Here is a 57671-nt window from a genome sequence, read left to right on the forward strand (position 1 = left end):
TCCTCGGCCCGTTGTGCACGCTCAGGTCGGTGCCGAGCTGGATCTGGACCTGGTCGGCCTTCGTCACGAATTTCGATGCGGTGATCCGCATGCGCGTGGTGCGAAGCGCATCGTTGTTGTCGACGCCGTCGACGCGCGTTTCGCCGCCCCAGAGCTGCGTGATGCCGATCCCGAGCGACGTGCCGGCATCGGGCATGTAACGCACCATTGCCTGCGCGCTGTAGCTCATCCGCTGATGCAGCGTTGCGCTGCTCGCGCCGTACGACGTGTTGTTGCCGTACCAGATCGCGTCGCCGACGAGATCGAGCGCCCACTGCGGCGAAAAGTGCTTGACGTAGGCCGCCTGGAAATCGAGCGACCAGCGATGGGCGCCGAGATTGAGGCCGCGGTTCTGGTCGTAGCTGCCGGTCGGCGCATACACGTAGACGGTCGCCGCGACGACGTCCTTCGCGTCGTTCAGCCGGAATTTCAGCGGCGCGGTCAGGATCACGTCGCCGACGCCGTTCGTGCTGCCGAGCGCGCTCGCGTTGCCGAAGCCGCTCACGTGGCCGAACGGCAGCAACACCTGCGGATCGATCGTGAGCCTGTCGGTGAGCTGGAACACATGCAGCAGGCGGGCGATGCCGATATTCGACTGCAGGTCGAAATCGGGCGTGCGCTTGCCGTTCGCGTAGTACGCATTCGTCGCGGAATAGTTGTAGTACAGCACGCCGATCGTCGCGCCGACCGGATACTGCTCGTAGTCGCCGGGATCGACTTCCACCGCGCCCGCGTAGTGCGAGGCCACCATCATCAGCGACACGCCGATCCAGCGCGCGATTCGCTTCAGTTTCATTCTGTTGACGCTCTCCATCATGCTCCTCACCTGGATGCGCAGACACCGCCGCGCCCGACGTGCGACGAACGGAAACCGTTGCCGGACGCGGGAAACGCGGGTACTGGCTGACTGTTGTTCCGCCGGCGCATCGGGGTGCCGGCGATTCGCGACATCGGACGGCCGTCGCTTGAGGATGAGAATAGAAAGGCAAAATCCGCGTTTCTGTTTTCCGGCGGAACAAGAAATTGGTTGTGGCGGGCCTGTGCCGCCGGCGCCATGCCACGGCCAAGAAACGGGTGTCGCCGGCCGTCGGCGTACACCGGGGAACGCGCCCGCGGCGAGGTTTTTCGCCGATATGGCGGCTCGCCGCGGCCGCTGCCGCGACGGGACCGCGTCAGCACAGTTTCCGATCCGTGTCGGCAAAGAACCCGGCTTTTTCTCTTCTTACCCTGCTCATCGAGCGTGACCGGCACGACGTGACGGTTGTCGCCGCCAACCACTACAAGGAGCCCCCGATGAGCGCGAACCCCTCCCCGGAAACAGCGTCGACGCCCGGCGAACGTGCCCGCGCGCTGTTTCGCGTGATGAAAGAGAAGAACCTGATCCCCGACGGCTATATCGAAGGCCTGACCGAGCTGATGTCCTCGACCTGGGATCCGGCCAACGGCGCGCGCATCGTCGCGCGTGCGTGGGTCGATCCGGCGTTTCGCGACCTGCTGCTGAAGGACGGCACGGCCGCGTGCGCGCAGTTCGGCTACACCGGCCCGCAGGGCGAATACATCGTCGCGCTCGAAGACACGCCGACGCTGAAGAACGTGATCGTCTGCAGCCTGTGCTCGTGTACCAACTGGCCGGTGCTCGGGCTGCCGCCCGAGTGGTACAAGGGCTTCGAATATCGGGCGCGGCTCGTCCGCGAGGGGCGCACCGTGCTGCGGGAACTCGGCACCGATCTGCCCGACGACGTCGTCGTGAAGGTGTGGGACACCAGCGCCGAAAGCCGCTATCTCGTGCTGCCGGTGCGGCCGGCCGGCAGCGAGCACATGAGCGAAGCGCAACTGCGCACCCTCGTCACCAAGGACGTGCTGATCGGCGTCGCGCTGCCGCGCGTCGGCTGAACCGCGCGCACGCCCCTATCGACTTCATTCCGGAGATCACACATGGACGGTTTTCACGACCTCGGCGGCTTTCAGGGCTTCGGCCGGGTGCCGCACACGATCAACAGCCTCGGCTACAAGCCGGTCTTCAAGGAGGACTGGGAGCATCTCGCGTACAGCCTGATGTTCGTCGGCGTCGACCAGCTGAAGAAATTCAGCGTCGACGAAGTCCGTCACGCGGTCGAACGCATCGACGTGCGCCAGCACGTCGGCACGCGCTACTACGAGCGCTACGTGATCGCGACGGCAACGTTGCTCGTCGAAACCGGCGTGCTCACGCAGGACGAACTCGACCGCGCGCTCGGCTCGCATTTCCGGCTCGCGAACCCGCCGGCTTCCGGCGGCCGGGCCGCGCCGTCGGACTCGACGCGGTTCGAGGTCGGCGATCGGGTCGTCGTCCGCGACGAATACGTGAGCGGACACATCCGCGCGCCGGGCTACGTGCGCGGCAAGGCAGGCGTCGTGCTGCACCGGACGACCGAATCGTGGCCGTTTCCGGACGCGATCGGCCACGGCGACACCAGCGCCGCGCATCAGCCGACCTATCACGTCGAGTTCCGCGTAAAGGACCTGTGGGGCGATGCCGCCGACGACGGCCTCGTCGTGGTCGACCTGTTCGAAGGCTACCTCGAACGCGCGACGGAGCCGCACGCATGATCGCGCCGGGGAATCGGCCGGCACCGGCCGCCCCTCCGCTGAGGATTCCGGTCACCGTGCTGTCCGGTTTCCTCGGCGCGGGGAAGACGACGTTGCTCAATCACGTGCTGCGCAACCGCGCCGGCCTGAAGGTCGCGGTGATCGTCAACGACATGAGCGACGTGAACATCGACGCCGACGACGTGCGGCACAACGTCGAGCTGCATCACGGCGAGGATCAGCTGGTCGAGATGAGCAACGGCTGCATCTGCTGCACACTGCGTGCCGATTTGCTCGAGCAGATCAGCGCGCTCGCGCGGCAGCGCCGCTTCGACTATCTGCTGATCGAATCGACCGGCATATCGGAGCCGATGCCGGTCGCTGAAACATTCGCGTTCCTCGATCAGAACGGTTTCAGTCTCAGCGAACTCGCGCGGCTCGACACGCTGGTGACGGTGGTGAACGGCGAGACGTTCGAGGACATGGTCGCGTCGGTGGATACGATTACGCCGGATGAAGCCACGCCCGGGAACGACGGCGATGCGCAGCCGCCGCGCAAGTTGTCGGACTTGCTGATCGAGCAGGTCGAATATGCGAACGTCATTCTCGTCAGCCGATACGACCGGATCGGCGACGCGGGTTTCGACCGGCTGCGCGCGACACTCGCGTCGCTGAATCCGTCGGCGCGGATACTGCCGATGCAACACGGTGGAATCGATCCGTCCGAGGTGCTGGATACGCGTCGCTTCGATCTGCCGTCGCTCGTCGAAGCGCCGGGCTGGATGCAGCGCATGAACATCGACGAGCGGCCGTCGGAATCGGATGAATACGGGATCACGTCGTGGGTCTACCGCGAGCGCACGCCGCTTCATCCGGCTCGCCTGCTCGCGTGGCTGCGCCGCCCGTGGACGAACGGCCGGCTGCTGCGTTGCAAGGGCTATCTGTGGGCCGCGCACCGGCACGCGGAGATCGGGATGCTCGTGCAGACGGGCGGCGCGTTTCAATGGGGCTACGCCGGACCGTGGTGGCGCTTCGTTCCGCCGTCGGACTGGCCGCGCGACGACTATCGCCGCGACGGGGTGCTGAAGAAATGGGAAGAGCCGGTCGGCGACTGCCGGCAGGAGATCGTGTTCATCGGGCAGGCGATCGATCGCGTGCGGTTGCAGCGTGAGCTGGACGCGTGCTTGCTGAGCGTCGATGAGATCAACGCAGGACCGGATTCGTGGGCCGTGCTTCCGGGGGGTGAATCTTTCGATGCGCTGGCGGCGATGTAGCGGTCGGTGCATGCCCGGCCAATGCACTGCATCGGCCGGCCACGTATCCGGTTTCGTCAATGCACCTTCGGAAAACCGTGGCGCTCGACCAGCAACTCGACGATGCGGCGCGCGTCGTTGACGAAACGAACGTCGCCGAGCGTGCCGGCATCGTCCGGTGCGGGCTGGTCGCTGCCGAGCACGAGCACCGGCAGCCCCTGATGGGCATCGTCGAGCGCGTCGATCACCGCGTGGCGCGGCCGCTCGAACGCGACCCGCCTCACGTCGACGCGCGCGGCGCGTGCCGGATCGCTCGCGAGCAGCCCTTCGATCGACAGCCCGTGCGGGCAGACGAAGCGCTCGCCCGGATACTTCGGATCACTGAAACCCGGCTCCAGCAGAAACAATACATCTCGACTCATCGCAGTCAGCACCCAGGTTGATTCGCGGCGCCGCGCGCGGACCCGCTATGCATCGTCCGTTCACGGCCCACGCCGGCCGGCGGCCGGATCCGCGACTCTATGCGCGGCGCCGGCATACCCCAACCAACGAATTCTTCGATCGATATGCGGACGCGCAGCCCCGCTTCAGGCGACCCGCGCATCCAGCCTGTTTCCCGGTATCGCGTCGAGCAGCGTCCGGGTGTACGGATGCCGGGGCGCGCGCCAGAGCTCGCGATGGTCGCCGCTCTCGACGATTCGTCCGCGCTGCATCACGTGCACGCGATCGGCGATGTAGCGGACGACCGACAGGTCGTGCGAAATGAACAGGAACGCAAGACCGAGCTGCGCCTTCAGGTCGACCAGCAGGTTCAGGATCTGCGCCTGGATCGACACGTCGAGCGCCGACACGGGCTCGTCGCAGATCAGCAGCGACGGTTCGAGCACCAGCGCGCGTGCAATCGCGATCCGCTGCCGCTGCCCGCCCGAGAATTCGTGCGGGAACCGGCCGAGCGCGGTGGACGGCAGGCGCACGCGCTCCAGTATCGTCCGTACCCTCGAACGGCGCGCCGCGGCGTCCGTCACGCCGTTGACGGCGAGCGTCGTGTCGAGGATCTGCTCGACCGTGCGGCGCGGATTGAGCGACGCATACGGATCCTGGAACACCATCTGGACCTGCCGCCGCAGCGGGCGCAGCGCGCGCTCGTCGAGCGGCACGAGGTCGGTGCCGTTCAGCTGGATCTCGCCCTGCGCAACCGGCGCGACGCGCATGATCGCCCGCGACAGCGTGGATTTTCCGCAGCCCGACTCGCCGACGAGCCCGACCGATTCGCCGCGCGCGATGTCGAACGACAGGTCGTCCACCGCGCGCAGCGGCGTCCTGGACTGCCGCTGCGCATAGTCGACGCTCAGGTTGCGTACCGCGAGCAACGGCGGCGCATCGTTCGCAGCCGGCGTGCGCTGTGCCGAAACCGCGGCCAGCGACGACACGTGCGGCCCCGTGCGCGCCGCACGCGGCACGACGGTGAAGCCGCCCTCCGCATCGCCTGCGCCGTGACGGATCTCGGGCAACGTCCATCCGCGATAGTGCAGATCGTCCGCGAGATTCAGCGACGCGCCGAGCAGCCCGCGCGTGTACGCATGGCGCGGCCGCGCGAACAGCTCCGCCGCCGGCGCCTCCTCCACCTTGCGGCCGGCCAGCATCACCGCGACGCGGTCCGCGTGATCGGCGACGACGCCGAGATCGTGCGTGATCAGCAGCAACGACATCGACAGTTCGCGCCGCAGCGTATCGAGCAGCGCGAGGATGTGCGACTGGATCGTCACGTCGAGCGCGGTCGTCGGCTCGTCGGCGATCAGCAACCGCGGGCGGCAGGCCACCGCGATCGCGATCATCACGCGCTGGCGCTGCCCGCCGGACAGCTCGTGCGGATAGTCGAACACGCGGCGCTGCGGCTCCGGCAGCCGCACGAGATCAAGCAGTTCGACCGCCCGCGCGTGTGCGGCGCGGCGCGACAGCGATTCGTGCTGGCGCAACGTCTCGACGATCTGCGCGCCGATCGTCAGCACCGGATTGAGCGACGTCATCGGCTCCTGAAAGATCATCGAGATCTGCCGTCCGCGCAGGTCGCGCATCTGCGCGGGCTTCAGCGCAAGCAGGTCGTGTCCGTCGAACCGGATGCTGCCGGTCACCCGGCCAGGCTCGGGCACGAGCCGCATCAGCGACAGCGCGGTGGCCGATTTGCCGCAACCGGATTCGCCGACGAGCGCGAGCGTCTCGCCGGCCGCGATGTCGAAGCTGACGCCGCGCACCGCGTCGTGCGCGCCGAACCCGACGTGCAGGTCGCGCACTTCAAGCAGAGTGGTCATCGTCGCTCCTCAGTGGCGGTGCCGCAGCCGCGGGTTCAGTGCATCGTTGAGCCCGTCGCCGAGCAGGTTGAGCGCGAGCACGGCGACGACGATCGCGGCGCCCGGGATCGCGGTCAGGTACCACGCGGTGCGCAGCGAGTCGCGGCCGAAGCCGATCATCGCGCCCCAGCTCACCACGTTCGGGTCCCCCATGCCGAGAAACGACAGCGACGATTCGATCAGGATCGCGCTCGCGACCATCACCGACGCGGTGACGATCACGGGCGGCAGCGCATTCGGCAGGATCTCGCCGACGATGATGCGCGCGTCGCCGAAGCCTTGCGTGCGCGCGGCGATCACGAAGTCCGCGCGCCGCAGCACGCGGAACTCGGCGCGCACGATTCGCGCGACGGTCGGCCACGACGCGATGCCGATCGCGAGTGCGATCACGACGACATCGGGCCGGCCGATCGCGACGATCACGATCACGAGCAGGAACGACGGGATGGTCTGGAACAGCTCGGTCACGCGCACGAGGACGTTGTCCACGACGCCGCCGAAGTAGCCGCCGATCGCGCCGACGAGCGTCCCGATCGCCAGGCCGATCGCGGCCGACGCCGCGCCGATCAGCAGCGACACGCGCGTGCCGTGCGCGATGCCGGCCGCGACGTCGCGGCCGAGCGAGTCGGTGCCGAGCCAATACTGCGGATCGGCGCCAGGCCATTCGAACGGCGTCGCGACCATGTCGAGCGGGTCACCCGGAAACAGCATCGGTGCGGCGATCGCGAGCACGACGAACGCGGCGAGCAGCACGAGCCCCGCGCACGCCGACGGATTGCGCAGCAACAGCCGCCACGTGCCGGGCCGTGCCGGGCCCGCGGCAGGTGCGCCTGCCGCACGGCGGCCGAACAGCGTGCCGGTAAGCTGGCGCCGCCACGGCGAGCCGGGCGCCCCGCCGCGAGCGGCGGCGGAATCGAAATTCGACGAATCGGTACGCATTGCACCCCTCTGCACGAGAACCACGACGGAAATGCGTTACTCGACCCGCGGGTCGAGCCACGCCTGCAACAGGTCCACCAGCGCGTTCGCGACGATCACCAGCAGCGACGACAGCAGCAGCACGCCGAGCAGCACGCTGAAATCGCGCGCGAGCACCGCATCGAGCGCGAGCCGGCCGAGCCCCGGCCAGCTGAATACGGTTTCGGTCACGGCGGCACCGCCGAGCAGCGTGCCGAAATGCATGCCGACGACGGTGGTCAGCGGCACGAGCGCATTGCGCAGCACGTGGCCGACGGTGACGCGCCACGGATGCAGCCCTTTCGCTTGCGCGGTGCGCACGAAATCCTGCCGCTGCACTTCGAGCATCGCCGCGCGGGTGAGCCGGGCATAGATCGCGACGAAGAAGGTCGACAGCGTCAGCGCCGGCAGCAACACGTGCCGGCCGACGTCGGCCAGATATGCGACGCCGCCCGCATGCGCGCCGATCGTCACGTTGCCGCCGCTCGGCAGCCAGCCGAGGCGCACCGAGAACAGCACGATCGCGAGCAGGCCGATCCAGAAGCCGGGCGTCGAATAGAACAGCAACGCGAACACCGACAGCACGCGGTCCGGCCATTTGCCGGCCCAGTGCGCCATCACGGCCCCGAGCGCGACGCCGATGACGAGCGCGAACGACAGCGCGGCGCCCATCAGCAGCAGCGTGTTCGGCAGGCGCGACAGGATCAGCTGCATCACCGGCATGTCGTAGCGCGGCGAATAGCCGAGGCTGAAATGCGACAGATTCGTGAGGTATGCGGCGAGCTGGTGGAAGATGGGCTGGTCGAGGCCGAACTTCGCGCGCAGCAGGGTCATCGTCTCGACCGTCGCGGAGCCGGCCTCGCCGGCGATCACGTCGGCCGCGTCGCCCGGCATCAGCTTCAGCAGGAAGAAATTGACGATCACGATGCCGACCACGGTCGGTACGGCCTGCCAGGCGGTGCGGCGCACGATCGTGTGCCAGCGTGCGCGTCGAGTCATCGCGGGCGCTCTCCTCTTGTGTGGGTCACGCGCTCAGGTAGACGTCGGCAAGGTTGCCCTCGAGCCCCTGGGCCGTCACCGTGTGATCGTGCACGCGGCGATTCGCGAGCGTCACCATGCGCGGCGCGATCAGGTTCAGGATCGGCAGGTCGCGGCTGACCGCTTCCTGAAACTGCCGGTACAGCACGACGCGACGGCGTTCGTCGATTTCGACGGAAGCCGCTTCGAGCAGCCGATCGACGTCGGGACTGCTGTAGTGCGGCGCATTCGAGAACGGCACGCCGGGCCGGATGTTCTTCGACCAGTAGAGCCGCTGCACGCCGACGCTCGGATCGAACAGCGTGTTCACGCCGATGCTCGTGAAGTCGAACTGGCGATCGGTGTACACGCGCTTCAGGAACGACGGCAGATCCTGCGAGCGAACCGTCACGTCGATCCCGATGCGCGCCAGCGCGGATTTCACGTAGTCGGCCTGCCGGCGATACAGGTCGCCGTACGGCAGGTAGTCGTGAATCAGCGCGAAGCGCGTGCCGCCCGAGCGGCGCGGATAGCCCGCCGCGTCCAGCAGCTTCTCGGCCGCGGCGGGATCGAACGGGATCGGCGCGAGTTGCGCGTCGTGATACGGCGAAGCGGGCGTGATCGGCGTCGTGGATACGTCCGCGTAGCCGTACGCGACGGTCTTCTGCACGACCTGCACGTTGATCGCATGCGCGATCGCCTGGCGCACGCGCCGATCCTTCAGCACCGGATGATCGAGATTGAAGTCGATTTCGGCCTGCGGCGCGAGGAAGCGGTAGCCGCGCGTCTCGACGGCCAGATGCGGCAGCTGCGTCAGGCGCGCGAGGTCGGTCAGCGGAACGGGGTTCTCGCCGCCGAGGTCGAGCGCGCCCGTCTCGAAGGCCGCGGAGCGCGCGGCGGGATCCGGGATCACCCGGTAGACGAGCGCGTCGATGTACGGCTTGCCGGCGTCCCAGTAGTCCGGGTTGCGTTCGTAGACGATGCTTGCACCGCGCGTCCACGACCGGAAGCGAAACGGACCGGTGCCTACCGGCGCGTGATTGTGCGGATTGGACAGCGGGTCGCCCGACTCGTACAGATGCTTCGCGACGATCGGCGACTCGCCGGCCGACAACGCGCGGATCAGGAACGGCGCCGGCTTCGACAGCTCGACGACGACGGTGGTCGGATCGGAGGCCAGCACCTTGGTCACGTTCGCGAACGTACTGCGACCGCGCGGATGCACCTGCTTGAGCAGGCCGATCGAGAACGCGACGTCGGCCGACGTGAACGGCCGGCCGTCGTGCCACTTGACGCCACGGCGCAGCGTGAAGCGGTATTGCAGCCCATCCGGGCTGACCTGCCATGCGGTCGCGAGCTGCGGTTTCGGCTGCAGGTCGAAGTCGTACGCGAGCAGGCCGTCGTGGACCTTCGAGCTTGCGGCGAGCGTCGGCCCGGTCGTCTGGAACAGCGACACCAGCACCGGCGGTTCCGGATTGATCAGCACGTTCAGCGTACCGCCGCGCACCCGCGCGCCGTCGGGGGCCGGTGTAGCAGCGGCGGCCGGCAGGGCCGAGCCAGCGAGTGCGGCGCCGGATGCAATGAGAAACTCGCGACGGGTCAGACGTGCCATTCGATAACGTTCCGGTTGCCGGGATCCGATGAAGCCTGTGCGCGTCGAGCGCGGCAGGCGGACGAAAAATCCTAGCAACCGGATCCCGGCAGACGAACCAATCGTTGCAGCTATCGTTATGACGCCCCGGCGCTGCGACGCGTGCACGCCGACGCCAACGCACCGCTTCCGGCGCCCGCGCGGCACCCGGCCCGTGCGTGCTATCCATAGCAAAAATGCTTGGTTCGGCGGCCGACGCGAACGACGCACCATGTGGGCATCTTTCACTCGTTGCTACCGCTATCGCCCATGGCACGTCATGATCGCCGCCGCTTCGTCGCGCTGACCGGCACGCTAATCGCCGCCGCTCCGTTTTCGTTCACCGTCCCCCACGCACTGGCGGCCGGCACGCCGCCCCGTCGCGGCGGCGTGCTCACGCTGCTCGTCGAACCGGAGCCGCCGACGCTGCTGTCGATCGCGAACACGGCCGGCTCGACGCTGAAGACGAGCGCCAAGACGAACGAAGGGCTGCTCGCGTACGGCCTCGACCTGCAGCCGAAGCCGCAGCTCGCGACCGCATGGCAGGTCAGCCCGGATGGGCTGCAATACCGCTTCACGCTGCGCCGCGGCGTCAAGTGGCACGACGGCCGGCCGTTCACGTCGGCCGACGTCGCGTTCTCGATCGGTCTGCTGAAGGACGCACATCCGCGCGGCCGCGGTACGTTCGCGAACGTGGCCGAGTTGCGCACGCCGGACGACTGGACCGTCGTGGTCGTGCTGTCGAAGCCGTCGCCGTATCTGTTGCGCGCGTTCGACGCCGCGGAATCGCCGATCGTGCCGAAGCATCTGTACAAGGACGCGACCGCGCAGAACGTCGCGTCGCACCCGAACAACCAGGCGCCGATCGGCACCGGGCCGTTCCGTTTCAAGGAGTGGGTGCGCGGCTCGCACGTCGTGTACGAACGCAATCCGGACTACTGGGATGCGGGCAAGCCGTATATCGACACGCTGATCGTCAAGTTCATCCCCGATTCCGCCGCACGCGCGGTTGCGTTCGAGTCGGGTGCGGTCGATCTCGGCGGCGAGAGCCCGGTGCCGCTGTCGGAACTCGCGCGCTTGCGCGCGAACCCGAAGCTCGAGCTGGAAACGCGCGGCTACGAATACTCGATCACGCAGACGCGGATCGAGTTCAATCTGGATCATCCGATCCTCGGCAAGCCGCCGGTGCGCCAGGCGATCGCACATGCGCTCGATCGCAAGGTGATCCGCAACACGATCTGGTACGGCTACGCGGTCGACTCGCCGACGCCGATCGCGCCCGGCTCGCCGTTCCACGAGCCGCGCCCGTCGCCGTATCCGTACGACCCGCGGCGCGCGGAAGCGCTGCTCGACGCGGCCGGCTACCCGCGCGGCGACAACGGCAAGCGCTTCGGGCTCACGCACGATTTCCTGCCGTACGGCGACGGGTTCAGGCGTGTCGCCGATTATCTGAAGTCCGCGCTGGCGCGCGTCGGGATCGACGTGACGATCCGCGCGCAGGATTTTCCGACGTATATCCGCCGCGTCTACACCGATCGCGCGTTCGATTTCACGAACAACTCGATGGGCAACTTCTTCGACCCGACCGCGGGCGTGCAGCGCTTGTACTGGTCGAAGAATTTCAAGCGCGGCGTGCCGTTCTCGAACGGCTCGCACTATGCGAACCCGGAAGTGGACCGGCTGCTGGAGGCGGCCGCCGTCGAACCGGATGCCGCAAAGCGGACCGACCTGTTCAGGCGCTTCCAGCTCATCGTCGAAGACGAGCTGCCGGACCTCAACCTCGTCGCGCTCAAGCAGGTGACGATCGCGAATCGCCGCGTGCGCGACCACACGACGACGGCGACCGGGCTGAACGGCTCGCTCGCGGACGTCTGGCTCGCCGCATGAGCCGCGCGCCTGGCCCGCTCAATTGAAAATCAGAATTCGTTCGTTGGCGATTCGATGCTTCGCATGCTTAACTTTTCAGGCGCGCGAGCGCAGCACCTCGCATTGCCCGCGGCATCGCCGCGGCAGCACCGTTTTCGCCGTTCGAACGATCGCGCATGCCGCGCGACGCACCGCACAGGACATCCATCGTGAGCGACACCCCACTGGCCGAGCGCAGCGTTGCGCCGGCCGCACCGTCTTCCTTCGTCGACGTCCGCTCGCCGGCCGACTATCCGGACAGCCCCGTGGCGCGCGCGTTCGCGCAGCCGCTGATGCTCGGGCTGTTCCTGCCGATCCAGGCCGGCGGCTGGAGCGCGTCGACGCTGCCGCGCAGCACCGACTGGTCGTTCGACTACAACGCCGCGCTCGTCGAAAAGGCCGAGGCGCTCGGCTTCGATCTCGTGTTCGCGCTGTCGCAGTGGCTCCCGAAGGGCGGATACGGCGGCGTGTTCGACGGGCAGGCGCTCGACTCGTTCATGACGCTCGCCGCGCTGACCGCGCGCACCGAACGCATCATTCTCGCCGCGACGAGCCACGTGCTGTACGGGCCGTGGCATCCGCTGCACTTCGCGAAGTTCACCGCGACCCTCGACCATATTTCGCGCGGACGCTGGGGGATCAACGTCGTGACCGGCCACCGTGCGATCGAGCATGAAATGTTCGGATGGCACCGCATCGAGCACGACCGGCGCTACGATCTCGCCGCCGAATTCATCGACGCGGTCCAGCAGCTGTGGGCCCAGCCGGAGAACTTCAGCTTCGAGCCGGCATTGTCGAGCTGGCGGCTGAACAGCGCGTTCGTCACGCCGAAGCCGCGCTACGGCCGGCCGCTGCTGATCAACGCGACCGGCTCCGACGCCGGCATCGCGTTCGCCGCGCGCTATTCGGACGTCGTGTTCATCACGAGCCCGGCCGGGCCGGACATCGAGCGCGCGCTGGCCGCGCTGCCCGCACACGTTGCGCGCGTGAAGGCCGCGGCCGCGGCCCACGGGCGGACGATTCGCACGCTGATCAATCCGCTCGCGATCTGCCGCGAAACGCCGGCCGAAGCCCGCGCGTATCGCGACGCGATCGTCGCGCATGCGGACGAAGGCAGCTTCCACCGTTTCGACAGCGACGCGCACGCGTGGCGCGGCGGCTTCGAAGAGCGCGCGCAGGCCGCCGCCCGCGCGATCGGCGGCAACATCTCGATCACCGGGTCGCCCGAGGAGGTCGCGGACTACATCGTGCGGCTGCATCGTGCCGGCATCGACGGCGTGCAGCTGAGCTTCTACGACTTCAAGCCCGATCTCGACTTCTTCGGCGAACGCGTGCTGCCGCTGCTGCGCGAAGCCGGACTGCGGCACTGACGATCCGTCACCGCGGATGACATGGAGCCCGTGGTCGCGCCGGGCGTCCGCGCGGCTTCGGCCGGCACGGCTGCCACGTCGACGCCTTCAGCGTCATTGCTCGGCTTCACGCAACGCTGGTATACGCACTGCCCCGCGCCGATGCCGTTTGGCATCGCCGCGTCGCCATCAGAACACCCGCCCTTCCGTCAGGTGGGTCGTCACGCCGTTCAGTTCGTAATCGCCGACGACCCGCGCCTTGTGCAGCAGCGGGTTGTGGCTGAAGATCGTGCGCAGGTTGCGCCAGTGGCGATCGAGGTTGTGCACGCGCCCGGTTGCCGATGCGCCGCCGACCTCGAACAGCCGCTCCGCCGCGTGCAGCGCGAGCTTGCTGACGACGAGCTGGGTCCGCGCGGTAGCCAGTGCCCCGTCGAGGACGAGCGCCTCGGCGTCCGGCGCGCCGGCGAGAATCGCGTCCGCCGAGCGGTCGAGCACACGCGCGTTCTCGCGCACCAGCGCGTCGATCGCGTGGCTGTGCGCGGACAGATCGCCGACCACCTGCTGAATCAGCAGATCCTCGCGCGCGGACGGCGCCGGGCTGTGCAGCGCCGGACGCGCATGCTGCAGCACGTAGTGCCGCGCATCGGCGACGACGTTGCGGACGATCCCCGCGCCCACCGCGACAAGGTGGAGCTGACGCAGCGCACCGGTATGACGGCCGACGAGCGTCGTGCCGTCGCGGTGGGCAATTTCGTAGGCGAATACCTGTACGTCGTCGAGCAGCAGGCTGCCGCTCGCCGTCATCCGCTGGCCCATTCCGTCCCAGTCGTCGGCAATTTCCAGCCCCTCGCGGCCGACCGGGATGATTGCGGCAACGGACGCGCCCGTCTCGTCCACCACGTTGATGCGCGCGTAATCCGCGAACGCCGTGCCGGTCGAGTAGTACTTGCGGCCGCTCACGCGGTAGTGCTCGCCGTCCTTGCGCAGCACCGTCGTATTCTCGCCCGGACGCGACGTGCCACGCTCGGTCGATGCGCCGCCGAAGATCGCGCCGGCCCGCGCGCGCTCGAGCTGCACGTCGTGGAACGGCGAGCGCGGCGACAGGCGCAGCGTTTCGGTCTGGTCGTAATGGATGCGCAGCGCATGCGCGAGGTTCGAATCCGCGGCGGCGAGCGTGGCGATCACGTCGAACAGGTCGACGAGCGTGCCGCCGAGGCCGCCGTGTTCGACCGGGATGCGCAGCACGCCGAGCGCGGAGCGACGAAACAGCTGGAAGCCTTCGAACGGCAGTTCGCGCCGCGCCTCGCGCTGCGCGGCATCGACACCGATCGCGGCGGCAAGCTCGGGCAACGCGGCAAGCGCATCGCTCAGACGATCGCGCGCGTCGAAGACGTGAGGGGCATTCATTCGGGTGTCCTTTGCGGAAGTCGGTTCGCGGGTCGATGGCGCCGCTCGTCACCGGGAAGACCGGGAAGCGATGACGGGCATGCAGCGCGATGCGGGGAGATCGCTGCCCGATCGGCGCGACCGATACGGTCGGCACAACCGCGCGGGCAATGCGAAAAAGTATAGGGACGGCGCCCGGCGCGCGAGACGCCGATTTCAGCGTTCGTCATGCGTTCGCCAGGATAGCCGCGCCGTCAGCGCTGCGCGCCACCGGTGCGCGGCACGCGACCGAAGAACGGATGGCCCGGATCGTTGAAGCCCGGCGTCGACGGATGGCCGGTCGGCACGAGCGCGTCGACGAAGGCTTCGTCGTCGGCGTCGAGACGATAATCGAGCGCCGGCAGATAGTCGTCCCATTGCGCTTCGGTGCGCGGCCCGGCGATCGTCGACGTGATGTAGCGGCTGTTCAGTACCCATGCGAGCGCGAAGTGGCTGGCCGGCACGCCGCGCGCGCGCGCATGTTCCTGCACGCGGCGCGCGAGCTGGATCGTCTCCGGCCGCCATTCCGTTTCGAGCAGACGCCGGTCGTTGCGGCCGGCGCGCGTATCGTCCGACGGCGCCGCGCCCGGTTCGTATTTGCCGGTCAGCACGCCGCGCGCGAGCGGGCTGTAGGAAATCACGCCCAGCCCGTAGCGATGCGCGGCGGTCAGTTGCTCGGCTTCGGCTTGCCGGTTCGCGATGTTGTAGAGCGGCTGGCTCGCGGCGGGGCCGTCGATGCCGAGCGCCTGTGCGATGTGACTGAACTCCGCGATCCGCCATGCGCGATGGTTCGACAGCCCGTAGTAGCGCAGCTTGCCGGCGCGGATCAGGTCGCCCAGCGCGCGCACGGTCTCCTCGACCGGCGTGTCGTGATCCTCGCGATGCAGATACAGCACGTCGATATAGTCGGTGTTCAGGCGGGCAAGGCTGGCGTCGACCGCCTGCACGATATGCTTGCGCGACGCGCCACGGTCGTTCGGCCCCGCGCCCTGCGGGTTCGCGAACTTGGTCGCGAGCACCCAGCTGTCGCGACGGGACGCGATCGCGCGCCCGACGATCCGCTCCGACTCGCCGCCCGCATAGACGTCCGCGGTATCGATCGAGTTCACGCCCTGCTCGAATGCCTTGTCGATGATGCGACGCGCGTCGGCTTCCGACGTCGGGCCGCCGAACATCATCGTGCCGAGCGTGAGGGTGGAGAGCTTGATGCCGTTTCGTCCGAGTTGCCGATATTCCATGGTCCTGTTCCGCGGGTAAGTGACGATCAGCGCGCGCCTTCAAGCGGCCGCAGGCGCGCAAAACCGTCAGCGTAACGCGCGGGGAGTTGCCGTCCTAACGATGAATCGGCATAAGGAATTCAGCGGTTCTTTCGGTTGTGTTGGAGTTCGGGCTAGCGAGCGGGTGATGTCGGCGTCTCGACGAGCGATCCGCCGACGCGCACGGTTCGCGTCAACATCGTCACGCTGTTCGCTGGGCGGTATTGCCGGGCCGCGATCGATTGCGCGAGCGGACCGCGCGTATCACCCGCTTCGCCGTGGAAGGCCGGTGATTCGATGAAGTAACCGCCGTGCACCTCGTTACGACTTCGCCGCTCGCTTGCGCGCCGGCGTTTTCGGCGCAGTCGCCGGCTCCGGTTCCGGCTTCGCCGGCACGCTTCCCGCACCCGCGCGTTTGAACCAAGGAGAGCCGAGCGTGGCCGCGCTCATGTCCGACGCCGCTTCGAGCAGCAACGGCGCGAGCTCCTTGAGACGCGACTCCGGCAGACGACTCGTCGGGCCGGCCAGACTCACGATACCGACCACTTCGCCCGTAACCGGGTTGCGCACCGCCGCGGCGATCGACGTCATGCCGATCTCGTACGTCTCGATCGCCACGCCGTAGCCGCGCGCGCGCGCGCCGTTCAGATCCTTCAGGAACTGCTGGATCGTCTTCGGCGCACGCGGCGCGTTCTGCGTCTTCGCGCTGAGCCCGCCCTGCTTCGACACCAGCTCGATCGCGCGCTCGTCGGGCAGCGTCGCGAGCCAGGCCTGGCCGCTCGCGGTGCAATGCAGCGGCGGCTGGCTGCCCATGTCCGGGTCGTAACGCAGGCCGGATTTCGCGCCCTGCGCCTTGCCGACGAACGTGATGTGATCGTCCTCGACCACACCGAGCCGCGCCAGTTCGCCGGACGATTCGGCCAGGCGGTCGAGCACCGGCTGCGAAATGTCGAACACGCCGCTCGTCGACAGGTAGATCAGCGCGAGCGACACCAGCTTCAGCGCCAGCATGTATTCGCCGTGTTCCTCGTCCTGACGCACGAACCCTTCGTCGATCAGCATCGACAGCAGACGATGCGTGCCGCTGCGGGGAATGTTCAGCGTATCGGCAATGGTGGCCAGCGGCATGCGGCCGCCGTTCTTTGCGAGCAATTCCAGCACTGCGAGCGCACGCTCGAGATTTCCTGCCATGGCGCCTTCTCGTCCGTATCGTGAATGTCAGATAAGAACACAATTCCACACTGGAATTCAAGCGAATTTACGCGGCCCGGCGTGGCGCGCCGCGGCCACCGCGCCCGTGGCCGTGGCCGCGCGCTCCGTTCAATGACCGACCGCCCCGCTCACGGTCACGAACGTGCCGCGATGGCGCGCGCCCTTGAGCAGCACCGCCGCGCCGCCCACGGCCGCCGGCACCGCAAGCGCCGCGAACACCTGGCCGAAGCTCCAGTTCGCATGAAGCATGGCCGCGCCCAGCATCGCGCCCGCGATGCCGCCGAAGCGGCCGACGCCGAGCATCCAGCTGGTGCCGGTCGCCCGCATCTCGGTCGGATAGGAGCCGGCGGCCAGCGCGCAGAAGCCCGTGTTCGAACCGTTCATGCAGTAGCCGATGCCGAACGCCAGCACGCAGATCACGGTGAATGGATGGGCCGACACGCCCATGTACCACGCGAGCGCGCCGCCGGCGAGCACGGTCGCGCCGAGCGCGGCGTGCGGGTTGAAGCGGTCCATCTGCCAGCCGATCAGCAGCGAGCCGACCGTCCCGCCGGCCTGGAACAGCGCGCCGACGATCGCGGCCTCGGCGAGCGAAAACCCGAGCCCGCGGATCAGCGTCGGCAGCCAGTTGCCGAGCAGATACACGGTCAGCAAGCCCGCGAAATAGCAGATCCACAGCATCACCGTGCCGAACGCGTGTTCGCGCGACAGAATCGCACGGACGGGGCTGCGCGCGTCGCGCACCGGTTCGGCCGACACGAAACGCGTGCGCGCGTCGGCAACGCCGGGCTGCACGCGATTCAGCACGCCGATGAGCCGTGCGCGGCGCGGCTCCGACAGCGCGAGATAGCGCGCGGATTCCGGCAGCCATTTGACGAGGATGGGCACGTATGCGATCGGCAGCACGCCGCCGAGCAGCAGGACCGAATGCCAGCCCCACGTTTCGATCAGCCACGCGCTCACGAAGCCGCCGCCTGCCGCACCGAAGGTGAAGCCGCAGAACACGGCCGTCACCATCAGCGCGCGCCGCCGCGGCGGCGCATATTCGGCCATCAGCGTGGCCGCGTTCGGCATCGACGCGCCCAGCCCGATGCCGGTCAGGAAGCGCAGCACCGTCAGCGACACCACACCGGTCGCAAACGCCGACGCAATGCTCCACAGGCCGAAGAACATCACCGCACTGACCATCACCGTCTTGCGGCCGAAGCGGTCGGACATCGGGCCGGCCGTGAGCGCGCCGAACGCGAGGCCGAGCAGGCCGCCGCTCATCACCGGGCCCAGCGCGTCACGCGGAATCGCCCACGCGCTGGAAATCGACGGCGCGATGAAGCCGATCATCACCGTGTCGAGCCCGTCGAGCATCACGATCAGCATGCACAAAAGCAACACGAGCCACTGGAACGCGCCCACCGGCCGCGTATCGAGAAATTGTTGAACGTCGAGCGAGCGCGCCTCTTTCGATTCGCGATCCTGAATGGTTTGCTTGGGCTTGCGGGCCGTCTGCGAGGAAGTCATGCTGATGTCTCCGGAATGTCGTTCTTGTCGTCGTGTCGGATGCCCGATCCGCGCGCCGGCGCGCTGCCTGGCGCCGATCGGGCCCGTGGTGTTGCGAAAGCGGCCGCCGCGCGATCAGGCCGGCACGGCCGCCGCGTCGATCACGGCAACGGTGGCGTCGCGCAGGCGGCGCGCCCGCTCGACGGCGGACGTCGTCTTCGCCCACGCTTCGTTCGGCACCTCGACGCTCACCGGCAGGTGAGCGGGCAGCGCGCGCAGGATGCCCGCGAGGTCGATGCCGCCCTCGCCCGGCACCATCCGCGCGCAGCGTGCCTGGAACAGCAGCGTGTCGACGTCGGTCGGGCGTTCGGCCGGCGCATCGCAGAACTGCACGTAGCCGAAGTACGCGTGCGGCAACGCCCGCAACGCGTCGAGCGACGAGCCCGCACGATCGAAGTGGATCGGGTCGACGATCAGCCCGGTGTTGCGCCGGCCGCATGCGTCGACGATGCGCGCACCGGCGCCGATCTCCTTCACGTCGGTCCACGGCATCGGCTCCAGCGACGGCGACAGGCCGAGCGGCGCGGCGAGATCGCAGAGCCGGCCGAGCCGGTCGACGGTGCGCGCGTCGTCGGGATCGTTGCCGGCCACGAGGACGTAGCGCGCGCCGAGCTCCGCCGCCGTTTCGAGCATCGGCAGATAGTGCGTCACGTCGGTATCGGGCTTCAGCCGCACGATCTCGACGTCGAGCACGCGCATGCCGGTATCGCGCAGGACCGCGAGCGTTTCGCGCTTGAGCCGCGTATCGCCGACGATCTCGTGGCGCACCTCGGTGTCGGTGGCCGGCAGCAATCGCAGGCCGACGTAGTCGTAGCCCGCGTCGACGGCGCATTGCACCATCTGCGGCGGACTCAGTTCGAGCACGGTCAGCGCCGACAGCGACAGCGCGCGGGTTTGAGGCTGGGTCATTGCATCTCCTTGAGCGTCAGGGGCGCCACGCGCGGCACGTTCAGCGCAACGGCGAGAACGGCGCGGGCACGCAGATCGTCGATTCCATGGTCGTGAGATGGGCCGGGCCGCCCTTCGGCGGCCAGACGCCGTCCTTGACCGCCTCGGCGCGAATGCGCGAACGCTCGTCCACGCTCGCATACGGCCAGATGTTCAGGAACCGCGGCGTGTCGCCGTCGAGCGCATACATCGCGCCCACCAGCGGCGAGCGCCGCGTGCGCTCCGGCACCGCCTGTTCCCACACGTCGATCGTGTGCTGCAGGCTGCCGAGCTTCGTGCCGTACACGCGCATCTCGTAGATGCCGCCGTGCACGGCCGGCTCGATCGGCGGCAGGAACGGGAACAGCGCATAGCTGGCCGTCTTCACGTCGATGATGGATTCGCCGCAGCCGAACGGATTGCCCTCGAGCAGCATCCGCTTGCGCTCGGCGACGAGCGCGGCCTCCGATTCGTAGCCGCGCAGCACCAGCACCTGGCCGAGCGTGCCGATGTCCGAATACCACGCGCCGAGCAGCCTGCCGCCTTGCGGATCGCAGCTGGCCTGAATCCCTTCGAAGACCTGCGCGTTCGCGCCGATCTTCACCGTGAGCGTCACTACGTCATACAGTGTCATTGCATTGTCCTCGAGGATGAATCGATGCCGGCACGCGCGGGTTCGGGCGCGGCGTCGGCGAGAGAAAGGCCGGCGAGATAACCGAACGTCATCGCCGGGCCGAGTGTGATGCCGCCGCTGGGATAGCAGCCGCCCATCATGCTGGCCGCATCGTTGCCGACCGCGTAGAGGCCGGCGACCGCACGGCCGGTAGTGTCGAGCACGCGCGCGTCGCGATCGGTGGCGAGGCCCGCGAACGTGCCGAGGCTGCCCGGCAACAGCTTCACCGCATAGAACGGCCCCGCTTCGATCGGCGCGAGACACGGGTTCGGCTGCCGCTCGGCGTCGCCCTGCACGCGGTTGTACGGCGTCGAGCCCTTGTGAAACGCCGGATCGCAGCCCTGCTTCGCATACTGGTTGTAGGCCGATACCGTGTCGGCCAGCGCGGCCGCGTCGATTCCGCATGCGCGCGCGAGCGCATCGAGCGTCGCGCCGCTCTGCAGATAGCCGGAGCGCCGGTACGGGCCGGTCGGAAACGGAAACGGCTTCGAGAAGCCGAGCCCGTAGCGCCGCTGAAAGCGATGGTCGCAGACGAGCCACGCGCATACTTCTTCGCCGGCCGGCGTCGTGTCGAGCAGCGCGGAAATGAAGTCGTGATACGACGATGCCTCGTTCACGAAGCGCTTGCCCGCGCGCGTCACCGCGATCACGCCCGGCTTCGCGCGTTCGATCAGATGCGGAAACGCGACGGCGCTGCCGCCCGGTTGCGGCACCAGCGACACGGGCGCCCACGCGGCCGGCGCATCGAGCGAGCAGTCGAAATGCGCGCCGATCGATTCGCCGAGCCGGATCCCGTCGCCGGTATTGCAGCGCGGCGCCGCCGACCAGTGTTCGCGGCCCGACGGCGTATAGGCGAAGGTCTGCGCGCGCCGGGCCTGATCGTGCGGGAAACCGCCGCAAGCCAGCACGACGCCGCGCGCCGCATGCACCGCGTGCACGATGCCGTCGATCGCCACGCGTGCGCCGGTCACGCGCGCGCCATCACGCAGCAGGCCGATCGCGTTCGCGTTCGTGCGCAGGTCGACCCCGCGATCGGCAGCCGATTTCAGCAGCCGCGCGACGAGCGCATTGCCGTTGACGAGATGCATCGAGCGCCCGTAACGCAGCTTGTGCCACGCGAACGCCGCCAGCCGGCGGCCGACGTGCAGCGCCGACTTCAGCGAGCGCGTCGCGCGATAGAAATGCGCGAGATCCTGGCCGGACGCGAGCGCCATTCCGTTGAGCGTCGTGACCGACAGCGGCTCGCGCAACCGGTCGATCAGCGGACCCAGTTCGCGGCCGTCGAACGGCATCGCGCATACCGAGCGCCCGCCCGTGCCGGCGCCCGGCGTGGTGTGGAAATCGGGAATGCGGTTGCCGTCGACGAAGCGCACCGCCGTGTTGCGCTCGAAGAATTCGATCATTTCCGGCCCGCGTTCGAGCAGCGCATCGGCCTTCGCCGCATCGAACTGCGCGCCCAGCTCGTTCTTCAGGTACGTGCGCGGCGCGTCGATGTCTTCGCGAATGCCGGCCCGCGTCGCGAGCGGGTTGCGCGGTATCCACATCCATCCGCCCGACCACGCGGTCGTGCCGCCAAACACGCCCTCCTTCTCGGCGACGATCACGCGCAGCCCCTGCGCCGCCGCCGTGACCGCCGCCGCGAGGCCGCCCGCGCCGGAGCCCAGTACCAGCACATCGCAATCGAGTATCGGTTCACGCTTCATGTTGAGTCTTGCCCGTTCAGTGTCTCCGACGCCGGATGCAACAAGATCGCGACGCCTGTGGAATGTTCTTTCGAAGTGGAATACTATTCCACTCAATCGGGTTTAGCAAAGACTTTGTGACGACATGGAGGCAACGCAATGCGAGTACTGGTAACGGGCGGCAGCGGTTTTCTCGGCGCATGGATCATCAGGAGGCTGCTGGCGCGCGGCATGGAATGCGTGAGTTTCGACCTGCGCACGAACCCGCGCCTCGTCGCGGCGCTCGCGCCCGAACGGGCCGCGGCCGTGCAGTGGCGCACCGGCGACATCGCCGACGCGGCCGCCACGGCGCGCGCATTCGACGGCTGCGACGCGGCGATCCATCTCGCGGGCATCCTCACGACGGACTGCGCGGCCGACCCCGTGCGCGGCGCGCGGGTCAACCTGATCGGCACGCTGAACGTGTTCGAGGCCGCCCGCTCGGCCGGGCTGCGACGCGTGCTGTACGCGAGCAGCGCCGGCGTATTCGGCCCCGACGACGGCGCCGTGCCGCTACCGCAAACCCACTACGGTGCGTTCAAGCTGGCGTGCGAAGGATCGGCGCGCGCGTACTGGCACGACCACGGGATCGCGAGCGTGGGCTTCCGCCCGCTGGTGGTCTACGGCGCCGGGCGCGAGACCGGCTCGAGCGCGGGGCCGAGCCTCGCGTGCCGGGCGGCCGCGCGCGGCGAGCGCTACACGATTCCGTTTACCGGCACGACGGGCCTCGTGTTCGCCGACGACGTCGCGGCCGCCTACGAGGCCGCGCTGCTCGCCGACATCGACGGCGCGCACGCATTCACGCTGGCGGGCGAGATCACCGCGGTGGACACGCTGATCGAGCGGATCGCGGCCATCGTGCCGGGCGCACATCTCGATGCCGGCGGGCCGCCGCTGCCGATCGCCACGGCCTTCCCCGACGATCCCGCTCTCGCGCGCCTGCTGCCCGGCCTGCCGCGAACCACGCTCGACGACGGGCTGCGGCAGACGGTGGCGTTCTACCGGCGCGAGCGTTAGGGCCTGCTCACGCTGGTAACGGGCTTGCGCCGGCCCTGGCCGGGCGCAAGCCCGCGCGGCTACGCCGCGACGTCGTCGGGCGTCACGCTCGTGCGCGTCGCGGCCGCGCGATGTACGGCGAGCGTCGCCGCGAGCGTGCGCGCGGCGTCGTCGGCCGAACACAGCGGCGCCTCGTCGCCCGCGATCACCGCCGCGAAATGGCGCAACTGTTCGTGGTACGGATCGGCGCCATGCGGCGTGCAGCGCTCGACCGTCAATGGATCGTGCCAGCCCTTCGCGCCGCGGTATTCCCACAGATCGAGTTGCGGCAGCGTGAGCGACGCATCCGTGCCGATCAGGAAATGCGTGTTCACGTGCTGGCGCGGATAGTGCGCGGCCTCGCCCGCCGCGAGATCCCAGTTCCACGGCGAGGCCGCGCAGTCGGACACGGCCAGCGTGCCGAGCGCGCCGCTGTCGAAACGCAGCAGCACGGCGGCCGTATCCTCGACGTCGAAGCCGCGCACGCGATTGGACGCCTGCGCCTGCACCTCGACGATCTCGCCGAGCAGGAACCGCATGATGTCGATGTCGTGGATCAGGTTGATCAACACGGGGCCGCCGCCCGCACGACGGCGCCATTCGACGTCGAAATACGCGTCGGGCTTGTAGAACGTCGCGAGCGCATTGGCCGCGACGGGTTGGCCGAGCCGCCCCGCCTGCACGATCTCGCGCGCGCGCCGCAGGATCGGATTGTGGCGGCGATGGTGGCCGACCAGCAGCGGCACGCCGGCTTCGCGCGCGGCGCGACTCAGCTCGGCCGCGGCTGCGACGCTATCGGATACCGGCTTCTCGATCAGCGCCGGCACGCCGCGCGCGATGCATGCGAGGCCGACCTCGACATGTGTCGCATTCGGCGTCGCGACGATCGCGCCGTCGGGGCGCACCGCGTCGAGCATCGTCGCGTAATCGGCGAACCAGCGCAGCCCGTCGGCACGCGCGAACTGCTCGGCCGCCGGCGACGGATCGGCGATCGCCACCACTTCCACCTGCGCATGCGTGCGTGCGCGCTCCACGTGCATCCGCCCGATTGCGCCTGCACCGATCACTGCCAGCCGTCTTCTTGCCATCGCTTCATCTCCGTTGTTGGGGCAACCGCGCCGGGCCGAGTCGTTCGCCTTCAGGACCGACCGGGTGAATACCCCGATTTATTGAAACCACCTTTACTTGTTGAATGCTATTCCACTTCTAACTAGAATTCACGAAAAATTTCGACATGTATCGCGGCGCGCCCATCGGCCGCGCGGAATCGACCCTTGACCCGGAAACAGGAGGCCAGACACATGACTGACCAGCACGAGCAGAACGACACCCTTTCCAGCCACCCGGCAGAATCCGACACCCCGGCGTTGGCGCGCCGCGCGTGGCTCGTCACCGCGGGCAAGGCGCTCGCGGGCGGCGCGGCGGCGCTCGCCGCGCCGGCGATCGTGCGCGCGCAGGGCGAGCAGCCGCTGAAGCTCGGCCTGCTGATGGCCAAGCAGGGCGTGTGGACCGAACAGGGCGAAGTGATCGCGAACGGCGTCAAGCTCGCGCTCGACGATGCCGGTAACCACGCGCGCGGCCGGCGTGTCGAGCTCGTCTGGTACGACGAGCCGAATCCGCAGTCGGCGCAGCAGAACATGCAGAAGCTCGTCGAGCAGGACAAGGCGATCGCGGTGATCGGCGGCACGAACAGCGGCACGTCGCTGGCGATGTCGTCGGTCGCGTGGCGCACCAGGACGCCCTACATCGCGCCGAACGCCGCCGCGCGCGAGCTGACCGGCAGCAGCTGCAACCCGTACACGTTCCGCGTGCTGAGCCCGACGCCCGTCGCGTGCCGCGCGCTCGCGCCGTCGCTGCTCGCGATCGGCAAGAAATGGCATTTCCTCGTCGCGAACTATGCGTACGGGCAGGACATTCAGCGGGCGATGTCGGACTTGCTGAAGCAGTCGGGCGGCTCGATCACCGGCGCCGACGTCACGCCGCTCAACACCACCGACTTCAGCTCGTTCATCCTGAAGATCCGCCAGTCGAAACCCGACGTCGTGCTGCTCGGGCTGCCGGGCGGCGACCTGTCGACGTTCCTCAAGCAATACGCGGAAATGGGCATGAAAGGCCGGATCCCGGTGGCGTGCCCGATCATCGGCGACTCGGATCTGTGGTCGATCAGCGCCGACGCCGCGAACGGCTATTACGGCAAGCCGTGGCATTTCAGCTCGCCGGGCCATTCGCCCGACGAAGTCGCGTTCGTCAAGAAGTACACGGCGAAGTACGGCAAGCCGCCGGCCGACAAGGCCTGGATCGGGTGGTTCACCGCACGTGCGCTGTTGCAGGCGATCAACCATGCGAAGAGCACGTCGGGCGCGGACATCGTGCAGAGCCTGGAGACCATCCAGATGACCGACGGCAGCGGCCCCGCGTATTTCCGGCCGTGGGACCACCAGCTGTTGCGGCGCTGGAGCGTGTTCAAGGTGAAGGACCGGATCGCCGACAAATGGGACTGGCTCGACCCGATCTCCGTCGTCCCGCAGAACCCCGCCGACCTCGACCGTCTGTTCGGCACGCGCGACGAGATCGGCTGCAGGATGGCCGCGCGCTGAGCCCGCGCGCCGCCGCCGCGGCGGCGGCGCACGGACCGACACAGCCTCAAGCGTATCCCGCGCGCGTCGCGGCCCGCCGCTCGCCCGTCGCACGACGGGCCGCGGCGCGGCTGCGGCGGGCCGCACTCTGGAGTAAGGGCATGGCTGAAATGTTGTTGTCCCAGATCGCCAACGGACTGGTGCTGGGGTTCCTCTATGTATTGCTCGCGATCGGACTGTCGATCATCTGCGGGTTGCTCGGCATCGTGAATTTCGCGCATGGCGCGCTCTTCGCGCTCGGCGCGTATTTCGCGATCGCGCTGTCGACGCAGTTCGGCTGGGCTGCCGTCGTGCTCGCGCCGGTGCTCGTCGCCGCGGTGGGCGTGCTGATCGAAGTGGTGTTCATCCGGCGCCTGTACGGCAAGGAGCCGCTGCTCGGCCTGATCGTCACGTTCGCGCTGTCGCTGCTGCTCACCGCGCTGGTGCGCGTCGTGTGGGGCGCGGGCGGGCTGCCGTTCAGCCCGCCCGCGATGCTCAACGGCTTTCTCGCATACGGGCCGCTGCTGATCACGAAGTACCGGCTGTTCGTGCTCGCCGCGACGATCGCGATCCTCGTCGTGCTGTGGTGGTTCATGAACTACACGCCGTACGGGCGGATCCTGCGCGCCGGCAGCCGCGACCCGGAAATGGTCGGGCTGCTCGGCATCAACCTGCCGCGCGTGCTGACCGGCGCGTTCGCGCTCGGCGCGCTGCTCGCGGGCGCGGCCGGCGTGCTCGCCGCGCCGCTCGTCACGGTCACGCCGGGGATGGCGACGGCCGCCGTGATGCCCGCGTTCGTGATCGTGACGATCGGCGGGCTCGGCTCGTTCGCCGGCGCCGTGGTCGCGGGCCTGCTGGTCGGCGTCGTGACCGCGCTGGCCGTCCAGTTCTTTCCGGAGGGCTCGTCGGTCGCGATGTACGTGCTGATGGCACTCGTCCTTCTCGTGCGCCCTCGCGGGCTGTTTGGTGAACGCTGGGAGCGCTTCGAATGAAACTCGACTATCTGACCCGCCACCCGGTGGCCGTGCTGACCACCACGCTCGTCCTCGTGTCGCTTGCGCTCACCGCGACCGGCACGCCGCTCGAGCGCGCGACCCAGATCGCGATCTACACGCTCTACGGGATGGGCGTGAACCTGCTGGTCGCGTACACGGGCCTCGTGCCGTTCGGCGCATCGGTGTTCTTCGGCACGGCCACGTATCTCGTCGCCGTGTCGCTGCTGCGCGTGCTCGGCAACGAGTTGCTCGCGCTGGCCGCCAGCGTGATCGTGACGACCGCGCTGGCCGCGCTGATCGGCGCGATCGTGCTGCGCCGGCGCGGGCTGTACTTCTCGCTGCTCACCCTCGCCTGTTCGCAGATCGCGTTCGAGATCGCGTTCAAGTGGACCGATGTGACCGGCGGCGAAAACGGCCTTCAGAACGTGCCGCGCCCGACCTTCCCGACGACCGTCGGCTTCCACGTGTTCGCGTGCGTGACGGTGATCGCCATCGCGTATCTGCTGTGGCGCCTCGTGCACGCGCCGTTCGGGCGCGCGCTGCAGGCGTTGCGCGACAACGAGCAGCGCGCGGCGAGCCTCGGCTACGACACGTACCGGCTCAAGCTGCGCGCGTTCGTGATCTCGGCCGCCGTGATCGGCTACGCGGGCGGCCTGCTGTGCCTGATGCTGCAGGGCGCGTATGCGAACAACCTGAGCTGGGAGCACGCGGGCGACAGCCTGCTGATGACCGTGCTTGGCGGCGTCCATCAGTTTCTCGGGCCGCTGTGGGGCGCGATCGCGTTCATCCTGCTCGAGGACAAGCTCAGCAGCCTGACCGAGCACTGGTGGCTGATCTTCGCGCCGATCATCATCGTGTTCGCGTTCTTCTCGCCCGAAGGCATCCACGGCATCGTGCAGCGGTTGCTGCGACGCCCGCGCTGGACGCTCGTGCGCGACACGATTCCCGCGCGCCCCGACACGATCGCGCCGTATCGCGCAGCCGGCATCGACACCGGTTCCGACACGCCCGTGCTGAGCGTACGCGGGCTGTCGAAGCGTTTCGGCTCGCTCGTGACCGCCGAACAGATCGACCTCGACGTCCATCCGTGCCGGCTGCACAGCTTCATCGGCCCGAACGGCGCGGGCAAGACCACGTTCTTCAACATGCTGACGGGCGTGCTGTCGCCGACGGCCGGCACGATCACGTTCGACGGCCGGGACGTGACCAGGCTCGCGATGTTCCGCCGCGTGCGGCTCGGCATGAGCCGCTCGTTCCAGATCCTCAGCGTGTTCCGCAACCTCACCGTGTTCGAGAACGTGCGCGTGGCCGTGCAAGCCGCGCAGCACGATCGCCTCGGCATGTGGCGCGACGCGCACACGCTCGACGGACAGAACGCGCTGACCTGGTCGCTGCTCGCGGCGGTCGGGCTCGACGAGCGCGCGGCGCACGGCTGCGAAAGCCTGTCGCACGGCGAGCAGCGGCTGCTCGAAATCGCGCTGTCGCTCGCGACCCGCGCACGCCTGCTGCTGCTCGACGAACCGCTCGCCGGGCTTGCCGAAGCCGATCGCGTGCGCGTCGCGGCGATCATCCGCGAGCTGGCGAACCATCATGCGGTGCTGTTGATCGAGCACGACATCGATCGCGTGCTGACGATTTCCGATCGCGTCAGCGTGCTCCATCGCGGCCGGCTGATCGCGGACGGCTCGCCCGCCGAAGTCGCGCGCCATCCCGAGGTGGTCGAAGCGTATCTCGGCCATGCAAAGGGGGAACGCCCGGTCGATGCGCGGCTCGCCGCGCGGCGCGGCGCGCAGCACGAACACACCGCACCGGCGCGCCGCCCGCTGCTGCGTCTCGAAGGCGTGAAAGCCGGTTACACCGGCAACACGATCCTCGACGGCATCGACCTCACGCTGCACGAAGGCGAAGTGATCGCGATCCTCGGCCGCAACGGCGTCGGCAAGACGACGACGTTGCGCGCCGCGACCGGCGTCGCCGACGTCACGGCCGGACGCATCGTGTTCGACGGCCACGACATCACCGGGCGCCCCGCGCACGAGATCAATCGCCTCGGCCTCGCGATGGTGCCCGAAGGCCGCCGGCTGTTCCCCAACCTCACCGTTGCCGAGAACCTGCGGCTCGCCGCGCGCAAGGGCGGCGCGAGCGTCGACGAGATGTTCGCGCTGTTCCCGCGCCTCGCGACGCGCAAGGACGTACGCGCCGAACACCTGTCCGGCGGCGAGCGGCAGATGGTGGCGATCGCCCGTGCGCTGATGGCGCCGGCGCAGGCCATCCTGCTCGACGAACCGTTCGAAGGGCTCGCCCCCGCCGTCGTGCAGGAAGTGCTCGACGCGGTCGTCAAGCTGCGCGAGCGCGCGAGCGTCGTGATCGTCGAGCACCAGGCCGACATGGTGCTGCCGATTGCCGATCGCGCGTACGTACTCGTCAACGGTCGCGTCGCGCACGAAAGCAGCGCGATCGCGCTCGAACAGGACACCGCCACCCAGGCGAAATTGCTCGGCATCGTACACAACGACGCCGGTTCCACCCAGGAGATGAAAACAGCATGACTGCCCCCTTGACCCCGACCACCCCGATCTCGCTCGACGAAGGCCTGAGCGGTGCGACCCGCGTCCACTTCATCGTCGGCGATCCGATCGCACAGGTCCGTTCGCCCAAGGGCGTGACGGCCGCGCTGCGCGAGGCCGGACGCGATGCGCTGGTCGTCCCCGCTCACGTCGCGCCGGACGATCTCGCGGCATTCTTCGCGGGCATCACGCCGATGCGCAACGTCGACGGCGTAATCGTCACGGTGCCGCACAAGTTCAGCGCCGCCGCGTTCTGCACGAGCCTGTCCGACGAAGCCGCGTTCCTCGGCGCGGCCAATACGCTGCGCCGCACCGCCGACGGCGGCTGGCACGGCGGCATGTTCGACGGCACCGGCTTCGTCGCCGCGCTCGGCGACGAAGGCTGCGACCTGCGCGGCAAGCGCGCGCTGCTGGTCGGCGCGGGCGGCGCAGGCTCCGCGATCGGCCATGCGCTGGTGATGGCGGGCGTCGCGTCGCTCGACGTGCGCGACAACGATGCGGCCCGCACCGCGTCGCTGGTCGAGCGGCTCGCGACGCTGCAGCGCGGCACGGTGCGCGTCGCCGCCGCGGATGTCGCGCCCGAGTCGTTCGACGTGATCGTCAATGCGTCGCCGATGGGCATGCGGGCGGACGATCCGCTGCCCGTCGACGTGTCGCGCGTGCCGGCCACCACGTTCGTCGGCGACGTCGTCACGAAGCCGCCGCTCACGCCGTTCATCGAAGCGGCGCGCGCCCGCGGCTGCCGAACCGTCACGGGCACGCAGATGTTCGCGCGGGTCTGCGACCGGATGGTCGCGTTTCTGATCGATACCGCCGCCTGAGTGCGTTCGGGCGGTGCCGAGCGCCGTGCGCAGCCCGTTCGCGGCCGGCGTCGGCATCGTGCACCGCTTCTGAACGGCGTCGCATGTCGTCACGTCCCGCGTAATTTATGGAACACTATTCCACTTTATTGTTTATTGGAATAACATTCCAAAATCATCGAGGCATCTTCGCGGCGCGCCGGATCCGGACGCGCGGCGGAACGACAGGAAGGAGACGTGGACATGGGTGCGGTGCAACAAGGTTGGGACGAGGAAGTAGACCTGCTGGTATTCGGCGCGGGCGCGGCGGGCATGACCGCCGCGCTCGTCGCGCATCACGAGGGGCTCGCGGTCCTCGTCTGCGAGAAAACCGCCGCGGTGGGCGGCATCACGTCCACGTCGGGCGGCACGACGTGGGTACCGGGCACGCGCCTGAGCGTCGACGCGGGCGTGCCCGACAGCGTCGACGATGCGCGCCGCTTCCTGCAGTCGGTGGTCGGCGCGCGCGGCGGCGACGACGCGCGCGAAGCCTTCCTGCAAAGCGGCCCCGACGCGATCGACGAGCTCGCGCGCATCAGCGAAGTGAAGTTCGTCGCCGCCGCCGCGCATCCCGATTACGTGAACGGCCCCGGCGCGGCCTACGGCGGGCGGGCGCTCGTGCCCGCGCCGTTCGACGCGCGCGTGCTCGGCCGCGCGTTCGCGCGCGTGCGGCCGCCGCGCAAGGAGTTCATGGGGCTCGGCGGGATGATGGTCGCGCGCGCCGACCTCAATGCGCTGCTCGCGCCGTTCGCGTCGGCCGCGAACTTCAAACGCACGATCGCGGTCGTCGGCCGCTATGCGATGGACCGGCTGCGTTTTCCGCGCGGCACGCAGCTCGTGATGGGCAACGCGCTGGCCGCCCGGCTCTATTACAGCCTGCTCAAGCGCCAGGTCGAGATTCGCTTCGACACGCCGCTGCTCGAACTCGTACGCGAAAACGGCCGCGTCACGGGCGCCATCGTCACGACGCCGGACGGCGGCCGCAAGCGAATCGGCGCGCGCCGCGGCGTGGTGCTCGCGACCGGCGGCATCACGCGCCATCCGTCGCTGCGCCAGCAGCTCTTCCCCGCCGCGGCCCGGCCGCTGTCGCTGGCGCCGACGACGCATACCGGCGACGGCGTCGACCGCGCGCAGCGCGTCAATGCGCGGGTCGAGAACGGCGGCGACAGCCCGGGGCTGTGGATGCCGTGCTCGATCCGCCGCGCACCGGGCGCAGCCCCGGGCGGCGAAGGCGACAGCGTGTGGCCGCACATCATTCTCGATCGCGCGAAACCGGGGCTCATCGCGGTCAACAGCCGCGGCGAGCGCTTCGTCAACGAGTCGAACTCGTACCACGACTTCGTGATGGGCATGCTGCGCGACAGCGGCGACGGGCCGAGCGTGCCGGCCCATCTGATCGTCGATGCGGCATTCATCCAGACCTACGGCCTCGGCCTGCTGATGCCGGCGCGCAGCGCGGCGCGCATCGCGGCGCTCGAGCGTGCCGGCTACCTCGTCAAGGGCGCGACGCTGGCCGAGCTGGCCGCGAAACTGCAGATCGATGCGGACGGCCTGCAGCGTACCGTCGCGGCCTACAACCGCGACGCCGCCAAAGGCGAGGATCCGGCGTTCCAGCGCGGCAGCAGCCCGATGAGCCGCTTCAACGGCGACCCGGCGCAACAGCCGAACCCGTGCATTCGCCCGATCGGGGCCGGCCCCTACTATGCTGTGACCGTATGGCCCGCCGATCTCGCGTGCAGCGCGGGGCTGAGCGGCACGGCGAACGGCGAGGTGATCGACGTCGACGGGCGCGTGATTCCCGGCCTCTTCGCGTGCGGCAACGATCTCGCGTCGATCTTCCGCGGCACCTATCCGGGCCCCGGCACGACGCTCGGCCCGGCCATCGTATTCGGCTGGCGCATCGCGAAGTTCGTCGCGCACGGCGGTGCGGCATCGAAGGGGGAGACACCCGCGACCGCCGCGCATCGCTCGACCTGCGACAGCGCCCACGGCTGACGCACGCGCCGGCACGGCATGCGCAGGACGTGCCGGCTCAACCCATCGAGGAGGAATCGTACATGCAATGCATCGTCAACCGCCACGCGCTGAACATGCCGAAACTGGGGCTCGGCACGTGGCCCATGCTCGGCGACGCGTGCACGCGCGCCGTCGCGCTCGCGCTTGAGTCCGGTTACCGGCACATCGATACGGCCGCCGCGTACGAGAACGAAGCGGCGGTCGGCGCAGCCATCGCGGCGTCGAACGTCCCGCGCGAGCAGATTCACGTGACCAGCAAGGTGTGGTGGGATCAGCTGAGCCCCGAACGCATGCGGCACTCGCTCGACAACACGTTGCGCGCGCTGCGCTCCGACTACGTGGACCTGTTCCTGATCCACTGGCCGGCGCCCGACTGGAATCTTGCGGAGACGATCGACACGCTCGTGTCGTTCAAGGAGCAAGGGCGCGCCCGCGCAATCGGCGTCGCGAACTTTCCGCTTGCGCTGTTGCGCGACGTCGTCGAACGGCGGCAGGCGCCGCTCGCCGCGATTCAGGTCGAGTACCACGTGCTGCTGGGTCAGGCGAAGCTGCTGCAATTCGCGCGCGAGCACGACATGGCGCTGATCGCGTACAGCCCGCTCGCGCGCAACCGCGTGTCCGAGATTCCGGAACTGCAGCGCATCGCCGACAAGCATCGCGTGCTGCCGACCCAGGTCGCGCTGAAGTGGCTGCTCGACCAGCCGAACGTGGCCGCCGTGCCGAAGGCGGCCGGGCGACGCAATCAGCTCGCCAACCTGGCATCGCTCGACGTGAACCTGGACGACGCAGATCGTGCGCTGATCGATGGCCTGCCGAAGAATCAACGTCTCGTGAGCCCGGCTTTCGCGCCGCAGTGGGACGCGCCCGAATGAAGCACCGGGGGCCGGGCATCGCGCACGCCCGGGCCCCGAGGGGACGCCGTCAGTGCTGCTGAACCACCGGCCCCGCCGCGTGCTCCGGCTCGCCCGCTTCCGCATGGCGGCTGCCGATCAGGTACACCGCGCCGGCCGCCACGAGCGACGGCACCGCGAGCAGGCTGAACACGTCGCCGAAATGCCAGCCCCAGCCCATCAGCAGCGCGCCGAGAAACGCGCCGGCCACGCCGCCGATCCGTCCGACGCCGAGCATCCAGGCGACGCCGGTCGCGCGGCAACGGGTCGGATACAGGCTCGCCGCATAGGCCGACATCGACGTCACCGCGCCCGTCACCACGGTGCCGCACAGCAGCGTCAGCGTGCCGAGCCACGCGGCGTGTCCGATCGTGCGGCTCACCACGAGGACCAGCGCGGCCGCCACGACATACGTGCAGACGATCGTCCGGTTCGCATTGAAGCGATCCATCAGCCAGCCCGCGCACAGATTGCCGAGCACGCCGCCGAGCGGGAACAGCGACGTCATCAGCGCACCGCCCTGCGCGCCGAAGCCGGCGTCGCGAAACAGCGTCGGCATCCAGTTGGTCAGCAGGTAGTAGATCAGGAGCCCCATGAAGTACGCGGCCCACAGCATCAGCGTGCGCGAACGGAACCGGCGCGACAGCACCAGCGCGAGCGCCGACGCACCGCCGTCGGTTTCCTTGCGCGCTTCGGCAGCCACGAACGTGCAGTCGTCGAAGCGCTCGCGCGGCGCGATCCGCGCGAGAATCCGCGCGATGCGGTCATGCTTGCCGTGGCGTGCGGCGAGATACTGCGCGGACTCCGGCAGCAACGCGACGAGCGCCGCGGCCAGCACGATCGGCCCGACCCCGCCCGCCGTCAGCACGCTTTGCCAGCCGAAGTGCGGAATCAGCCACGCCGACGCGATGCCGCCCACCGCGAGCCCGCCGGAGAAGCCGCAGAACATCGCGTTGACCGCGAAGCTGCGGATCCGTGCCGGCGCGTATTCGGACATCAGCGTGACGGCATTGGGCATGGCCGCGCCGAGCCCGAGCCCGGTCAGGAAGCGGAACGCGGTCAGCTCGCCGATCGATTGCGCATGCGCCGACACGAGGCTCCATGCGCCGAAGCACGCGACCGACAGCACGAGCACCGTCTTGCGGCCGAGCCGGTCGGCACACGGGCCGGCGGCGAGCGCGCCGATGCCGAGGCCGGCCAGCGCGGCGCTCATCACCGGGCCGAGCGCGCTGCGCGCGATGCCCCAGTCGTGAACCAGCGCGGGCGCGATGAAGCCGATCGCGGCGGTGTCGTAGCCGTCGGCGGCCACGACCAGAAAGCACAGGACCAGAATCAGCCACTGGCTGGGAGAAAAGCGCTCGGCGTCGATGAACGCCTGCACGTCGAGCGTCCGGGTCGGGGTTGTCATCATGTGTCTCCTGTATGCCGTGCGCGTCGCAGCGCTCACGCTGCCGGCGCACGGCTGTCTCCATGGTTGGATGGTCGGCGTGCCGTTCGGGCGGACGGCCGACGTCAGCCGGGCGGCGAATCCGCCGCGCCGTAGGCAAGCCAGCCGCCATCGACGTTCAGCACGGTGCCGGTGATGTAGCTCGCCGCGTCCGAGCCCAGGAACGCGATCGCGCGGGCGATCTCGTCCGGCTCGGCGAGGCGCCCGAGCGGCGTCCGGCGTTCGATCGCCGCCCGGTTCAACTGCCCGTTTCGCGCGAGCGTATCGACCAGTTCGGTCGCCACGTAGCCGGGCGCGACGGCGTTCACGCGCACGCCCTGGCGCGCCCACTCGCACGCCATCGAGCGCGTCAGCGATGCAATCGCGGCCTTCGCGGCGCCGTACGCGTTGCGCGTCGGAATGCCGCCCTGGCCGGCGATCGAGCACAGATTGACGATCGCGCCGCTGCGTTGCGCGAGCATCACGCGGGCGGCTTCGCGGCTCGCCAGGAACGTGCCGCGCACGTGCACCGACAGCAGGCGATCGAACGCTGCCGACGATTGCTCGAGGGTCGGCGCGTTCTGCTCGCCGATCCCCGCGTTGTTGACCAGCACGTCGATCCGGTCGTAGCGCGCGGCGACGGCGCGCATCAACGCGACCATCTCGTTTTCGTTCGCCACGTCGCCGCCGATGCCGACGTGCCGCGGCCCGAGTTCGGCGGCCCGTCGTGCCGCGCGCTCGCCGTTCAGGTCGGCGATTGCGACGCGATAGCCGTCTTCGGCGAACCGCTTCGCGCACGCCCAGCCGATGCCGTCCGCCCCGCCCGTCACGATTGCCACCCGCGTGCCGACCATGTGATCTCCCGGTTTCATCGCGGTGCGCTCAGCGCGTCAGATACGCGAGGCTCGGAAAATCGACGCGGCGGATGATGCGGCTTTCCTGCGCGACGATCAGATGGCCGGACGCCTGCAAATAGGCCGGCCACTCCGGGTCGGCATCGCGCGCGGTGCGCCGCGCGTCGTAGTCGGCAATACTGTCGTAGCCCCACAAGTGCACGACCTGGTTCAGCGCGCCGATGTCGCTCGTGTAGAACCCGACGGGCGGGCCGAGGTACTTCACCTGGATCGGCATCGCATGGCGGTCGAAGATGTCGAGGAATTCGGCCATGCCGCGCGGACGGATCGTATAGATGCGGTGGTCGATGAAGGCTTTGGATGGGTGCATGGTGTGCTCCGGGGTCAGGCGGTCGCGCGTGCGGCGGCGCGGCGCGTTGCAGCAGTGGCGGTGGCAGCGGCAGCGGCAGGCGCCGGCTCGGCGAGCCCCGCGATGTGGCGCGCGCTCAGATAGCCGAACGTCATGATCGGCCCGAGCGTGATGCCGGCGCCCGGATAGTTGCCGCCCATGATGCTGGCGCGGTCGTTGCCGACCGCGTACAGGCCCGCCACCGGCCGGTCGTCGGCCGCGAGCACCTGGCCGTGCACGTTCGTGCGAATGCCGTCGAAGGTGCCGAGATCGCCCATCAGGACTTTCAGCGCGTAGTATGGGCCTGCGCCGAGCGGCGCCACGCACGGGTTCGGCCGATGAGCCGGATCGGCGAGATAGCGGTTGAACGACGTGGTGCCGCGCCCGAACTCGGGATCCTCGCCGCGGACGGCGCCTTCGTTGTAGCGCCGCACCGTCGCCTCCAGGTTCGCGGCATCGATGCCGGCCTGCTGCGCCAGCTCCGCGAGCGTGCGGCCCTTCACGAGATAGCCGTTGCGCAGCAGCGGCCCGAGCGGCACCGGCGCGGGCTTCGCGAAACCCAGCCCGTATTTGCGGATCGTCGCGTGATCGCAGACGAGCCACATCGCCGTCTCGGTGTCGCCGCTGCATGCGTCGACCATCGCCGCGCCGACGTCGTGGTACGAATTCGATTCGTTGGTAAACCGCTTGCCGTGACGGGTGACGCCAATGATGCCCGGCTTGTAGCGGTCGAGCAGATGCGGAAACACGCCGAAGCGGCCGTCGCCGAGCGGCACGCGCGAGACCGGCATCCACGCGGCCGGCTCCGGATAGCGAATCTCGACGCGGCCGCCGACATGCTCGGCGAGCTTCGCGCCATCGCCGGTGTTGCCGGCGGGCACCGGCGACACATGCTCGCCGCCGCGTGCGACATGCGGATACGCACGCGCGATGCGCGCGACATCGTGCGAGAAGCCGCCGCTTGCCAGCACCACCGCGCGCCGCGCCGTGATGCGATACCCGGCGCCGTCGCGTTCGACTGCCGCACCGACGACGCGACCGTCGTTCACGACGAGCTCGCGCGCCGCGGTATGCGTGAGAATCGGGATGCCGAGATCCAGTGCCGACTTCGCGAGCCGCGCCGCGAGCGCGTTGCCGCTCGTGATCTGGACGCCGCGCCGATACAGCGCGAGGTCCTTCAGGTGCGAAGCGAGCCGTTTCGTCACGTACCACGCCGATTTCAGCGACCGCGTCGCATTGAAGAAATGCTTGAGATCCGCGTTGGACGAATTGAACATCATCCCGATGAACGTGATGGTCTTCAGCGGCGGACGCAAGCGCTCGAGATCGCGGCCGAGCCGGCGCGCATCGTAGGGGGCGGCCACCACCGAGCGGCCGATGTCGACGCCGCCCGGCCGATCCGGGTGATAGTCGGGATAGAGCGTCGGCACGAATTTCACTTCCGTTTCGCGCTCGAAGAATTCGAGCATCCGCGGACCGTGCTCGAGAAACGCTTCAATCGCTTCGTCGTCGTAGAACGCACCGGTTTCGCCGCGCAGATAGGTGCGCGCGGCCTCCCGCGCATCATGCACGCCGTTCGCCGCCGCATGACGGTTGCCGGGAATCCACAGCACGCCGCCGGAAAAAGCCGTCGTGCCGCCAAAGCAGCCTGCCTTCTCGACGACGATCACGTCGAGTCCGGCCTTGCGCGCGGTGATGGCGGTGGACAGGCCGCCCGCTCCCGCTCCGATCACGAGCAGGTCGCACGTGACATCCTTCGAACGCCGCTGGTCGCTCATCGCGTTCTCCTCCAGTGATAGGGCTGCGCCGCGGCGTCGCTCGAAGGGCGACGGTTCGCGCGGCGCGAGCCGGGTCGTTGAATTACTTCGCGGCAGCGCCGGCGCCGGCTTCATAGCCCGGGCGCGGCACGAGATCCATCAGCATCGCGTCGAGGCCGCCGTCGACGACGAGCTCCGCGCCGTTCACGTACGCCGCGCGCGGACTCGCGAGAAACGCGACGACGTTCGCGATGTCGTCGGGGCGGCCGATGCGCCGGCTGGCCGTCATCGCGCTGCGGCGCGCTTCGATGTCGCCGTTCGCATAGAACGACTCGGACAACGGCGTGCGAATCATGCCGGGGCACACGGTATTGCTGCGCACGCCGCGCGGCCCCCACTCGGCCGCCAGTTGCCGCGCCAGCATCGCGACGGCCGCCTTGCTCGCGCTGTAGGCGCCGCTGTGCGTCTGCGGATGACGCGCCGCGATGGACGCGACATGCACCAGCGAGCCCGAGCCGCGCGCGAGCATCGCGCGTCCGAATGTTTGCGCGCACAGCATGTAGCCCGTCAGATTGACCTGCAGCATCGCGTTCCACGCATCGAGGTCGATCGTTTCGATGCCGCCGGCACGCAGCAGGCCCGCGTTGTTGACGAGCACGTCCGCGGGGCCGAGGTCGCGCTGCACGCGTTCGGCCGCATGAGCGACGCTGGACGGATCGCCGATGTCGCATGCGATCGCGACGGCGTCAGCGCCGGCGGCACGCAACTGCTCGGCCAGTGCGATCGTCTTGTCCGCATCGCGATCGAGCAGCGCGACGCGTGCACCGGCCGCGACGAAGGTCTGCGCGATCGACGCGCCGATGCCGCCGGCCGCGCCCGTCACGACACAGGCCTTCCCGTCGAGCTGAAGCCAGTTCGGTTGATGTTCGTTTGCGTCGGAGCTCATGTTAGTTGTCCTTCAAATGCGGTTGTGTCATGTTCCAGTGAATGCCGAACCGATCGTTCGATCCCGGCCGCGATGCGCGATGCACACGCCGCGCCGTTGGGAAAAGTATAGAAGTGCGGCGCCGGCGGAAACTGGACAAACGCCGCAAGCAGCAGGACAATTTGTACACAGGAGGCCAGACGGCATGAGGAGAATCCCTAACTACGACCTGTACGGCGAATCGGCCCGCCCGCCTTGGTACGACGCGTTCAACTTCGAATGGATACACGAGCGCAGCCGGCCCAACGACTGGCATATCGCCGCGCATCGCCACGATGCGCTATTGCAGATTTTGTACATTCGAAGTGGCAGCGGGCACGTCGTGATCGAAAGCGACAAGCTGCCGTTCGTGCCGCCCTGCCTCGTGCTGCTCCCCGCGCAAACCGTGCATGCGTTCGAGTTCTCGCCGCAGATCGACGGCCTCGTGATCACCGTCGCGCAGCGGGCGCCCGATGCGTTGCTGAAGGTGGTCGCGCCCAACGTGCTGCCGGTGCTGCAACGCGCCGCAGTGATTCCGGTCAAGGGGGCGGACCCGAGCGGGTCGATGCTGATGCCGCTGTTCGCATTGCTCGAACAGGAGTTTCGCGGCGCGGCGCGCGGTCGCGGCGCGGCGGGGATGGCGCTGCTGGTTGCGTTGCTCGTTCATGTCGCGCGCTTGAGCGATCTCGCGGCCGCCCCGTCGCATACGGGCACCGATCGGCGCGGCACGCTGCTGCGGCGCTTTCGCGAACTGATCGCCGCGCACTTTCGCGAGCACCAGCCGGTGGAGTTCTACGCCGAACGGCTCGGCGTGACCGCCGCGCAGCTCGCGCGCGTGTGCCGCGAAACGCTCGGCACCTCGACGACGGCCGTCATCAACGAACACGTGATCCGCGAGGCGCAGCGCGACCTCGTCTACTCGAACCTGAGCGTCAAGCAGATCGCGCACGAGACGGGCTTCGTCGACAGCGCGTACTTCAGCCGCTATTTCCGCAAGCAGACCGGGATGACGCCCGGCGAATTCCGCGAGTCCGCCCATCGCGACCTGATGCTCGGGCCGTAGCGAACGGGCGGCAGCGCGTGCTGAATGACCCGACGATCAAACAGCCATGCACAGATACTTGATGACCAGATAATCATCGATCCCGTAGTGCGACCCTTCGCGCCCCAGCCCCGACTGCTTCACGCCGCCGAACGGCGCGACCTCGTTCGAGATGAGGCCCGTGTTGATGCCGACCATCCCGTATTCGAGCTGCTCGGCGACCCGCCACACGCGCCCGACATCGCGGCTGTAGAAGTAAGCGGCCAGCCCGAACTCGGTGTCGTTGGCGAGCTTCACCACCTCGTCGTCGCTCGAGAAACGAAACAGCGGCGCGAGCGGGCCGAACGTCTCTTCTCGCGCGACGTCCATCTGCGCGGTGGTGTTCAGCAGCACCGTCGGCTCGAAGAAGCCATGCCCGAGTGCGTGCCGCTTGCCGCCCGCCGCGAGCGTCGCGCCTTTGCCAACGGCATCGGCGATGTGCGCTTCGACCTTGGTCAGCGCCGCGTCGTTGATCAGCGGCCCCAGCGTCACGCCGCTTTCGGTGCCATGCCCGACCTTCAGTTCCTTCACGGCCTCGACCAGCTTCGCGGCGAACGCATCGTACACGCGGTCATGCACGTAGAAGCGATTGGTGCACACGCACGTCTGCCCGTTGTTGCGGTACTTCGACGCGATCGCGCCTGCCACCGCGGCATCCAGATCGGCATCGTCGAACACGATGAACGGCGCGTTCCCGCCCAGTTCGAGCGTCACCTTCTTCACCGTCGGCGCGCTTTGCGCCATCAACAGCCGGCCGACGCCCGTCGATCCGGTAAACGAAAGCTTGCGCACGACCGGGCTGCTCGTCATGGTGGCGCCGATCGCCTTCGGGTCGCCGGTGACGATATTGAGCACGCCGCTCGGCACACCCGCGCGCTCGGCGAGCACGGCCAGCGCGAGCGCCGAAAACGGCGTGGCCTCGGCGGGCTTCACGACGATCGGGCAGCCGGCGGCGAGCGCCGGGCCGACCTTGCGCGTGATCATCGCGTTCGGGAAATTCCACGGCGTGATCGCCGCGCATACGCCGATGGGCTCCTTGATCACGACGAGACGCTTGTCGGCCGCGGGCGTCGCGAGCGTATCGCCCGCCACGCGCTTGCCTTCTTCGGCGAACCATTCGATGAACGACGCGCCGTAGACGATCTCGCCCTTCGCCTCGGCAAGCGGCTTGCCCTGCTCCGCGGTGAGGATCAGCGCGAGGTCGCCGGCGTGTTCGATCATCAGCTCGTACCAGCGGCGCAGGATGCGCGCACGCTCCTTCGCCGTCGTCGCGCGCCACGCGGGCCATGCGGCATTCGCGGCATCGATCGCGCGCGATGTCTCGGCTTCGCCCATCAACGGGACGCTGCCGAGCGTGGCGCCCGTTGCCGGATCGAGCACGCCGAAGCTTGCGCCCGAGTCGGCCTCGCACCATTGCCCGTCGATATAAGCGTGCTGACGCAACAGCGCCGGGTCCTTCAACAGCGTTTTCAATTCCACGATGATCGTTCCTTCCGGAGATAAAAAATGCGTGTGTCGGACCGGGCATAACCCGGTCCGTAACAATTCAATCGGCGATCGGCTGTGATTCAGCGCGCCATTTCGGTATGCGAATGAGTTGCATCGCGGTAAAACCGGATTCCGCGCGATACGCATCGCGTCAGCGCCTGCGAACAGAAACGCATCAGCCGGCCTGACGCCAGCACACACTCTCATGCCCCTGGGTCAGCAGCTTGCGCGCGATTTCGGCCACGCGGTGCACGTGCGCGACGGCGGCCGCGCGCGCCGCGGCGCCATTGCCCGTCGAGATGCCCGCGAGAATCGCGCGCATCTCGTCGACCGCCTGCGTGCCGCGATCGTCGGACGCGATGGTCAGCGCACGCAAGCGGTTGATGCGCGCGATCAACGACTGCACGATCTCCCACGCGACATGCTTCTTCCCGGCGATGAACATGCGCTCATAGAACGCCGACGTGAGCTGCTTCACCGCCTGATGATCCTGCGCGTTGAATGCCTGCTGGATCTGGCCGATGCACGTCGAAAGATCCGCGACGAGCGACGCGTCCGCATGCTGCGCGCAAGCCATCGCGGCCTCGCCCTCCAGCAGCGCACGAATCTCGTAGATCTCGGCCGCCGTGTCGAAGTCGAGCACGGCGACGATCGGCCCCTGGTTCGGCAGCGAAGCGACGAGGCCTTCCGTTTCCAGATGCCGCAGCACCTCGCGCACGACCGTTCGGCTCACGCCGAGGATCTCGCAGAGCGAGCGTTCGACGAGCCGCTCGCCCGGCTGGAAATGCGCGTCCAGGATCGCGCTGCGCATTTTCTCGAGCGCGAGCTCGCGCAGCGTGGCGGTGGGCCGCTGGACTTTCAGTGACGGCAGTGCGGGACTCATGATCGCCGCCGTCAGGCTTGCGCGAACAGGCGCACGTCGCGCGTGTCCCAGTCGACGAGCGCCTGCGCGCCGATCACGATGCCGCTGTCGTGGCGATGCGCGGCCGGCATCCGGATCGAGATCTCCTGCTGCCACGGCGTCGCCACCGCGTAGTGCATCGCATCGCCGAGATAGGTGACGTCGCGCACGGTCACCGGCAGGCCGGCCGCGCCGCCCGCGCGTTGCAGCGAACTCAGGCGCATCTGTTCCGGGCGGATCATCAGCGCGCCTTCGTCGCCGACGGCAAGCGCCGGATGACACGCATCCGACGCCGTTTCGAGGCCGTTGGGCAGCACGCCGCTCATGCGGCCGCCGCTGTGCTTGGTGACCTTGACCGGCAGGAAATTCGAATTGCCGATGAAGCTCGCGACGAAACGCGACGCCGGGTTCGCATACAGTTCCTCGCCGGTGCCGACCTGCTCGATGCGGCCCTGGTTGAACACGGCGATGCGATCCGACAGACGCAGCGCCTCCTCCTGGTCGTGCGTGACGTAGAGGATCGTCACGCCGGTCTCCTGATGAATGCGGCGCAGCTCGAGCTGGATTTCCTCGCGCAGCTTCTTGTCGAGCGCGGACAGCGGCTCGTCCATCAGCAGCACGGGCGGATCGTAGGCAAGCGCGCGCGCGATGGCGACGCGCTGCTGTTGTCCGCCGGAGAGTTGCGCGGGCATGCGGTCGCGGCACTCGGCCAGATGCACGAGCTTCAGCATCTGCTCCACTTTCGCGCGGATTTCGGCTTCGGGCCGGCGGCGCACCCGCAGCGGAAACGCGACGTTCTCGCCGACGGTGAGATGCGGGAACAGCGTATAGCGCTGAAACACCATCCCGATGTTGCGCTGGTTCGGCGCGACCGCCAGCAGCGGCTTGCCGTCGAGCAGCACGCGGCCGTCGGTCGGCTCCTGGAAGCCCGCGACGATGTAGAGCGTCGTGCTCTTGCCCGAGCCCGACGGCCCGAGGAAGGTCATGAATTCGCCCTTGCGCACGTCGAGCGAAACCTGGTCGATCGCGACGACGTCGTCGTAGGTCTTGCGCAGGCGCTGGATTTGCAGGAAAGCAGTCATGGCGGGTTACCTCAGTGAGCGCGTGCGCGGCGCACCACGGCGCCCGCCAGCATCAATACGGTCGTCAACCCGACGAGCAGCGACGATGCGGCCGCCACGACGGGAGTCAGGTCTTGCCGCAACGTCGCCCAGATCCGCACGGGCAGCGTTTGCAGCGTCGGGCTCGACATGAAGATCGACACCACGACTTCGTCCCACGATGCGAGGAACGCGAAGATCGCGGCGGCAAACAGGCCGAGCCGGATCGCGGGCAGCGTGACGCGCAACTTCACCGTGAGCGGCGACGCGCCGCAGATCAGCGCCGCGTCTTCCAGCGCGGTGTCGAAGCTCACGAGCGAGTTGCTGATCGAGATGATCGAGAACGGCAACGCGATGATCAGGTGGCCGATCACGAAGCCGGTCATCGTGCCGTTCAGCCCGATGCGCAGGAAGAACGCATAGAGCGCGACGGCGAGCACGACGACGGGCAGCACCATCGGCGTGAGGAAGAAGCCCCGCACCGCCTCGCGGCCGCGAAACTTGCCGCGCACCAGCGCCAGCGACGCGAGAAAGCCGATCGACACGGACAGCACGGTGACGATCACCGCCAGCTTCACGCTGGTCAGCAGCGAATCGATCCAGCCCGCATCGGTGAAAAGCTGCCGATACCATTCGAGCGTCCAGCCCGGCGGCGGGAAGATCAGCCACTGCGAATCGCCGAACGACAGCGCGACGATGAAGACGATCGGCAACAGCAGGAACAGCGAGACGGCCGCGCCCACGGCCACGAGTATCCAGCGCAGCGCGCCCAGGCGATCGAAATCGAGCAGCATCTCAGCGACCTCCGGTAGTAGCGCGCGCACTGTTCGCGAAGCGCAGTTGCAGCGCATAGAGCCCGAGCGTCACGGCGAGCAGCACGCATGCCGCGGCACCGGCGAGGCCCCAGTTCAGCAGTTCCTGCACGAGCTGCGCAATGAGCTCGGCAAGCATCATGTACGACGGACCGCCGAGCAGCGTGGGCGTGACGAAGTAGCCGAGCGCCATCACGAACACCATCAGCGCGCCCGACGCGACGCCCGGCATCGCGAGCGGCACGAGGATGCGCCAGAACGCCTGCCAGCGGCTCGCGCCGCATACGGCCGCGGCGCGCAGCGTCGACGGGTCGATGCCGCGCAGCGTCGCATGCAGCGGCATCACGAGAAACGGCAGCATGATGTACGTCATGCCGATCGTCACGCCGGTGAGGTTGTTCACGAGCGACAGCGGCTCGTGGATCACGCCGATCGCCATCAGCGCGCGGTTGATCGGCCCGGTCTGCTGCAGCAGCACCATCCATGCGAACGTCCGCGCGAGCAGGTTGGTCCACATCGACAGCAGCAGGATCGCGAACAGCACGGAACTGAGCCTGCGCGGCGCGATGGCGAGCAGCCACGCCATCGGAAAGCCCACCAGCAGCGTGACGAGCGTCACGACCGTCGCGACGAGAAACGTATTGCCGAACACGCGCAGATACGTCGTCGATCCGAGCAGTTGCTCGTAGTTGTGCAGCCCCGCCGTCGGCTCGAGCACGCTGCGCAGCAGCAGCGACAGCACCGGCAGCAGGAAGAAGATCCCGAGCAGCAGCATCGCGGGTGTCAGCAGCCGGATGCTGCGCCAGTCGCGCCGCTTGCGCTCGGCCGTCGCGGGCGGATGGGCGACGGTACTCAGTACGTTGGGCATGGTGTCTCCTGTGTCGGCCACGGTCGGCGCGTCAGCGCGCGCTACCGCGGCCCCATGCAGATGCGTTGCTCGACCGGGCCGGCTCGCATCGATCTGCAATCCTGATCGAAACGCGGGCCGGCACGGTTTCTCCGGGCCTGCTTACTTCGATTGCCACGCGTACCAGCGCTTCGCGATCGCATCGCGGTTCTCCGCCCAGTACTTCATGTCGAGGTTGATCTGCGACGTCTTGTACTGATCGGGCAGCGTCTTCGCGATCGCCGGCGGCATCAGCGCGGCCGACTTCACGTTGATCGGCGCATAGCCGGTATCGGCCGCGAACTTCGCCTGCGCCTGCGCACTCGTCGCGGCGGCCAGGAACTTCATCGCCGCGTCGCGATGCTTCGCGCCCTTCGGAACCACCAGCATGTCGGCGGCGGTCAGGTTCTGGTTCCACGAGATGCCCACCGGCACGCCGGTCTGCGCGAGCGCATGCAGGCGGCCGTTCCAGAACATGCCGACCGGCGCTTCGCCCGACGCGAGCAGCTGCTGCGACTGCGCGCCGCCGCTCCACCAGACGATGTCGCCCTTGATCGAATCGAGCTTCTTGAACGCACGATCGAGGTCGAGCGGATACAGCTTGCTGGGCGCCACGCCGTCGGCGAGCAGCGCGATTTCGAGCACGCCCGGCGCCGACCACTTGTAGAACGTGCGCTTGCCCGGGAAGCGCTTCGTATCGAACAGGTCCGCCCAGTTTTGCGGCTGCGCGGCGCTGTACTTCGCCTTGTTGTAGCCGAGCACGAACGAGTAGTAGAAGCTGCCCACCGCGGACGCCGTCGTGAAGCGCGGGTCCAGGTCGGCCTTGTTCACCACCGAATAGTCGATCGGCTCGATCAGCCCGGCCTTTTGCGCGGCGTACGCGAAGTCGCCCTCGACGTCGACCACGTCCCAGCTGACGTTGCCGCTCTCGACCATCGCCTTGAGCTTGCCGTAATCGGTCGGCCCGTCCATCAGCACGTTGACGCCGCTCGTCTGCGCGAACGGCTGCGCCCAGTCCTTCTGTTGCGACGACTGGGTCGTGCCGCCCCAGCTCGTGAACACGATCGGGTCCGCGGCCAGTGCCGGCGCCGCGCAAAAGGCGGCCAGCGAAACGATACAGCCCAGACGCGATGCTGCGAAACGCGGGATGCTTCTGCTGCTCATGGTTTCTCTCCAAGGGGAAACGGATGGGGCTCGCGGCCACCGGGACGGCGGTCATTCGAGCGCGCGTATTCAGGCCGGCGACGTCAGCCGTGCCGGCTTCTCGATCTTGTTTTCATGGCTTCGCCGCGGTCTCGCGGGTATCGCTGCGGCCCGCGCGGCCCGCCGGCATCGGCCGGCGCCGTCAATGCGCGTGGGCCAGCGCCTGCACCGTGCCGGCTTCCGCATTGCCGACGTAGATGCCGTACGCGTCCTGCCTGCGTTCGCGCGCATAGCGTTCGAGCATCGAGCGCACCGCGTGATCGGTGATCTCGTCCCACGGAATCTGCCAGAGCGGCACGATGCGAATGCTGTCGTCGAACCACGGCGAAGCGGTCGGCAGCACGCGGCCGCGGTAGTAGACGTGAACGCCCGGCTCGCGCTCGCCGGCCGCCTCGAACACGGCAAACAGGAAGTCGAGATGCGCATTGAGGCCGAGCTTCGCGAGCACGCCGCGCAGGCTCGCCGCATCATTCGCCGGCTCCAGCTTGATGCCGGTCGGCAAGCGCAGGCCCTGCGGCGTATCGACGAGCACGAGCCCGTCGCGATGTTCGAGAATCGCGCCGACATGCGTGCGCGCGCCGGCGGCCGACAACGCATCCTGCGACAGGCTGAAGTTCACGTACGCGCCGCGGCAATAGCCGAGCGGCGACGCATTCGTCTGCACGAAATCGACCACGCGTCCGATCAGGATGATGTGGTCGCCCGCGTCCACGACGTCATGCGTGCGGCAGTCGAAGCTCGCGGCCGCATCGTGGATCACCGGCGCGCCCGTCTTGCGCGTGCCCCACGGCACTTGCGCGAACTTGTCCTGCGCCTTCGACGCGAACACGCCCGACACGTCCGCCTGGTTTTCCGCGAGCACGCTCACCGCAAACCGTTGCGTGGCGGAGAACACGGCATGGCTCGACGCCGTCTTCGCGATGCACACGAGGATCAGCGGCGGGTCGAGCGATACCGACGTGAACGAGTTCGCGGTGAAGCCGCGCGGCGACCCGTCGGCCTGGATCGTCGTGACGACCGTCACGCCGGTGACGAACGCACCCAGCGCGCGACGGAATCCGACGATGTCGAATGGCTGTTCGGCGATTTGTCCGGTCATCGACTCAGTCATGGCGTGCTCCCGTGATCACTCGTTACTCGATGAGATTATGGTATGCCATCTTATGGCCCACAACAATGATCATCGTATTATGGAATACCATGAGTCGAAATCGACAGACGAAACACAGACAAAACAAAGGGCCGCCGGCATTGCGTGCCGGCGGCCCTTGCTGGTTGCGCGGCGCGGGCCGAAGCCCGCGCGCGTGAATCCGATCAGTCGTCGGTCGCTGCGTCGTTCTGCTGCGCGAGCGCCGACAATGCCAGCTCGGAAACCCGTTTGATGTGCGCGGCGGACGCTGCGGCCGCCGCGTCGCCGTCGCGCCGCTCGATCGCGTCGAGCAGGCGGTTCATCTCGCTGTTCGAATCGCTGCCGCGCCCCGGCATCGCGATGGTCAGCGCGCGCAAGCGGTTGATCCGCGCATTGAGCGTCTTGACGACCGTCAGCGACACCTGCTTGCCGGCCGCCTCGAACATCGTTTCATAGAAGCGCTCGGTGTATTCGAGCACGCGCGGCAGTTCCTGCTTCTCGAATGCGTCTTCGATCGTCGCGCGAATTTCGCGCAGCTGCTGCACGACCTCGGGTGTCGCGCCCTCGGCGCAAGCACGCGCGGCGTTGGCTTCGAGCAGGCCGCGCAGTTCGTAGATCTCGCCGACTTGCGCCGGATCGAGCCGCGCGACCACCGGCCCTTGCCGCGACACCGTCTCGACGAGCCCTTCGGTTTCCAGGTGCCGCAGCACCTCGCGGACCACCGTGCGGCTCACGCCGAGTTCGTCGCACAGCGTGCGTTCGACGAGCCGCGCGCCGGGCCGGAAATACCCCTGCACGATCGCGCCGCGCAGTTTGTCGAGCGTCAGTTCGCGCAGGGTCTTGGCATTGCGGTCGATTTTGAGGTCTTGCATGGGCGGCACTCTGAAAACTCGGAAAACGATTGTTGATATGTGGCCCGCCGTCGGCCAGGCGCCGGGCGCGGACATGGAATGCCATATTATGACCTAACTGTCGTCACGCCTTCCATACCGCGCCCGCCGTCGCGCGGTCAGTCCTCCAGCCCTTCGACGATCGCGATCTGCGCGCGGCAATGCCCGTCGCGCTTCGCCTTGGCCGCCTGATATTCCGGCGAGTGATAACAGGCGAGCGCCGTCTGCATGTCGGCAAACCGGATCACCACGTGGCGCTCGAACGATTCCCCTTCCAGCACCTGCGATGCGCCGCCGCGCGCGAGAAAAACGGCGCCGAACTTCCTGAACGCCAGCGGCGCGATCTCCGTGTAGTCCTTGTATTTCGCGGGGTCCAGCACCTGCACGTGGGCAATCCAGTACGCAGTCATTTTCATCTCCACTGTCGGGAAGGTTCGAGACACGGGTTAACACTCATGGCATGCCGTAACATGGTATACCACAATGATTCACACATTCAACGCACGAAAGGAAGGTGCCATGAGCCTGATTCGGAAATCCGTCCTCCATGTCGAGACGCTCTATGTCGATGGCGACAAGGTCGCTGCCAAACCGCTGAAGATGATCGGCGCCGTCGCCGTGATCAAGAACCCGTGGGCCGGCCGCGGGTACGTCGAGGACCTGTCGCCGGAGATTCGCGCACTCGCGCCGCAACTGAGCGAACACCTGACCAGGCTGATCCTCGACGAAGCCGGTTCGGGCGACGCGGTCGAAGCGTTCGGCAAGAGCGCGATCGTCGGCCTCGACGGCGAAATCGAGCATGCGTCCGCGCTGATCCACACGCTGCACTTCGGCAATACCTATCGCACGGCCGTTGGCGCGAAGTCGTACCTCGCGTTCAACAATACGCGCGGTCCGGCCAATGCGCCGCTGCTGATCCCGATGATGGACAAGAACGACGAAGGCCGTCGCTCGCATTACCTGACGCTCCAGTTCTCGATCGCGGACGCACCGGCCGCCGACGAACTGGTCATCGCCATCGGCGCCGCCACCGCCGGCCGCCCGCATCACCGCATCGGCGACCGCTACAAAGATCTCGCAGAGCTCGGAAATGACGTCAAGAACCCTGCAGCTGTCAAATAACCGCGTCGCGCACTATCTCGACCACGGTGCCGGCGAACCGCTGGTGCTGATTCACGGGGTCGGCATGCAGGCGAGCGCGTGGTATCCGCAGATCGACGATCTGTCGCGTGAATTCCGCGTAATCTCGGTCGACATGCCGGGCCACGGCACGAGCGATGCGCTCGACGCCGATGCCGAGCTGCAGCAGTTCGTGCAGTGGGCGATCGAGTTCATCGACGCGTTGCAGGTCGGCCCCGTCAACCTGGCCGGCCATTCGATGGGCTCGCTGATCGCCGCCGGCGTCGCCGTGACGCGGCCCGACCTGGTCAAGCGCGTGGCAGTCCTGAACGGCGTGTACCGCCGCACGGAGCAGGCACGCGAAGCCGTGCTGCAGCGCGCCGCCGAACTGCGCTCGGGCACCATCGACGTCGATACGCCGCTCAAGCGCTGGTTCAACGCCGACGAAGCGCAGCAAGCCGCCGCGCGCAAGGTGGAAGCGTGGCTGCAGTCGGTCGACCTCGCGGGCTACGCCACCGCGTACACCGCGTTCGCGAAGGGCGACGAAGTGTATGCCGACGGCTGGCACCGGATTGCCTGCCCCGCCCTCGTGCTCACCGGATCGGACGACCCGAACTCGACGCCCGAGATGGCGATGCAGATGGCGCGGGCCGCGCATGACGGGAAAGCCGTCGTGATCGAGAACGAGCGCCACATGGTGAACCTGACCGCGCCCGAGCACGTCAACCGCGCCCTGAGAGCCTGGTTGCAGACCGAGCCCCAGGCGGAAACCCTGAAATCGGAAGTGTGAACATGAGCCAAGCAACCAGCCAGGAAGCTGCGACGATCAACACCCGGGAGCTGCGCGATGCGTTCGGCGCATTCATGACCGGCGTGACGATCGTCACCACCACGCGCGACGACGGCCAGCCGCTCGGCTTCACCGCGAACTCGTTCTCGTCGGTGTCGCTCGACCCCGCGCTGCTGCTCGTCAGCATCGCGAAGACGTCGAGCAATTTCCAGACGTTTTCGACCACGGGCCATTTCGCGATCAACATCCTCGCGGAGGGGCAAAAGGAGCTGTCCAATACCTTTGCGCGGCCGAGCGACGACCGCTTCGCGAACGTCCGCTGGCACCTGAGCGCGCATCGCAATCCGCTCGTCGACGACGTCAGCGCGTGGTTCGACTGCACGACGCACACGGTGATCGATGCGGGCGATCACGCGCTGATCGTCGGCAAGGTCGAGGCGTTCCATTCCGCCGGTTACGCGGGGCTCGGCTACTACCGCGGCGGCTATTTCACGCCGGCGAAGCTGTCGGCCGAAGTCATCGCCGGCCCGAAAGTCATCGTCAGCGCGATCATCACGCGCGACGACAAGGTCTTGATGGTCAGGATCGCTGACGGAAAATGGGGGCTGCCTTCGAAGCAAATCGGCAACGAAGGCGCGGACAAGGCGCTCGCCGAACTCTTCAGACAATACCAGCCGGATGCATCGGCGAGCTTCATTTATTCGGTCTACAACAATACCGAAACGCACTACCAGTACATCTCGTTCCTCTGCAGCGCACCGGACGAAGCGGCCGCCGCCGGCGAATTCGTGAGCCTCGACGACATCGAGGCCGACGCGTTCCAGGACAGCGCGCTCGCCAGCATGCTCGAACGCTATCGCAAGGAGAGCCAGCTGAAGAGCTACGGCCTGTACTTCGGCGATCACAGCACCGGCACCGTCCGCCCGCTTCTTTCCTGAAAGGTCACATCATGCGTTTTTCGCTTTTCGTTCACATGGAGCGCGTCTCCGACCAGACCAGCCAAAAGCAGCTGTACGACGAAATGGTCGAGCTGTGCCAGATCGCCGATCGCGGCGGCATGCACGCCGTCTGGACCGGCGAGCACCACGGGATGGACTTCACGATCGCGCCGAACCCGTTCATCAACCTCGCCGACCTCGCGAACAAGACCCGGCGCGTGCGGCTCGGCACGGGCACGGTCGTCGCGCCGTTCTGGCACCCGATCAAGCTCGCCGGCGAAGCCGCGATGACCGACATCATCTCGGGCGGCCGCCTTGAACTGGGCATCGCACGCGGCGCATACTCGTTCGAATACGAGCGCCTGGCGCCGGGCCTCGACGCGTGGGGCGCCGGGCAGCGCATGCGCGAGCTCATTCCGGCCGTGAAGAAGCTGTGGGAAGGCGATTACGCGCACGAAGGCGAGTTCTGGCAATTCCCGTCGACCACGTCGTCGCCGCAGCCGCTGCAGCAGCCGCACCCGCCGATCTGGGTGGCCGCGCGCGACCCGAACAGCCACGAGTTCGCGGTCGCGAACGGCTGCAACGTGCAGGTCACGCCGCTGCATCTGGGCGACGAGGAAGTCGAGAAGCTCGTCGGCCACTTCAACGCAGCGTGCGAGAAGTTCAGCGACGTGCCGCGCCCGCAGATCATGCTGCTGCGTCATACCTATGTGGCGAGCAGCGAGGCGGACGCGCAGGTCGCGGCAGATGAAGTCAACGTGTTCTACAACTACTTCGGCGCGTGGTTCAAGAACGAGCGGCCGGTCAGCCGCGGGATGATCAAGCCGCTCACCCGCGACGAGATCGCCGCCCACCCGTTCTACACGCCCGAAGCGATGCGCAAGAACAACGTGATCGGCACGCCCGCGGAAGTCATCGCACGCCTGAAGGCTTACGAAGCGCTGGGCTTCGACGAGTACTCGTTCTGGATCGACACCGGGATGAGCTTCGAGCGCAAGAAGGCGTCGCTCGAGCGGATGATCCGCGACGTGATGCCCGCGTTCCAATGAGGTGCTGACGACATGAATGGTCCTTTTCAGCTGTATATCGACGGCCGCTTCGAGCCGGGCGCCGCGACGTTCGGCAGCATCAATCCGGCGACCGGCGCCGTGTGGGCGCAGATGCCGGAAGCCCGTACCGACGAGGTGAACCGCGCGGTGGCGGCCGCCGGCCGCGCGTTGACCGATCCGCGCTGGGCGGGCCTGTCCGCGTCGGCACGCGGCAAGCTGCTGTACAAGCTCGCCGATCTCGTCGAGCAGGCCGCACCGCGACTCGCTGAAATCGAAACGAACGACACCGGCAAGATCATCCGGGAAACGTCGAGCCAGATCGCGTACGTCGCCGAGTATTACCGGTACTACGCCGGCATCGCCGACAAGCTCGAAGGCAGCAGCATCCCCGTCGACAAGCCCGACATGCAGGTGTGGCTCGACCGGCAGCCGGTCGGCGTGGTCGCCGCGATCGTGCCGTGGAACAGCCAGCTGTTCCTGTCCGCGGTCAAGGTCGGGCCCGCGCTGGCCGCCGGCTGCACGCTGGTGCTCAAGGCGTCCGAGGAAGCGCCGGGGCCGTTGCTCGAATTCGCGCGCCTCGTGCACGAAGCGGGATTCCCGCCGGGCGTCGTCAACGTCATTACCGGCTTCGGCCCGGAATGCGGCGCGGTGCTGAGCGGCCACCCGGACGTCGACAAGGTCGCGTTCACCGGCGGCCCGGAGACGGCGCGCCACATCGTGCGCAACACGGCGAACAATCTCGCGAAGGTGTCGCTGGAGCTCGGCGGCAAGTCGCCGTTCATCGTGTTCGCCGATACCGATATCCAGAGCGCGGTGAATGCGCAGGTCGCCGCGATCTTCGCGGCGAGCGGCCAGAGCTGCGTGGCCGGCTCGCGCCTGCTGATCGAGGCATCGGTCAAGGAGCGCTTCCTCGCGCTGCTGGTCGAGCGCGTGTCGCGCATCCGCGTGGGCTCGCCCAACCAGATGGAGACGGAATACGGGCCGCTGTGTACCGAGCGGCAGCTTCGCAACATCGAGGCGGTGGTTGCGAGCTCGGTGCATCAGGGCGCGAAAGTGCTCGCGGGCGGCAAGCAGCTGGAGCGCGACGGCTATTACTACGCGCCGACGATTCTCGACTGCACCGGCGTCGAGCACGCCGACAGCATCACGACGGAACTGTTCGGCCCGGTGCTGTCGGTCGATACGTTCGAGTCCGAGCAGGAAGCGATCGAGAAGGCCAACGGTACGGCCTATGGCCTCGCCGCCGGCATCTTCACGACCAACCTCACGCGTGCGCATCGCGTGTCGAAGCGCGTGCGCTCGGGCATCGTGTGGATCAACACCTATCGGGCCGTATCGCCGCTCGTGCCGTTCGGCGGCTTCGGCCTGTCGGGCCACGGCCGCGAAGGCGGCCTGAGCGCCGCGCTCGAATACACGACGACGAAGTCGGTATGGCTTCGCACGTCGGACGAGCCGATCAGCGACCCGTTCGTGATGCGTTGAGCGGGCCGGCATTCGCCGGCAAGACCGACTCGAAGCCGACCAGACCCTGCCCTGCCCTGCCGCACCGAGGCGCGCGCGTGGCGGGGCGGGGCCGGCAATAAAGATGGAGACACCATGAAGCAAGCGGAAAACGATAACGGCGTTCTCGCGATCGAGAGCAACTCGATCGAGTATGTTCCCCCGGAGGCGCGGCACGGCAAGCCGGCCGACCTGTTCACCCTGTGGTTCTGCACGAACGTCGCGCCGCTGGCCGTGATTTCCGGCGCCACGTCGGTGCTGGTGTTCCACCTCGATCTGGTGAGCGCGATTCTCGCGATCGCGGCCGGGCAGTTCTTCGGTGCGATCTTTCACGCGCTGACCTCCGCGCAAGGGCCGCTCGTCGGCGTGCCGCAGATGATCCAGAGCCGCGCGCAGTTCGGCCGCTACGGGTCGCTGCTGGTCGTGGGCTTCACCACGCTGATCTACCTCGGCTTCTTCGTGTCGAACATCATTCTCGCGGGCAAGACGCTCCATACGGCCGTGCCCGCGGTGCCGGTGCACGTCGCGACGGTCATCGGCGCGGTGCTCGCGACGCTGGTCGGCGTGATCGGCTGCCACTTCATTCATCGCTTCAACAAGATCGGCGCGTGGTTCATGGGCGGTGCGCTCGTGATCGGCATCGCGCTGATGGCGCCGAGCCTCGACGCGCGGATCTTCGCGCAGGGTCATTTCGATCTCGCGAACTGGTTCGCGATGTTCGGGCTGTGCGCGGTGTGGCAGATCAGCTTCGCGCCGTATACGTCCGACTACTCGCGCTATCTGCCGACGTCCGCCGGATTCGGCACGACCTTCGCGTACACGTACTTCGGCACGTCGCTCGGCACGATCTTCGCGTTCCTGTTCGGCGTGCTCGCCGTCAGCACCGGGCATTCGACCGACGCGATGCAGGCGATCCGCGACCAGACCGGCGCGTTCGGCTACGTGCTGATCTTCCTGTTCCTCGTCAACATCATCGGCCACAACGGGATGAACCTGTATGGCGCGGTGCTGTCGTTCATCACCGCCGCGCAGACCTTCCGCCCGCACTGGATGCCGGGCCGCAACGTGCGCGTGGCCGTGTCGGCGGTGCTGCTGGTCGCGTCGACGGCGACCGCGCTGTGGGCGTCGAGCAACTTCATCTCGATCTTCCTGAACGCGATCTTCGCGCTGCGCATCGTGCTGGCACCGTGGATCGCGATCAACCTGATCGACTTCTATCTGATCAACAAGCGCCACTACCGCGTCGCGGAAATCATCAGCAGCAATGGCGGCGTGTACGGCGCGTTCAACGTCAAGGCGCTGGCGATCTACGTGTTCGGCATTGCCGTCCAGGTGCCGTTCGTGGACGAGAGCTTCTTCCACGGCCCGTGGGCATCGATTCTCGGCGGCGCGGACGTGTCGTGGATGGTAGGCCTCGTCGTCACTGCGCTGGCCTGCTACCTGTTCGCGTCGAAGAACGGTTCGCATTCGCGCCGTGGCTGTACCGCCACTGCCGAAGCGTTGAAATAACAGAGGAATTCAAGCATGAACGAAGATGATGCGCTGTTTCAGAAGGGGTTGCCGATTCGCCGCGAAGTGCTGGGCCCCGAGTATGTCGATGCGTCGATGGAAAAGGCCGACGCATTCATGATGTCGTTCCAGCGCGCGACCACCGCGTGGGCATGGGGCTGGGCCTGGGGCGACGACACGCTCGATCGCAAGACGCGAAGCCTGTTGAATCTCGCGATGCTCACCGCCGGCGGGCATACCAATGAGCTGAAGCTACATGTCAAGGGGGCGCTGAACAACGGCGTGAGCGTCGAGGAGATCAAGGCGACGCTGCTGCATGCGACCGCTTATTCCGGCATCCCGCACGGGCTCAGCGCGTTCAAGGCCGCGCATGAAGTGCTGGTGGCGGAAGGGGTGTTGAAGTAAGTGACGTGCGATGCGCCGGGGTTCGTCCGACAAAAAGTCCCGTATAGTCGTACATCGAAAGGCGGAGGCCGAATCCGCACGCCTTTGGCGAGGACCTCCGAATGGGGCAACTTGGCCAGCGAGATCGATGCGCAGATCAAGGCGATGCTCGTCGACTTGCCGCGCCCCCGTCGAGATCGGGACGTGACTATGTGACAATCGCTGAAGTTCTGCGTCATTGACTTTGCGTAAAATACGCCTCACCGCATTTTTGCGGAAAATTCTAGAAAAAATATTGAGAGAAAAATGGTGCTCAGATCACCCGCGCTCGGGGAGCTGAAATATCGCGATCTGTATAACGCGATCCACCGGGGGCTATTGCAACGCGACCGCCTGTTGAAGCTGGACACGCCGCTCGGCCCGAACGTGCTGATCCCGTTACGTGCGTGCGGATCGGCGCGGATCGGCCGCGACTACAACTGGACGATCGACGTTGCGTCGCTACGCGACGACACCGCGCTGCTGTCGTTGATGCACCAGCCCGTCACGTTATGGATCCAGCAGCCCACCTCCCCGTTTGCCGACTCCGTCTATCGCCCGGTCCACGGCTTTGTTCATCGGGTCGGCTACCTGGGCGGGGACGGTGGGTTGTCGACGTACCAGCTCGAATTTTCGTCGGCGCTGGTGTTCCTGGGCGGCACGCACAACGACGAAGGCTGGCTCGAACAGACGGCGCAGGACATCGTGTCCGATCTCCTCAATCGCTATCCGCAGCTGCAGGGCCGATTCCGCTTCAACCTCGACCGCGAGCCAGCGGTACGCTCGTGGTGCCGGCAGAGTGAAACAGATCTGCATTTCTTCCACCGCCTGCTCGAAGACGAGGGCTGGTATTGCTACTGGGTTCACGAGCCGGTCCGCGACCGCGAGACACCCAACACTACGCTGGTGATCGTCGACAAGGTCGCGGCGCTGCCCAACGCGAAGCCGGCCGACTTCGTGCACGGCGCCGGCGACAACGAGGCGGTGAACGGGTTCACGCACTGGGCGGCAATGCAGACGATGCAGAGCCTGCGGTACGAGTCCAGCTCGTTCGATTACAAACGCCCCGCGTCCCGCTTCGAAGCGGCGGGTACGCTCGCGTCGGTCGGTTACGTCACGGATGACGGCCGGCACCCGGCGCAGCAGAACCGAATTCCGAACGCGCCGATGACGGTCTATGAACCGACCGCGTACGGCTACCCCGATTCCGGCAGCGGCGGCGCCCGTGCGCGCCGACGCGTGCAGGGCTGGGATGCACGCGCCCGGCGCTACTTCGGGGTCGGCGGTCTGCGCTGGCTCGATGCGGGGTCGCGCTTCGTGCTGAACGATCATCCGCGCCATCGGGAACGCGACGGCACCGGCCGCACGCTCCTTGTCGTCGAGGCACGATGGTTCATCGAGAACAACGTGCCGATCGGCCAGCCGCTGAGCGAATTCCCGCTCAGCCTGCGTGCAACGCTGGCCAAGCAGCAGGCAGCACACGGCGCACGCTTCACGACGCCCGGCCACGCCGAGGACGGTATGGCTGGCTTCTTCGCGCTCGAGGTGGAGGCGCAGGACGCGCGGGTGGAGTTTCGCAGCCCGTTCGATCATCCGAAGCCGGCGATGTCGATCGAGCACGCGCTCGTCGTCACGCAGCAGGGCATCGAGGCCTGGTCGAACGAGCGGAATCAGGTCCGCGTGCATTTCGCGTGGGACCGGAAAAATCCGGACGGTGCGTTCAATGCGTCGCCGCTGCTGTCGTCGATGCAGGCGGACACCGGCAACGGGTACGGTGCGGTGCACGTACCGCGCGCGGGCGAATGGGTGCTTGTCGGCTACTGGAGCAATGACTGTGACAAGCCCTTTATTTTGGGGCGCGTCAACGGCGGCACGACGCCATCGCAATGGCACACGAACGTGCTGCTGTCCGGGTTCCAGTCGCAGGGCTTCGGCAACACCGGCGCGTACAACGCGTTCGTGCATGACGACGCGATGAACCAGGGCGGCACGCGCCTCATCAGCTATACGGGCAAGAGCTACGCGGCGCTCACGCAGGGCTACCTGATCCAGCAGGACGGCAATTCGCGCGGTCGATATCTCGGCCAAGGCTTCGTGCTGCACGCCGACGAATACGGCGCCGTGCGGGCGAGCAAGGGGCTGTCGATCAGCACACACGCAAAAGCCTACGACGACGAGCAGCTCAGTGTCGACGAAGCCCGCACGCGGCTGCAGCAAGTCGGCATGCTGGTGGAATCGCTGTCGAGCGCCAGCACGACCGCGCAAGCCGAATCACTGCAGGCCGGCCAGGACGCGCTCAAGGAGCTGACGACGGCCGTGCAGCACGCAGTGTCCGGACAGACGTCGGGTGGTGTCACGGCCGGCGGCGGCACCGGCAACGCGAACAGCTTCGCGAAACCCGTGATCGTGATCGCGACACCGGCGGATTTTGCGGCCGTGGCGGACCGCTCCGCGCACGTGTTGGCGGAAGCGGAAATCAACGTGGTCGGCGGCGAAAATATCCACCTGGCAAGCGGCAAGTCGTTGATCGCGGCCGCGGCCGAGAAGATCAGCCTGTTCGTGCAGAAGGCAGGCATGAAGCTGTTCGCCGCGAAGGGCCCGATCGAGGTGTCGGCTCACACCGACGAAATCAAGCTGAACTCGGCCAAGGATACGTCGCTGTTCAGTAAGAAG

At 67.8% G+C, this 57671-nt stretch carries 49 protein-coding genes (2 of these 49 cut by a window edge); 21 read left to right on the forward strand and 28 right to left on the reverse strand.

Annotated features, from left to right (window positions below; translation table 11 throughout):
- Window positions 1-856, reverse strand: the 5' portion of a protein-coding gene (locus O1Q03_RS08395; RefSeq protein ID WP_332112522.1) for a transporter. 41 nt of this gene lie to the left of the window's left edge; only the first 856 of its 897 coding nucleotides appear in the window; the start codon lies at window positions 854-856; the stop codon falls past the left edge of the window.
- 476 nt (window positions 857-1332) lie between these two features.
- On the opposite strand from O1Q03_RS08395, the gene nthA reads away from it, so the two are divergent.
- Genes nthA through O1Q03_RS08410 form a run of 3 tightly spaced genes read left to right on the forward strand, consistent with a single transcriptional unit; the run spans window position 1333 to window position 3881 of the window.
- Window positions 1333-1932, forward strand: a complete 600-nt coding sequence (gene nthA, locus O1Q03_RS08400; RefSeq protein ID WP_269502742.1) for a nitrile hydratase subunit alpha — start codon at window positions 1333-1335, stop codon at window positions 1930-1932.
- Window positions 1933-1974: 42 nt separating this feature from the next.
- Window positions 1975-2628, forward strand: coding sequence for a nitrile hydratase subunit beta (nthB, locus tag O1Q03_RS08405; RefSeq protein ID WP_269502743.1), 654 nt, complete (start codon window positions 1975-1977; stop codon window positions 2626-2628).
- Complete coding sequence (locus O1Q03_RS08410) at window positions 2625-3881, forward strand: GTP-binding protein (RefSeq protein ID WP_269502744.1); 1257 nt, start codon at window positions 2625-2627, stop codon at window positions 3879-3881. The genes nthB and O1Q03_RS08410 overlap by 4 nt, the downstream gene beginning before the upstream one ends.
- Window positions 3882-3937: 56 nt before the next feature.
- Here the strand turns inward: O1Q03_RS08410 and O1Q03_RS08415 are convergent, their stop codons facing one another.
- The 5 genes from O1Q03_RS08415 to O1Q03_RS08435 all read right to left on the reverse strand — a co-directional run bounded on the left by O1Q03_RS08415 (window position 3938) and on the right by O1Q03_RS08435 (window position 9794).
- On the reverse strand, window positions 3938-4282 hold the full coding sequence (locus O1Q03_RS08415) for a DUF3088 domain-containing protein (protein ID WP_269502745.1): 345 nt from the start codon (window positions 4280-4282) through the stop codon (window positions 3938-3940).
- A gap of 165 nt (window positions 4283-4447) precedes the next feature.
- A complete protein-coding gene (locus O1Q03_RS08420; protein WP_269502746.1) occupies window positions 4448-6169 on the reverse strand; it encodes an ABC transporter ATP-binding protein in 1722 nt (573 codons plus the stop codon).
- Between the two features lie 9 nt (window positions 6170-6178).
- Window positions 6179-7147 (reverse strand): ABC transporter permease, encoded by a 969-nt coding sequence (locus tag O1Q03_RS08425; protein WP_269502748.1) that lies wholly within the window; start codon window positions 7145-7147, stop codon window positions 6179-6181.
- A gap of 36 nt (window positions 7148-7183) precedes the next feature.
- The gene (locus tag O1Q03_RS08430) at window positions 7184-8164 is read right to left on the reverse strand and encodes an ABC transporter permease (protein WP_269502750.1); all 981 of its coding nucleotides are present in this window, start codon (window positions 8162-8164) and stop codon (window positions 7184-7186) included.
- A 25-nt stretch (window positions 8165-8189) separates the two neighbouring features.
- Window positions 8190-9794: an ABC transporter substrate-binding protein gene (locus O1Q03_RS08435; protein WP_269502751.1), complete on the reverse strand. Its 1605-nt coding sequence runs from the start codon at window positions 9792-9794 to the stop codon at window positions 8190-8192.
- Window positions 9795-10082: 288 nt separating this feature from the next.
- Here O1Q03_RS08435 and O1Q03_RS08440 point away from each other — a divergent pair, with 288 nt between their 5' ends.
- The gene (locus O1Q03_RS08440) at window positions 10083-11699 is read left to right on the forward strand and encodes an ABC transporter substrate-binding protein (protein WP_269502752.1); all 1617 of its coding nucleotides are present in this window, start codon (window positions 10083-10085) and stop codon (window positions 11697-11699) included.
- Window positions 11700-11884: 185 nt separating this feature from the next.
- Complete coding sequence (locus O1Q03_RS08445) at window positions 11885-13087, forward strand: LLM class flavin-dependent oxidoreductase (RefSeq protein ID WP_442865771.1); 1203 nt, start codon at window positions 11885-11887, stop codon at window positions 13085-13087.
- Window positions 13088-13255: 168 nt separating this feature from the next.
- Here O1Q03_RS08445 and O1Q03_RS08450 read toward each other — a convergent pair whose 3' ends face one another.
- The 7 genes from O1Q03_RS08450 to O1Q03_RS08480 all read right to left on the reverse strand — a co-directional run bounded on the left by O1Q03_RS08450 (window position 13256) and on the right by O1Q03_RS08480 (window position 21816).
- Entirely contained in the window at window positions 13256-14473 is a 1218-nt protein-coding gene (locus O1Q03_RS08450; RefSeq protein ID WP_269502753.1) for an acyl-CoA dehydrogenase family protein, read from the reverse strand.
- 233 nt (window positions 14474-14706) lie between these two features.
- A complete protein-coding gene (locus tag O1Q03_RS08455; RefSeq protein WP_269502755.1) occupies window positions 14707-15729 on the reverse strand; it encodes an aldo/keto reductase in 1023 nt (340 codons plus the stop codon).
- A 339-nt stretch (window positions 15730-16068) separates the two neighbouring features.
- Window positions 16069-16938 carry an IclR family transcriptional regulator gene (locus O1Q03_RS08460; RefSeq protein ID WP_269502757.1) on the reverse strand — a complete coding sequence of 290 codons (870 nt, stop codon included), beginning with the start codon at window positions 16936-16938 and terminating at the stop codon, window positions 16069-16071.
- Between the two features lie 129 nt (window positions 16939-17067).
- Window positions 17068-18474, reverse strand: coding sequence for an MFS transporter (locus O1Q03_RS08465; RefSeq protein ID WP_269502758.1), 1407 nt, complete (start codon window positions 18472-18474; stop codon window positions 17068-17070).
- 114 nt (window positions 18475-18588) lie between these two features.
- Complete coding sequence (locus O1Q03_RS08470) at window positions 18589-19422, reverse strand: sugar phosphate isomerase/epimerase family protein (RefSeq protein ID WP_269502759.1); 834 nt, start codon at window positions 19420-19422, stop codon at window positions 18589-18591.
- A gap of 40 nt (window positions 19423-19462) precedes the next feature.
- Window positions 19463-20074 carry an NIPSNAP family protein gene (locus O1Q03_RS08475; protein WP_269502760.1) on the reverse strand — a complete coding sequence of 204 codons (612 nt, stop codon included), beginning with the start codon at window positions 20072-20074 and terminating at the stop codon, window positions 19463-19465.
- Window positions 20071-21816 (reverse strand): FAD-dependent oxidoreductase, encoded by a 1746-nt coding sequence (locus O1Q03_RS08480; RefSeq protein ID WP_269502761.1) that lies wholly within the window; start codon window positions 21814-21816, stop codon window positions 20071-20073. The genes O1Q03_RS08475 and O1Q03_RS08480 overlap by 4 nt, the downstream gene beginning before the upstream one ends.
- Before the next feature lie 138 nt (window positions 21817-21954).
- Between O1Q03_RS08480 and O1Q03_RS08485 the strand changes: the two genes are divergently transcribed.
- The gene (locus O1Q03_RS08485; RefSeq protein WP_269502762.1) at window positions 21955-22851 is read left to right on the forward strand and encodes an NAD-dependent epimerase/dehydratase family protein; all 897 of its coding nucleotides are present in this window, start codon (window positions 21955-21957) and stop codon (window positions 22849-22851) included.
- Window positions 22852-22910: 59 nt separating this feature from the next.
- On the opposite strand, the gene O1Q03_RS08490 is transcribed toward O1Q03_RS08485, so the two are convergent.
- Entirely contained in the window at window positions 22911-23957 is a 1047-nt protein-coding gene (locus O1Q03_RS08490) for a Gfo/Idh/MocA family oxidoreductase (protein ID WP_269502763.1), read from the reverse strand.
- Window positions 23958-24170: 213 nt separating this feature from the next.
- Between O1Q03_RS08490 and O1Q03_RS08495 the strand changes: the two genes are divergently transcribed.
- The 6 genes from O1Q03_RS08495 to O1Q03_RS08520 all read left to right on the forward strand — a co-directional run bounded on the left by O1Q03_RS08495 (window position 24171) and on the right by O1Q03_RS08520 (window position 32773).
- The gene (locus O1Q03_RS08495; protein WP_269502764.1) at window positions 24171-25466 is read left to right on the forward strand and encodes an ABC transporter substrate-binding protein; all 1296 of its coding nucleotides are present in this window, start codon (window positions 24171-24173) and stop codon (window positions 25464-25466) included.
- A gap of 140 nt (window positions 25467-25606) precedes the next feature.
- On the forward strand, window positions 25607-26476 hold the full coding sequence (locus O1Q03_RS08500) for a branched-chain amino acid ABC transporter permease (RefSeq protein ID WP_269502765.1): 870 nt from the start codon (window positions 25607-25609) through the stop codon (window positions 26474-26476).
- The gene (locus O1Q03_RS08505) at window positions 26473-29028 is read left to right on the forward strand and encodes a branched-chain amino acid ABC transporter ATP-binding protein/permease (protein ID WP_269502766.1); all 2556 of its coding nucleotides are present in this window, start codon (window positions 26473-26475) and stop codon (window positions 29026-29028) included. The genes O1Q03_RS08500 and O1Q03_RS08505 overlap by 4 nt, the downstream gene beginning before the upstream one ends.
- A complete protein-coding gene (locus O1Q03_RS08510) occupies window positions 29025-29867 on the forward strand; it encodes a shikimate dehydrogenase family protein (protein WP_269502767.1) in 843 nt (280 codons plus the stop codon). Before O1Q03_RS08505 ends, O1Q03_RS08510 begins: the two co-directional genes overlap by 4 nt.
- A 222-nt stretch (window positions 29868-30089) precedes the next feature.
- Window positions 30090-31880 carry an FAD-binding protein gene (locus O1Q03_RS08515; protein WP_269502768.1) on the forward strand — a complete coding sequence of 597 codons (1791 nt, stop codon included), beginning with the start codon at window positions 30090-30092 and terminating at the stop codon, window positions 31878-31880.
- Between the two features lie 62 nt (window positions 31881-31942).
- Entirely contained in the window at window positions 31943-32773 is an 831-nt protein-coding gene (locus tag O1Q03_RS08520; protein WP_269502769.1) for an aldo/keto reductase, read from the forward strand.
- Window positions 32774-32822: 49 nt separating this feature from the next.
- Here O1Q03_RS08520 and O1Q03_RS08525 read toward each other — a convergent pair whose 3' ends face one another.
- From O1Q03_RS08525 to O1Q03_RS08545, 5 genes are all read right to left on the reverse strand, one after another.
- Window positions 32823-34199: an MFS transporter gene (locus tag O1Q03_RS08525; RefSeq protein WP_269502770.1), complete on the reverse strand. Its 1377-nt coding sequence runs from the start codon at window positions 34197-34199 to the stop codon at window positions 32823-32825.
- A 104-nt stretch (window positions 34200-34303) separates the two neighbouring features.
- Entirely contained in the window at window positions 34304-35071 is a 768-nt protein-coding gene (locus O1Q03_RS08530) for a glucose 1-dehydrogenase (RefSeq protein ID WP_269502882.1), read from the reverse strand.
- A gap of 28 nt (window positions 35072-35099) precedes the next feature.
- Window positions 35100-35441, reverse strand: a complete 342-nt coding sequence (locus tag O1Q03_RS08535) for an NIPSNAP family protein (protein ID WP_269502771.1) — start codon at window positions 35439-35441, stop codon at window positions 35100-35102.
- A gap of 14 nt (window positions 35442-35455) precedes the next feature.
- On the reverse strand, window positions 35456-37237 hold the full coding sequence (locus O1Q03_RS08540; RefSeq protein WP_269502772.1) for an FAD-dependent oxidoreductase: 1782 nt from the start codon (window positions 37235-37237) through the stop codon (window positions 35456-35458).
- Window positions 37238-37319: 82 nt separating this feature from the next.
- Window positions 37320-38162, reverse strand: a complete 843-nt coding sequence (locus O1Q03_RS08545; RefSeq protein WP_269502773.1) for an SDR family NAD(P)-dependent oxidoreductase — start codon at window positions 38160-38162, stop codon at window positions 37320-37322.
- A gap of 184 nt (window positions 38163-38346) precedes the next feature.
- On the opposite strand from O1Q03_RS08545, the gene O1Q03_RS08550 reads away from it, so the two are divergent.
- Window positions 38347-39243, forward strand: a complete 897-nt coding sequence (locus O1Q03_RS08550) for a helix-turn-helix domain-containing protein (protein WP_269502774.1) — start codon at window positions 38347-38349, stop codon at window positions 39241-39243.
- 36 nt (window positions 39244-39279) lie between these two features.
- On the opposite strand, the gene O1Q03_RS08555 is transcribed toward O1Q03_RS08550, so the two are convergent.
- The 9 genes from O1Q03_RS08555 to O1Q03_RS08595 form a co-directional block, all read right to left on the reverse strand.
- Entirely contained in the window at window positions 39280-40740 is a 1461-nt protein-coding gene (locus O1Q03_RS08555; protein ID WP_269502776.1) for an NAD-dependent succinate-semialdehyde dehydrogenase, read from the reverse strand.
- A 184-nt stretch (window positions 40741-40924) separates the two neighbouring features.
- Window positions 40925-41632, reverse strand: a complete 708-nt coding sequence (locus O1Q03_RS08560) for a GntR family transcriptional regulator (RefSeq protein ID WP_269502777.1) — start codon at window positions 41630-41632, stop codon at window positions 40925-40927.
- 11 nt (window positions 41633-41643) lie between these two features.
- The gene (locus O1Q03_RS08565) at window positions 41644-42732 is read right to left on the reverse strand and encodes an ABC transporter ATP-binding protein (RefSeq protein ID WP_269502778.1); all 1089 of its coding nucleotides are present in this window, start codon (window positions 42730-42732) and stop codon (window positions 41644-41646) included.
- A gap of 11 nt (window positions 42733-42743) precedes the next feature.
- Complete coding sequence (locus O1Q03_RS08570) at window positions 42744-43544, reverse strand: ABC transporter permease (RefSeq protein WP_269502780.1); 801 nt, start codon at window positions 43542-43544, stop codon at window positions 42744-42746.
- 1 nt (window position 43545) lies between these two features.
- Window positions 43546-44430, reverse strand: a complete 885-nt coding sequence (locus O1Q03_RS08575; RefSeq protein WP_269502781.1) for an ABC transporter permease — start codon at window positions 44428-44430, stop codon at window positions 43546-43548.
- Window positions 44431-44571: 141 nt separating this feature from the next.
- The gene (locus tag O1Q03_RS08580) at window positions 44572-45612 is read right to left on the reverse strand and encodes an ABC transporter substrate-binding protein (protein WP_269502782.1); all 1041 of its coding nucleotides are present in this window, start codon (window positions 45610-45612) and stop codon (window positions 44572-44574) included.
- A gap of 181 nt (window positions 45613-45793) precedes the next feature.
- Window positions 45794-46750: a flavin reductase family protein gene (locus O1Q03_RS08585; protein WP_442865772.1), complete on the reverse strand. Its 957-nt coding sequence runs from the start codon at window positions 46748-46750 to the stop codon at window positions 45794-45796.
- A 215-nt stretch (window positions 46751-46965) separates the two neighbouring features.
- Window positions 46966-47652 (reverse strand): GntR family transcriptional regulator, encoded by a 687-nt coding sequence (locus O1Q03_RS08590; RefSeq protein ID WP_269502785.1) that lies wholly within the window; start codon window positions 47650-47652, stop codon window positions 46966-46968.
- Between the two features lie 137 nt (window positions 47653-47789).
- The gene (locus O1Q03_RS08595) at window positions 47790-48080 is read right to left on the reverse strand and encodes a DUF1330 domain-containing protein (RefSeq protein WP_269502786.1); all 291 of its coding nucleotides are present in this window, start codon (window positions 48078-48080) and stop codon (window positions 47790-47792) included.
- 109 nt (window positions 48081-48189) lie between these two features.
- Here O1Q03_RS08595 and O1Q03_RS08600 point away from each other — a divergent pair, with 109 nt between their 5' ends.
- The 8 genes from O1Q03_RS08600 to O1Q03_RS08635 form a co-directional block, all read left to right on the forward strand.
- Window positions 48190-48792 carry an amino acid synthesis family protein gene (locus O1Q03_RS08600; protein WP_269502787.1) on the forward strand — a complete coding sequence of 201 codons (603 nt, stop codon included), beginning with the start codon at window positions 48190-48192 and terminating at the stop codon, window positions 48790-48792.
- The gene (locus O1Q03_RS08605; protein ID WP_269502788.1) at window positions 48761-49579 is read left to right on the forward strand and encodes an alpha/beta fold hydrolase; all 819 of its coding nucleotides are present in this window, start codon (window positions 48761-48763) and stop codon (window positions 49577-49579) included. Before O1Q03_RS08600 ends, O1Q03_RS08605 begins: the two co-directional genes overlap by 32 nt.
- 2 nt (window positions 49580-49581) lie before the next feature.
- A complete protein-coding gene (locus tag O1Q03_RS08610) occupies window positions 49582-50517 on the forward strand; it encodes a flavin reductase (protein WP_269502789.1) in 936 nt (311 codons plus the stop codon).
- Window positions 50518-50528: 11 nt separating this feature from the next.
- Window positions 50529-51566, forward strand: a complete 1038-nt coding sequence (locus O1Q03_RS08615) for an LLM class flavin-dependent oxidoreductase (protein WP_269502790.1) — start codon at window positions 50529-50531, stop codon at window positions 51564-51566.
- A gap of 12 nt (window positions 51567-51578) precedes the next feature.
- A complete protein-coding gene (locus O1Q03_RS08620) occupies window positions 51579-53048 on the forward strand; it encodes an aldehyde dehydrogenase (protein ID WP_269502791.1) in 1470 nt (489 codons plus the stop codon).
- 114 nt (window positions 53049-53162) lie between these two features.
- The gene (locus tag O1Q03_RS08625) at window positions 53163-54575 is read left to right on the forward strand and encodes a purine-cytosine permease family protein (RefSeq protein WP_269502792.1); all 1413 of its coding nucleotides are present in this window, start codon (window positions 53163-53165) and stop codon (window positions 54573-54575) included.
- Between the two features lie 15 nt (window positions 54576-54590).
- Complete coding sequence (locus tag O1Q03_RS08630) at window positions 54591-54980, forward strand: carboxymuconolactone decarboxylase family protein (RefSeq protein ID WP_269502793.1); 390 nt, start codon at window positions 54591-54593, stop codon at window positions 54978-54980.
- A 285-nt stretch (window positions 54981-55265) separates the two neighbouring features.
- Window positions 55266-57671 carry the 5' portion of a type VI secretion system Vgr family protein gene (locus O1Q03_RS08635; RefSeq protein WP_269502794.1) on the forward strand. Its footprint extends 381 nt past the window's final position, so 2406 of the gene's 2787 nt are visible here — the first part of the coding sequence; it begins with the start codon at window positions 55266-55268; the stop codon falls past the right edge of the window.

The organism is Burkholderia sp. IMCC1007 (genome assembly GCF_027257875.1).
Classification (GTDB): domain Bacteria; phylum Pseudomonadota; class Gammaproteobacteria; order Burkholderiales; family Burkholderiaceae; genus Burkholderia.

Bases quoted from the DNA above. Each gene is read 5' to 3' on its own strand.
- O1Q03_RS08475 (WP_269502760.1), bottom strand. From the start codon at position 20,074: ATGACACTGTATGACGTAGTGACGCTCACGGTGAAGATCGGCGCGAAC.
- O1Q03_RS08620 (WP_269502791.1), top strand. From the start codon at position 51,579: ATGAATGGTCCTTTTCAGCTGTATATCGACGGCCGCTTCGAGCCGGGC.
- O1Q03_RS08495 (WP_269502764.1), top strand. From the start codon at position 24,171: ATGACTGACCAGCACGAGCAGAACGACACCCTTTCCAGCCACCCGGCA.
- O1Q03_RS08575 (WP_269502781.1), bottom strand. From the start codon at position 44,430: ATGCCCAACGTACTGAGTACCGTCGCCCATCCGCCCGCGACGGCCGAG.
- O1Q03_RS08605 (WP_269502788.1), top strand. From the start codon at position 48,761: ATGACGTCAAGAACCCTGCAGCTGTCAAATAACCGCGTCGCGCACTAT.
- O1Q03_RS08550 (WP_269502774.1), top strand. From the start codon at position 38,347: ATGAGGAGAATCCCTAACTACGACCTGTACGGCGAATCGGCCCGCCCG.
- O1Q03_RS08530 (WP_269502882.1), bottom strand. From the start codon at position 35,071: ATGGTCGGCACGCGGGTGGCAATCGTGACGGGCGGGGCGGACGGCATC.
- O1Q03_RS08465 (WP_269502758.1), bottom strand. From the start codon at position 18,474: ATGACTTCCTCGCAGACGGCCCGCAAGCCCAAGCAAACCATTCAGGAT.
- O1Q03_RS08460 (WP_269502757.1), bottom strand. From the start codon at position 16,938: ATGGCAGGAAATCTCGAGCGTGCGCTCGCAGTGCTGGAATTGCTCGCA.
- O1Q03_RS08500 (WP_269502765.1), top strand. From the start codon at position 25,607: ATGGCTGAAATGTTGTTGTCCCAGATCGCCAACGGACTGGTGCTGGGG.
- O1Q03_RS08485 (WP_269502762.1), top strand. From the start codon at position 21,955: ATGCGAGTACTGGTAACGGGCGGCAGCGGTTTTCTCGGCGCATGGATC.
- O1Q03_RS08490 (WP_269502763.1), bottom strand. From the start codon at position 23,957: ATGGCAAGAAGACGGCTGGCAGTGATCGGTGCAGGCGCAATCGGGCGG.
- O1Q03_RS08595 (WP_269502786.1), bottom strand. From the start codon at position 48,080: ATGACTGCGTACTGGATTGCCCACGTGCAGGTGCTGGACCCCGCGAAA.
- O1Q03_RS08580 (WP_269502782.1), bottom strand. From the start codon at position 45,612: ATGAGCAGCAGAAGCATCCCGCGTTTCGCAGCATCGCGTCTGGGCTGT.
- O1Q03_RS08535 (WP_269502771.1), bottom strand. From the start codon at position 35,441: ATGCACCCATCCAAAGCCTTCATCGACCACCGCATCTATACGATCCGT.
- O1Q03_RS08440 (WP_269502752.1), top strand. From the start codon at position 10,083: ATGGCACGTCATGATCGCCGCCGCTTCGTCGCGCTGACCGGCACGCTA.
- O1Q03_RS08505 (WP_269502766.1), top strand. From the start codon at position 26,473: ATGAAACTCGACTATCTGACCCGCCACCCGGTGGCCGTGCTGACCACC.
- O1Q03_RS08455 (WP_269502755.1), bottom strand. From the start codon at position 15,729: ATGGAATATCGGCAACTCGGACGAAACGGCATCAAGCTCTCCACCCTC.
- O1Q03_RS08425 (WP_269502748.1), bottom strand. From the start codon at position 7,147: ATGCGTACCGATTCGTCGAATTTCGATTCCGCCGCCGCTCGCGGCGGG.
- O1Q03_RS08450 (WP_269502753.1), bottom strand. From the start codon at position 14,473: ATGAATGCCCCTCACGTCTTCGACGCGCGCGATCGTCTGAGCGATGCG.
- O1Q03_RS08615 (WP_269502790.1), top strand. From the start codon at position 50,529: ATGCGTTTTTCGCTTTTCGTTCACATGGAGCGCGTCTCCGACCAGACC.
- O1Q03_RS08585 (WP_442865772.1), bottom strand. From the start codon at position 46,750: ATGACCGGACAAATCGCCGAACAGCCATTCGACATCGTCGGATTCCGT.
- O1Q03_RS08545 (WP_269502773.1), bottom strand. From the start codon at position 38,162: ATGAGCTCCGACGCAAACGAACATCAACCGAACTGGCTTCAGCTCGAC.
- O1Q03_RS08570 (WP_269502780.1), bottom strand. From the start codon at position 43,544: ATGCTGCTCGATTTCGATCGCCTGGGCGCGCTGCGCTGGATACTCGTG.
- nthA (WP_269502742.1), top strand. From the start codon at position 1,333: ATGAGCGCGAACCCCTCCCCGGAAACAGCGTCGACGCCCGGCGAACGT.
- O1Q03_RS08430 (WP_269502750.1), bottom strand. From the start codon at position 8,164: ATGACTCGACGCGCACGCTGGCACACGATCGTGCGCCGCACCGCCTGG.
- O1Q03_RS08525 (WP_269502770.1), bottom strand. From the start codon at position 34,199: ATGACAACCCCGACCCGGACGCTCGACGTGCAGGCGTTCATCGACGCC.
- O1Q03_RS08590 (WP_269502785.1), bottom strand. From the start codon at position 47,652: ATGCAAGACCTCAAAATCGACCGCAATGCCAAGACCCTGCGCGAACTG.
- O1Q03_RS08520 (WP_269502769.1), top strand. From the start codon at position 31,943: ATGCAATGCATCGTCAACCGCCACGCGCTGAACATGCCGAAACTGGGG.
- O1Q03_RS08610 (WP_269502789.1), top strand. From the start codon at position 49,582: ATGAGCCAAGCAACCAGCCAGGAAGCTGCGACGATCAACACCCGGGAG.
- O1Q03_RS08540 (WP_269502772.1), bottom strand. From the start codon at position 37,237: ATGAGCGACCAGCGGCGTTCGAAGGATGTCACGTGCGACCTGCTCGTG.
- O1Q03_RS08600 (WP_269502787.1), top strand. From the start codon at position 48,190: ATGAGCCTGATTCGGAAATCCGTCCTCCATGTCGAGACGCTCTATGTC.
- O1Q03_RS08565 (WP_269502778.1), bottom strand. From the start codon at position 42,732: ATGACTGCTTTCCTGCAAATCCAGCGCCTGCGCAAGACCTACGACGAC.
- O1Q03_RS08480 (WP_269502761.1), bottom strand. From the start codon at position 21,816: ATGAAGCGTGAACCGATACTCGATTGCGATGTGCTGGTACTGGGCTCC.
- O1Q03_RS08630 (WP_269502793.1), top strand. From the start codon at position 54,591: ATGAACGAAGATGATGCGCTGTTTCAGAAGGGGTTGCCGATTCGCCGC.
- O1Q03_RS08470 (WP_269502759.1), bottom strand. From the start codon at position 19,422: ATGACCCAGCCTCAAACCCGCGCGCTGTCGCTGTCGGCGCTGACCGTG.
- O1Q03_RS08515 (WP_269502768.1), top strand. From the start codon at position 30,090: ATGGGTGCGGTGCAACAAGGTTGGGACGAGGAAGTAGACCTGCTGGTA.
- O1Q03_RS08415 (WP_269502745.1), bottom strand. From the start codon at position 4,282: ATGAGTCGAGATGTATTGTTTCTGCTGGAGCCGGGTTTCAGTGATCCG.
- O1Q03_RS08625 (WP_269502792.1), top strand. From the start codon at position 53,163: ATGAAGCAAGCGGAAAACGATAACGGCGTTCTCGCGATCGAGAGCAAC.
- O1Q03_RS08420 (WP_269502746.1), bottom strand. From the start codon at position 6,169: ATGACCACTCTGCTTGAAGTGCGCGACCTGCACGTCGGGTTCGGCGCG.
- nthB (WP_269502743.1), top strand. From the start codon at position 1,975: ATGGACGGTTTTCACGACCTCGGCGGCTTTCAGGGCTTCGGCCGGGTG.
- O1Q03_RS08410 (WP_269502744.1), top strand. From the start codon at position 2,625: ATGATCGCGCCGGGGAATCGGCCGGCACCGGCCGCCCCTCCGCTGAGG.
- O1Q03_RS08510 (WP_269502767.1), top strand. From the start codon at position 29,025: ATGACTGCCCCCTTGACCCCGACCACCCCGATCTCGCTCGACGAAGGC.
- O1Q03_RS08435 (WP_269502751.1), bottom strand. From the start codon at position 9,794: ATGGCACGTCTGACCCGTCGCGAGTTTCTCATTGCATCCGGCGCCGCA.
- O1Q03_RS08560 (WP_269502777.1), bottom strand. From the start codon at position 41,632: ATGAGTCCCGCACTGCCGTCACTGAAAGTCCAGCGGCCCACCGCCACG.